Source organism: Candidatus Thioglobus sp. (genome assembly GCA_028228555.1).
Taxonomy (GTDB): domain Bacteria; phylum Pseudomonadota; class Gammaproteobacteria; order PS1; family Pseudothioglobaceae; genus Thioglobus_A.
In genome coordinates this window covers 1-55,577 of sequence record JAOJBP010000003.1, presented here as the reverse complement: position 1 = coordinate 55,577, position 55,577 = coordinate 1, and the positions used below count along the sequence as shown (strand labels likewise).

68 protein-coding genes and 2 tRNA genes (1 of these 70 running past the window's edge) are annotated in these 55,577 nt (G+C 38.3%); 50 read left to right on the top strand and 20 right to left on the bottom strand.

The features are described from left to right. Positions 1-101, top strand: the end of a protein-coding gene (gene rraA, locus N9Y32_02980; GenBank protein MDB2589975.1) for a ribonuclease E activity regulator RraA. The gene continues 373 nt to the left of window position 1, outside the view; only the last 101 of its 474 coding nucleotides appear in the window; its start codon lies beyond the left edge, outside the window; it ends in the stop codon at positions 99-101. Next, complete coding sequence (locus N9Y32_02975) at positions 98-2,221, top strand: malate synthase G (protein MDB2589974.1); 2,124 nt, start codon at positions 98-100, stop codon at positions 2,219-2,221. Before rraA ends, N9Y32_02975 begins: the two co-directional genes overlap by 4 nt. Before the next feature lie 19 nt (positions 2,222-2,240). Here N9Y32_02975 and xerD read toward each other — a convergent pair whose 3' ends face one another. Beyond that, positions 2,241-3,119 (bottom strand): site-specific tyrosine recombinase XerD, encoded by an 879-nt coding sequence (xerD, locus tag N9Y32_02970; GenBank protein MDB2589973.1) that lies wholly within the window; start codon positions 3,117-3,119, stop codon positions 2,241-2,243. A gap of 64 nt (positions 3,120-3,183) precedes the next feature. Further along, entirely contained in the window at positions 3,184-3,534 is a 351-nt protein-coding gene (gene rplS, locus N9Y32_02965) for a 50S ribosomal protein L19 (GenBank protein MDB2589972.1), read from the bottom strand. Positions 3,535-3,687: 153 nt separating this feature from the next. Here rplS and N9Y32_02960 point away from each other — a divergent pair, with 153 nt between their 5' ends. From N9Y32_02960 to N9Y32_02890, 15 genes are all read left to right on the top strand, one after another. Next, positions 3,688-5,121 carry a glutamate synthase subunit beta gene (locus N9Y32_02960; GenBank protein ID MDB2589971.1) on the top strand — a complete coding sequence of 478 codons (1,434 nt, stop codon included), beginning with the start codon at positions 3,688-3,690 and terminating at the stop codon, positions 5,119-5,121. 179 nt (positions 5,122-5,300) lie between these two features. After that, positions 5,301-6,605: a dissimilatory-type sulfite reductase subunit alpha gene (gene dsrA / locus N9Y32_02955; GenBank protein MDB2589970.1), complete on the top strand. Its 1,305-nt coding sequence runs from the start codon at positions 5,301-5,303 to the stop codon at positions 6,603-6,605. A gap of 67 nt (positions 6,606-6,672) precedes the next feature. After that, entirely contained in the window at positions 6,673-7,749 is a 1,077-nt protein-coding gene (gene dsrB, locus N9Y32_02950; protein MDB2589969.1) for a dissimilatory-type sulfite reductase subunit beta, read from the top strand. Between the two features lie 11 nt (positions 7,750-7,760). After that, complete coding sequence (gene tusD, locus N9Y32_02945; GenBank protein MDB2589968.1) at positions 7,761-8,162, top strand: sulfurtransferase complex subunit TusD; 402 nt, start codon at positions 7,761-7,763, stop codon at positions 8,160-8,162. 1 nt (position 8,163) lies between these two features. Then, a complete protein-coding gene (gene tusC, locus N9Y32_02940) occupies positions 8,164-8,568 on the top strand; it encodes a sulfurtransferase complex subunit TusC (protein ID MDB2589967.1) in 405 nt (134 codons plus the stop codon). Between the two features lie 12 nt (positions 8,569-8,580). Then, positions 8,581-8,877 carry a sulfurtransferase complex subunit TusB gene (gene tusB / locus N9Y32_02935; protein MDB2589966.1) on the top strand — a complete coding sequence of 99 codons (297 nt, stop codon included), beginning with the start codon at positions 8,581-8,583 and terminating at the stop codon, positions 8,875-8,877. A gap of 26 nt (positions 8,878-8,903) precedes the next feature. Next, a complete protein-coding gene (locus tag N9Y32_02930; protein ID MDB2589965.1) occupies positions 8,904-9,248 on the top strand; it encodes a TusE/DsrC/DsvC family sulfur relay protein in 345 nt (114 codons plus the stop codon). 74 nt (positions 9,249-9,322) lie between these two features. Continuing rightward, positions 9,323-10,096, top strand: a complete 774-nt coding sequence (locus tag N9Y32_02925; protein MDB2589964.1) for a respiratory nitrate reductase subunit gamma — start codon at positions 9,323-9,325, stop codon at positions 10,094-10,096. Between the two features lies 1 nt (position 10,097). Continuing rightward, a complete protein-coding gene (locus tag N9Y32_02920; GenBank protein MDB2589963.1) occupies positions 10,098-11,681 on the top strand; it encodes a (Fe-S)-binding protein in 1,584 nt (527 codons plus the stop codon). 17 nt (positions 11,682-11,698) lie between these two features. After that, positions 11,699-13,654, top strand: coding sequence for an NAD(P)-binding protein (locus N9Y32_02915; protein ID MDB2589962.1), 1,956 nt, complete (start codon positions 11,699-11,701; stop codon positions 13,652-13,654). Positions 13,655-13,678: 24 nt separating this feature from the next. After that, positions 13,679-14,062 (top strand): sulfur reduction protein DsrJ, encoded by a 384-nt coding sequence (locus tag N9Y32_02910; GenBank protein MDB2589961.1) that lies wholly within the window; start codon positions 13,679-13,681, stop codon positions 14,060-14,062. Next, the gene (locus N9Y32_02905) at positions 14,062-14,793 is read left to right on the top strand and encodes a 4Fe-4S dicluster domain-containing protein (GenBank protein ID MDB2589960.1); all 732 of its coding nucleotides are present in this window, start codon (positions 14,062-14,064) and stop codon (positions 14,791-14,793) included. Before N9Y32_02910 ends, N9Y32_02905 begins: the two co-directional genes overlap by 1 nt. A 9-nt stretch (positions 14,794-14,802) precedes the next feature. Further along, positions 14,803-16,005, top strand: coding sequence for a polysulfide reductase NrfD (gene nrfD / locus N9Y32_02900; protein MDB2589959.1), 1,203 nt, complete (start codon positions 14,803-14,805; stop codon positions 16,003-16,005). Between the two features lie 24 nt (positions 16,006-16,029). Then, the gene (cobB, locus tag N9Y32_02895; GenBank protein ID MDB2589958.1) at positions 16,030-17,388 is read left to right on the top strand and encodes a hydrogenobyrinic acid a,c-diamide synthase (glutamine-hydrolyzing); all 1,359 of its coding nucleotides are present in this window, start codon (positions 16,030-16,032) and stop codon (positions 17,386-17,388) included. Next, the gene (locus N9Y32_02890) at positions 17,385-17,717 is read left to right on the top strand and encodes a sulfur oxidoreductase (GenBank protein ID MDB2589957.1); all 333 of its coding nucleotides are present in this window, start codon (positions 17,385-17,387) and stop codon (positions 17,715-17,717) included. The genes cobB and N9Y32_02890 overlap by 4 nt, the downstream gene beginning before the upstream one ends. A gap of 180 nt (positions 17,718-17,897) precedes the next feature. Here N9Y32_02890 and N9Y32_02885 read toward each other — a convergent pair whose 3' ends face one another. From N9Y32_02885 to N9Y32_02875, 3 genes are read right to left on the bottom strand one after another with little or no spacing between them, the layout of a single operon-like run. Next, a complete protein-coding gene (locus tag N9Y32_02885; protein ID MDB2589956.1) occupies positions 17,898-19,034 on the bottom strand; it encodes an N-acetylmuramoyl-L-alanine amidase in 1,137 nt (378 codons plus the stop codon). Continuing rightward, on the bottom strand, positions 19,022-19,477 hold the full coding sequence (gene tsaE, locus N9Y32_02880) for a tRNA (adenosine(37)-N6)-threonylcarbamoyltransferase complex ATPase subunit type 1 TsaE (protein MDB2589955.1): 456 nt from the start codon (positions 19,475-19,477) through the stop codon (positions 19,022-19,024). Before tsaE ends, N9Y32_02885 begins: the two co-directional genes overlap by 13 nt. Continuing rightward, positions 19,474-20,427, bottom strand: coding sequence for a calcium/sodium antiporter (locus N9Y32_02875; protein ID MDB2589954.1), 954 nt, complete (start codon positions 20,425-20,427; stop codon positions 19,474-19,476). Before N9Y32_02875 ends, tsaE begins: the two co-directional genes overlap by 4 nt. 48 nt (positions 20,428-20,475) lie before the next feature. Here N9Y32_02875 and N9Y32_02870 point away from each other — a divergent pair, with 48 nt between their 5' ends. The 3 genes from N9Y32_02870 to N9Y32_02860 are packed head-to-tail and all read left to right on the top strand — an operon-like array spanning position 20,476 to position 22,300. Next, entirely contained in the window at positions 20,476-21,069 is a 594-nt protein-coding gene (locus N9Y32_02870; protein ID MDB2589953.1) for a hypothetical protein, read from the top strand. 3 nt (positions 21,070-21,072) lie between these two features. Continuing rightward, positions 21,073-21,804, top strand: a complete 732-nt coding sequence (locus N9Y32_02865; protein ID MDB2589952.1) for a uroporphyrinogen-III synthase — start codon at positions 21,073-21,075, stop codon at positions 21,802-21,804. Positions 21,805-21,862: 58 nt separating this feature from the next. After that, a complete protein-coding gene (locus N9Y32_02860; protein ID MDB2589951.1) occupies positions 21,863-22,300 on the top strand; it encodes a hypothetical protein in 438 nt (145 codons plus the stop codon). 2 nt (positions 22,301-22,302) lie between these two features. On the opposite strand, the gene metF is transcribed toward N9Y32_02860, so the two are convergent. Next, entirely contained in the window at positions 22,303-23,124 is an 822-nt protein-coding gene (gene metF / locus N9Y32_02855; GenBank protein MDB2589950.1) for a methylenetetrahydrofolate reductase [NAD(P)H], read from the bottom strand. A gap of 134 nt (positions 23,125-23,258) precedes the next feature. Between metF and infA the strand changes: the two genes are divergently transcribed. The 6 genes from infA to N9Y32_02825 all read left to right on the top strand — a co-directional run bounded on the left by infA (position 23,259) and on the right by N9Y32_02825 (position 27,343). Further along, positions 23,259-23,477 (top strand): translation initiation factor IF-1, encoded by a 219-nt coding sequence (gene infA, locus N9Y32_02850; GenBank protein ID MDB2589949.1) that lies wholly within the window; start codon positions 23,259-23,261, stop codon positions 23,475-23,477. Between the two features lie 12 nt (positions 23,478-23,489). Then, positions 23,490-23,574: transfer RNA gene (locus N9Y32_02845), tRNA-Leu, on the top strand. Between the two features lie 24 nt (positions 23,575-23,598). Then, positions 23,599-23,844, top strand: a complete 246-nt coding sequence (locus tag N9Y32_02840; GenBank protein MDB2589948.1) for an OadG family protein — start codon at positions 23,599-23,601, stop codon at positions 23,842-23,844. A gap of 29 nt (positions 23,845-23,873) precedes the next feature. Beyond that, positions 23,874-25,682, top strand: coding sequence for a sodium-extruding oxaloacetate decarboxylase subunit alpha (gene oadA / locus N9Y32_02835; protein ID MDB2589947.1), 1,809 nt, complete (start codon positions 23,874-23,876; stop codon positions 25,680-25,682). Between the two features lie 16 nt (positions 25,683-25,698). Then, on the top strand, positions 25,699-26,829 hold the full coding sequence (locus tag N9Y32_02830; GenBank protein ID MDB2589946.1) for a sodium ion-translocating decarboxylase subunit beta: 1,131 nt from the start codon (positions 25,699-25,701) through the stop codon (positions 26,827-26,829). A gap of 157 nt (positions 26,830-26,986) precedes the next feature. Next, positions 26,987-27,343 carry an aspartate 1-decarboxylase gene (locus N9Y32_02825; GenBank protein MDB2589945.1) on the top strand — a complete coding sequence of 119 codons (357 nt, stop codon included), beginning with the start codon at positions 26,987-26,989 and terminating at the stop codon, positions 27,341-27,343. A gap of 4 nt (positions 27,344-27,347) precedes the next feature. On the opposite strand, the gene N9Y32_02820 is transcribed toward N9Y32_02825, so the two are convergent. Next, the gene (locus N9Y32_02820) at positions 27,348-28,013 is read right to left on the bottom strand and encodes an ABC transporter ATP-binding protein (protein MDB2589944.1); all 666 of its coding nucleotides are present in this window, start codon (positions 28,011-28,013) and stop codon (positions 27,348-27,350) included. Further along, positions 28,006-29,241, bottom strand: a complete 1,236-nt coding sequence (locus N9Y32_02815; protein ID MDB2589943.1) for a lipoprotein-releasing ABC transporter permease subunit — start codon at positions 29,239-29,241, stop codon at positions 28,006-28,008. The genes N9Y32_02820 and N9Y32_02815 overlap by 8 nt, the downstream gene beginning before the upstream one ends. 59 nt (positions 29,242-29,300) lie before the next feature. Here N9Y32_02815 and N9Y32_02810 point away from each other — a divergent pair, with 59 nt between their 5' ends. From N9Y32_02810 to N9Y32_02780, 7 genes are read left to right on the top strand one after another with little or no spacing between them, the layout of a single operon-like run. Beyond that, positions 29,301-29,732 (top strand): phosphate-starvation-inducible PsiE family protein, encoded by a 432-nt coding sequence (locus N9Y32_02810; GenBank protein ID MDB2589942.1) that lies wholly within the window; start codon positions 29,301-29,303, stop codon positions 29,730-29,732. 6 nt (positions 29,733-29,738) lie between these two features. Further along, positions 29,739-30,686, top strand: a complete 948-nt coding sequence (gene lpxK / locus N9Y32_02805; protein ID MDB2589941.1) for a tetraacyldisaccharide 4'-kinase — start codon at positions 29,739-29,741, stop codon at positions 30,684-30,686. Continuing rightward, positions 30,683-30,844 carry a Trm112 family protein gene (locus N9Y32_02800; protein ID MDB2589940.1) on the top strand — a complete coding sequence of 54 codons (162 nt, stop codon included), beginning with the start codon at positions 30,683-30,685 and terminating at the stop codon, positions 30,842-30,844. The genes lpxK and N9Y32_02800 overlap by 4 nt, the downstream gene beginning before the upstream one ends. A 3-nt stretch (positions 30,845-30,847) precedes the next feature. Further along, positions 30,848-31,588 (top strand): 3-deoxy-manno-octulosonate cytidylyltransferase, encoded by a 741-nt coding sequence (gene kdsB / locus N9Y32_02795; protein ID MDB2589939.1) that lies wholly within the window; start codon positions 30,848-30,850, stop codon positions 31,586-31,588. Positions 31,589-31,607: 19 nt separating this feature from the next. Further along, the gene (gene folD / locus N9Y32_02790; protein ID MDB2589938.1) at positions 31,608-32,441 is read left to right on the top strand and encodes a bifunctional methylenetetrahydrofolate dehydrogenase/methenyltetrahydrofolate cyclohydrolase FolD; all 834 of its coding nucleotides are present in this window, start codon (positions 31,608-31,610) and stop codon (positions 32,439-32,441) included. A gap of 5 nt (positions 32,442-32,446) precedes the next feature. Next, positions 32,447-32,824, top strand: coding sequence for a glutathione S-transferase N-terminal domain-containing protein (locus N9Y32_02785; protein MDB2589937.1), 378 nt, complete (start codon positions 32,447-32,449; stop codon positions 32,822-32,824). 43 nt (positions 32,825-32,867) lie between these two features. Then, a complete protein-coding gene (locus N9Y32_02780; GenBank protein MDB2589936.1) occupies positions 32,868-33,419 on the top strand; it encodes a LysE family translocator in 552 nt (183 codons plus the stop codon). A 3-nt stretch (positions 33,420-33,422) separates the two neighbouring features. Here the strand turns inward: N9Y32_02780 and N9Y32_02775 are convergent, their stop codons facing one another. From N9Y32_02775 to N9Y32_02755, 5 genes are read right to left on the bottom strand one after another with little or no spacing between them, the layout of a single operon-like run. Beyond that, the gene (locus N9Y32_02775) at positions 33,423-33,728 is read right to left on the bottom strand and encodes a hypothetical protein (GenBank protein MDB2589935.1); all 306 of its coding nucleotides are present in this window, start codon (positions 33,726-33,728) and stop codon (positions 33,423-33,425) included. Between the two features lie 23 nt (positions 33,729-33,751). Continuing rightward, positions 33,752-34,843 (bottom strand): 5-(carboxyamino)imidazole ribonucleotide synthase, encoded by a 1,092-nt coding sequence (locus tag N9Y32_02770; protein MDB2589934.1) that lies wholly within the window; start codon positions 34,841-34,843, stop codon positions 33,752-33,754. Positions 34,844-34,846: 3 nt separating this feature from the next. Beyond that, positions 34,847-35,335, bottom strand: coding sequence for a 5-(carboxyamino)imidazole ribonucleotide mutase (purE, locus tag N9Y32_02765; protein MDB2589933.1), 489 nt, complete (start codon positions 35,333-35,335; stop codon positions 34,847-34,849). Positions 35,336-35,371: 36 nt separating this feature from the next. Then, positions 35,372-36,070, bottom strand: coding sequence for an alpha/beta fold hydrolase (locus tag N9Y32_02760; protein MDB2589932.1), 699 nt, complete (start codon positions 36,068-36,070; stop codon positions 35,372-35,374). Beyond that, positions 36,060-37,166, bottom strand: a complete 1,107-nt coding sequence (locus N9Y32_02755; GenBank protein MDB2589931.1) for an 8-amino-7-oxononanoate synthase — start codon at positions 37,164-37,166, stop codon at positions 36,060-36,062. Before N9Y32_02755 ends, N9Y32_02760 begins: the two co-directional genes overlap by 11 nt. Before the next feature lie 129 nt (positions 37,167-37,295). Here N9Y32_02755 and N9Y32_02750 point away from each other — a divergent pair, with 129 nt between their 5' ends. Beyond that, on the top strand, positions 37,296-37,634 hold the full coding sequence (locus N9Y32_02750) for a DUF6172 family protein (GenBank protein ID MDB2589930.1): 339 nt from the start codon (positions 37,296-37,298) through the stop codon (positions 37,632-37,634). Here the strand turns inward: N9Y32_02750 and N9Y32_02745 are convergent. The 6 genes from N9Y32_02745 to trpC form a co-directional block, all read right to left on the bottom strand. Further along, positions 37,626-38,405, bottom strand: a complete 780-nt coding sequence (locus tag N9Y32_02745) for a thiazole synthase (GenBank protein MDB2589929.1) — start codon at positions 38,403-38,405, stop codon at positions 37,626-37,628. The genes N9Y32_02750 and N9Y32_02745 overlap by 9 nt on opposite strands. 23 nt (positions 38,406-38,428) lie before the next feature. Continuing rightward, positions 38,429-38,520: transfer RNA gene (locus N9Y32_02740), tRNA-Ser, on the bottom strand. Between the two features lie 43 nt (positions 38,521-38,563). Then, positions 38,564-38,947: a hypothetical protein gene (locus N9Y32_02735; GenBank protein MDB2589928.1), complete on the bottom strand. Its 384-nt coding sequence runs from the start codon at positions 38,945-38,947 to the stop codon at positions 38,564-38,566. Between the two features lie 32 nt (positions 38,948-38,979). Further along, complete coding sequence (locus N9Y32_02730) at positions 38,980-39,201, bottom strand: hypothetical protein (GenBank protein ID MDB2589927.1); 222 nt, start codon at positions 39,199-39,201, stop codon at positions 38,980-38,982. Then, a complete protein-coding gene (locus N9Y32_02725) occupies positions 39,194-39,607 on the bottom strand; it encodes an OsmC family protein (GenBank protein ID MDB2589926.1) in 414 nt (137 codons plus the stop codon). Before N9Y32_02725 ends, N9Y32_02730 begins: the two co-directional genes overlap by 8 nt. Positions 39,608-39,627: 20 nt before the next feature. Next, positions 39,628-40,425 (bottom strand): indole-3-glycerol phosphate synthase TrpC, encoded by a 798-nt coding sequence (trpC, locus tag N9Y32_02720; protein ID MDB2589925.1) that lies wholly within the window; start codon positions 40,423-40,425, stop codon positions 39,628-39,630. A 69-nt stretch (positions 40,426-40,494) separates the two neighbouring features. Here trpC and kdsA point away from each other — a divergent pair, with 69 nt between their 5' ends. The 11 genes from kdsA to N9Y32_02665 all read left to right on the top strand — a co-directional run bounded on the left by kdsA (position 40,495) and on the right by N9Y32_02665 (position 48,480). Beyond that, entirely contained in the window at positions 40,495-41,328 is an 834-nt protein-coding gene (gene kdsA / locus N9Y32_02715) for a 3-deoxy-8-phosphooctulonate synthase (protein MDB2589924.1), read from the top strand. Positions 41,329-41,335: 7 nt separating this feature from the next. Next, positions 41,336-42,166, top strand: coding sequence for a DNA ligase (locus tag N9Y32_02710; GenBank protein MDB2589923.1), 831 nt, complete (start codon positions 41,336-41,338; stop codon positions 42,164-42,166). Between the two features lie 37 nt (positions 42,167-42,203). Further along, entirely contained in the window at positions 42,204-42,935 is a 732-nt protein-coding gene (gene dapB / locus N9Y32_02705) for a 4-hydroxy-tetrahydrodipicolinate reductase (GenBank protein MDB2589922.1), read from the top strand. Positions 42,936-42,946: 11 nt separating this feature from the next. Then, the gene (locus N9Y32_02700; protein ID MDB2589921.1) at positions 42,947-43,246 is read left to right on the top strand and encodes a YciI family protein; all 300 of its coding nucleotides are present in this window, start codon (positions 42,947-42,949) and stop codon (positions 43,244-43,246) included. Then, positions 43,243-43,947, top strand: coding sequence for an MBL fold metallo-hydrolase (locus N9Y32_02695; GenBank protein ID MDB2589920.1), 705 nt, complete (start codon positions 43,243-43,245; stop codon positions 43,945-43,947). Before N9Y32_02700 ends, N9Y32_02695 begins: the two co-directional genes overlap by 4 nt. A gap of 2 nt (positions 43,948-43,949) precedes the next feature. Then, the gene (locus N9Y32_02690; GenBank protein ID MDB2589919.1) at positions 43,950-44,201 is read left to right on the top strand and encodes a hypothetical protein; all 252 of its coding nucleotides are present in this window, start codon (positions 43,950-43,952) and stop codon (positions 44,199-44,201) included. After that, positions 44,198-45,442: a TlpA family protein disulfide reductase gene (locus N9Y32_02685; protein ID MDB2589918.1), complete on the top strand. Its 1,245-nt coding sequence runs from the start codon at positions 44,198-44,200 to the stop codon at positions 45,440-45,442. The genes N9Y32_02690 and N9Y32_02685 overlap by 4 nt, the downstream gene beginning before the upstream one ends. Continuing rightward, entirely contained in the window at positions 45,439-46,623 is a 1,185-nt protein-coding gene (locus tag N9Y32_02680) for an NAD(P)/FAD-dependent oxidoreductase (GenBank protein MDB2589917.1), read from the top strand. Before N9Y32_02685 ends, N9Y32_02680 begins: the two co-directional genes overlap by 4 nt. Before the next feature lie 64 nt (positions 46,624-46,687). Then, positions 46,688-47,308: a DUF4395 domain-containing protein gene (locus N9Y32_02675; GenBank protein MDB2589916.1), complete on the top strand. Its 621-nt coding sequence runs from the start codon at positions 46,688-46,690 to the stop codon at positions 47,306-47,308. 1 nt (position 47,309) lies between these two features. Next, positions 47,310-48,221, top strand: a complete 912-nt coding sequence (locus N9Y32_02670; protein ID MDB2589915.1) for an MBL fold metallo-hydrolase — start codon at positions 47,310-47,312, stop codon at positions 48,219-48,221. Positions 48,222-48,237: 16 nt separating this feature from the next. After that, a complete protein-coding gene (locus N9Y32_02665) occupies positions 48,238-48,480 on the top strand; it encodes a hypothetical protein (GenBank protein MDB2589914.1) in 243 nt (80 codons plus the stop codon). 154 nt (positions 48,481-48,634) lie between these two features. On the opposite strand, the gene N9Y32_02660 is transcribed toward N9Y32_02665, so the two are convergent. Beyond that, complete coding sequence (locus N9Y32_02660; protein ID MDB2589913.1) at positions 48,635-49,216, bottom strand: malonic semialdehyde reductase; 582 nt, start codon at positions 49,214-49,216, stop codon at positions 48,635-48,637. Between the two features lie 283 nt (positions 49,217-49,499). Here N9Y32_02660 and N9Y32_02655 point away from each other — a divergent pair, with 283 nt between their 5' ends. The 5 genes from N9Y32_02655 to parC all read left to right on the top strand — a co-directional run. Beyond that, entirely contained in the window at positions 49,500-49,808 is a 309-nt protein-coding gene (locus N9Y32_02655; GenBank protein ID MDB2589912.1) for a hypothetical protein, read from the top strand. Beyond that, on the top strand, positions 49,805-50,932 hold the full coding sequence (locus N9Y32_02650; GenBank protein ID MDB2589911.1) for an FAD-dependent oxidoreductase: 1,128 nt from the start codon (positions 49,805-49,807) through the stop codon (positions 50,930-50,932). Before N9Y32_02655 ends, N9Y32_02650 begins: the two co-directional genes overlap by 4 nt. A gap of 10 nt (positions 50,933-50,942) precedes the next feature. Continuing rightward, a complete protein-coding gene (locus N9Y32_02645; protein ID MDB2589910.1) occupies positions 50,943-51,281 on the top strand; it encodes a histidine triad nucleotide-binding protein in 339 nt (112 codons plus the stop codon). Between the two features lie 139 nt (positions 51,282-51,420). After that, a complete protein-coding gene (gene gcvP / locus N9Y32_02640; GenBank protein ID MDB2589909.1) occupies positions 51,421-54,219 on the top strand; it encodes an aminomethyl-transferring glycine dehydrogenase in 2,799 nt (932 codons plus the stop codon). An 89-nt stretch (positions 54,220-54,308) separates the two neighbouring features. Next, on the top strand, positions 54,309-55,577 hold a 1,269-nt coding region (gene parC, locus N9Y32_02635), incomplete at its 3' end, for a DNA topoisomerase IV subunit A (GenBank protein ID MDB2589908.1).

Genomic DNA, 55,577 nt, shown 5'->3' with positions numbered 1-55,577 from the left:
AGAAGGGTCTTAATTTAAGTTTTTCTGGCGTTAATTTTGTCCCTGGGGATTATTTGTATGCCGATCAAGATGGCGTTATTATTGTGAAGGAGTTAGTATGATTTTAGTTGAAGGATATAAAAATTTAGCAGATTACCAAGTTGATCGTAACTTGTATCAGTTTATAGAGCAAGAAGTTCTTCCGGGTTTGGATATTAAGGTAGATGAATTTTTCTCTAAATTATTAACGATTGTTTCCGAGTTAACTCAGGAAAATCAAGATTTATTGCTTCAACGCGATAAGCTACAATCTCAAATTGATAAGTGGCATAAGGATAATACTGGACCATTTGATTTACAAGCTTATAAAATATTCTTAGAAGAAATTGGTTATCTATCACCTAAACCAACCCCTTTCGAGCTTGAGCTAGATCAGGTCGATGATGAGATTGCTAAAATAGCTGGACCACAATTAGTGGTACCTATTTCCAGTGCTCGTTTTGCGCTTAACGCTCTTAATGCACGCTGGGGTAGCTTGTATGACACCTTGTATGGTAGTGATGTTATCGATAGAAAAATCAAGGGTGACGAGCGTGCCGCTCAAGTCATCAGCTGGAGTAACACTTTTTTAGACGAGGCAATTCCGCTAAGTTCGGGCTCTTATGATCAAGTTATTTCTATTGATAATAACTCAAATGAACCAGTATTTACATTAAATGATAAGAGCACAACTCAGCTAAAAAACTCAGACAGTTTTGTTGGTAGTACCGATCATAGTATTTTAATTCAACACCATAATCTGCATATCGAACTAGTTATCAATACAGACACTAAAGGCATTCAAGATGTCTTTTTGGAGTCAGCATTAACAACTATTATTGATTTTGAAGATTCAGTTGCTACGGTTTCTAGCGAAGAAAAAATTAATGCCTATCGTAACTTTTTAGGGCTAATGAAGCGTGATTTAGAGATTAAATTTAACAAAGGCGAGAAGTCAGTTGTAAGAAGAGTAAATTCAGACAAAAGCTATACAAATACAAAAGGCAAGCCTGGTACTTTGTCAGGAAGTAGTTTGATGTTGGTTCGTAATGTTGGGCACCATATGCTAACTGATTTAATCAAAACTCCAGATAATCAAGAAGTGCCAGAAGGTATTTTAGATGCATTAATAACAACGTTAATCGCTCTGCATGATATTCAGCGTTTAGGCGCTAATTCAAAAAAAGGCAATGTTTATATTGTTAAACCTAAAATGCATGGCCCTGATGAAGTGGCGTTTAGTGTTAAGCTGTTTGGAAGGGTTGAGCAGGCTCTTGGACTTAAAGCTAATACAATTAAAATTGGCATTATGGATGAAGAGCGCCGTACAAGCGTTAACCTAGCAGCATGTATTAAAGCAGCAGCTAAACGGGTAATTTTTATTAATACAGGTTTTCTTGACCGCACTGGTGATGAGATACACACCAGCATGCAAGCTGGAGTTATGCTCCCTAAGGCGAAAATTAAAAATCAGCCATGGATTAAAGCTTATGAGATTTTAAATGTTCAAGTTGGTTTAGATTGTGGCATGTATAAAAAAGCACAAATTGGTAAAGGTATGTGGGCACAACCTGATCAAATGCGTGAAATGCTTGGGAGTAAGCTTAGCCATTTAGAAGCAGGTGCTAATTGTGCCTGGGTGCCTTCGCCAACAGCTGCTACCTTGCATGCGACACATTATCATCGATTTGATGTTTTCGCTAGACAGCAACAATTAATGAAAAAGCATCTGGAAACTGATGAGCATGATTTATTGCTTGCTCCAATATTAGACTCCACCAGCACTTTAAGCATGGATGAGATTAAGACAGAACTGAATAACAATGCTCAAAGTATCTTAGGTTATGTGGTGCGTTGGATTGATCAAGGTGTAGGCTGTTCAAAAGTTATGGACATTGATCAAGTAGGGCTAATGGAGGATAGGGCGACGCTAAGGATTTCAAGCCAGCATATGGCTAATTGGCTGCATCATGAGATTTGCAGTAAGGCGCAAATAAAGCAAGTATTTAAAGAGATGGCACTCGTTGTAGATGCACAAAATGCACATGATCCACTGTATCAAAATATGGCACCAAGCTATAATGGAATGGCATTTAATGCAGCACTATCTTTAGTTTATAGAGGTGTGAATGAGCCAAACGGTTATACCGAATCAACTTTGAAAGAGTATCGACAAAAAAGATTAGCTGAGCTATCTTTATAAGTCTACATCATAAGTAAACTTAGCCTCTTGGGTGATGTTTGCTATGTTGCGATTTCAGCTGGACATTTTGAATGTGAGTATATATCTGTGTCGTTGAAATATCACTATGGCCAAGCATGAGTTGTACACTTCTTAGATCTGCACCCTGTTGTACTAAATGGGTTGCAAATGCATGTCTTAAGCTGTGCGGAGAAAGTGTTTTGTCAATTCCTGCTTTTTTAGCATAAGATTTAATCATGTAAAAGAAATTTTGACGACTCATATTACTGCCTCGATTAGACAAGAAGTATCCATCAGTTTGACCTTTTTTAATTAAAAATGGGCGAGCTTCTTTTTCATATTGAGAAAGGTATTCTATCGCTAAATCACCCATTGGCAAGAATCGTTCTTTATTTCCCTTGCCTAAAATTCGAATATATTCGTCATTGATATTAATATGATGATATTCCAGGCTAACAAGTTCAGTAACACGCAATCCGCAAGAGTATAAAAGCTCTAGCATTGCTCGATCTCTCATACCAAAAATGGTTTTCTGGTCAGGTGCATCTAGAAGTTTTTCAACCTCCTTGATACTTAAAAAAACAGGTAATTTTTGTACTTGTTTTGGGTGATGAAGCTTGGCCGTTGGATTGATACTTGTAAGTTTTTGAGATACTAAATATTGATAAAAAATTCTAAAACAAGTAAGAATTCGCGCTTGAGTAGAAGGGCTAATCTGTCGATATTGAAAATATTTAAGAATACTAGTATCACTAGAACTTTCTATAGATATTTTATCTAACCATTTCGAATATAGCATTAAATCAGATCGATATGCAGATAAGGTATTTTTACTGGCGCCTGAAGATAGCCAGTAATGATCGAGGAATTGTTCAATAAGGTGGATATTATTTTCCATATCTAAATTTTAGACAAAAAAATACCGACTAGACGCCGGTATTTGAAAGAAAAAGTAGAGAAACTTATCTAGTCGCCAATTTTTCTTTAATTCTTGCTTTCTTACCAGTAAGTTCACGAAGGTAATAAAGTTTCGCTTGACGAACTTTACCACGACGCTTAACTTCAACAGAATCAATCATTTTAGAATGTGTTTGGAAAACTCTTTCAACGCCCTCACCATGAGACATTTTTCTCACTGTAAATGCTGAACCAATTCCACGATTTTTCTTACCAATAACAACACCTTCGAATGCCTGCAATCTTTCACGATCACCTTCACGAACCTTTACTTGTACGATAATTGTGTCGCCTGCTGAAAAAGCAGGAATGTCGTCTCGAAGCTGTTCACTTTCAATTTGATCAATTAAATTCATTTGAACTTATCCTTAAATATTTGTTTCTTAAAAAAAGGCAATTATACAGTCAAACATTGCTTCAGGCAAACAAACTATCCCATCTTTTTTATAGATGCATTTTTAGAGCAAATATGGCATAATTGAAAGCTTTATATTTATGCATTTTTTGAAATGGGAAAGGTAACTGGCTTTAAAGAATTTGATAGAAAAACAGAGGCTTATCGCCCGATTGATTTGCGACTAAAGGATTATGGTGAAATTTTTACAGGTGATCATGATGAGCCGCATCTAAAAGAACAGGGTGCTCGATGTATGGATTGCGGTGTACCTTTTTGCCAGTCAGATAATGGCTGTCCAATTAACAATTTAATTCCTGAGTGGAATGATCTTGTCTATAACGATAAGTGGGAAGAAGCTTTATCTAGATTATTAAAAACTAACAACTTTCCAGAATTTACAGGACGTGTTTGCCCAGCACCTTGTGAAGGCTCTTGTGTTCTTGGAATTAACAACCCTGCTGTTACTATTAAAAATATTGAACAGGCGATTATCGATAAAGGTTTTGAACAAGGATGGGTTAAGCCATACGATGCTGAATTTAAAACAGGAAAATCAGTAGCTATTATAGGTTCTGGCCCTGCAGGTTTAGCTGCAGCTGACGAGCTTAATAAATTAGGGCATAGTGTTAGTGTTTTTGAGCGCGATGATCGCATTGGTGGCTTATTAATGTATGGTATTCCAAATATGAAATTGGGTAAAGATGTTGTGGATCGTCGTGTTAATCTCATGAAAGATTGCGGCATTGAATTTATTACCAATGTTAATGTTGGTAAGGATATTACTATTCAAGCATTGCAACAAGATTTTGATGCCGTTATATTAACAACAGGTGCTACTGAAGCTAGAAAGTTGCCTGTTGAAAATCGTGATGCCAAAGGCGTCCATCGGGCAATGGAGTATTTAACTGCTAATACGAAAAGTTTGCTAGATACTGGACTTGCAGATGATTCAAATTTATCAGCCAAAGGTAAGAATGTTATTGTTATTGGTGGTGGTGATACAGGTACTGACTGTATCGGTACAGCAATTCGCCAAGGCGCTAAGTCTGTGGTTAATTTTGAGTTGATGAGCCAGCCACCTATTGAGCGTTCAGACAACAATCCATGGCCACTTTGGCCTTTGATTTATCGTGTTGATTATGGACATGCAGAGGCTAAATTAGCCTTTGGTGAAGATCCGAGACAATATCAACTTATGACTAAGTCATTTACTAAAGATAAAGATGGTGCTTTAACAGGCCTTATCACTGTAAACGTAGAGTTCCATGATGGTCAGTTAACTGAAATTTCTGGCAGTGAAAAAACTTGGGAAGCTCAGCTAGTATTATTATCAATGGGTTTTGTGTCACCAGAGCATTATGTCAGCGATGATGCGAAAATTGAATTAGACGATCGAGGTAATTACAAAGCTAACTATGGTCAATATCAAACATCACAAGAAGGCATCTTTACTGCGGGCGATTGTCGTCGTGGCCAGTCTTTAGTCGTTTGGGCAATCGATGAAGGACGCGGTGTTGCCAAGCGAACTCATGAATACCTCTCTTAAAAAAAACTCTTCTCAGAGTAGACTTTTTATCTAAAAAACTTATATATACCCCCTAAGGGATAGCTGAAGATATCACTATAAAACAGTGGTATTTCCTTGCATTTAAGTATAATTTGACCCGTTCACATCTCTAAAACACTGTGTTTTCTGAGATTTATTAATATACTGGAGAAACAAAAATGGCAAAAGAGCTATATAACACACCCAACCTTGATGAGTTGGAAAACGGTCCATGGCCTTCATTTGTAACAGGTCTTAAGCGACTAGCGAACGATACCCATGCAGGTGCTGATATGGCACGTGATGTATTAGGTACACTTGAAACATCTTACGTAACTAAAAAAGGTTATTGGAAAGGTGGAACAGTTGGTGTTATCGGTTATGGTGGCGGTATTATTCCACGTTTTAACGAATTAAAAGACGACAATGGTGACTATAAATTCCCTGCTGCAGGCGAATTCCACACATTACGTATTCAACCACCAGCAGGTATGCATTACACATCAACTCTTTTAAGAGATATGTGTGATATGTTTACTGATAACGGTGGTTCTGGCTTAATCGCATTCCACGGTCAGTCAGGCGACATCATGTTACAAGGTGCTACTGAAGAGACAACTCAAACAATCTTTAACACGTTTAATGATTACGGTTTTGACTTAGGTGGTGCAGGTCCAGCAGTACGCACAGGTATGTCTTGTGTTGGTGCTTCACGTTGTGAAATGTCAAATGTAAATGAGCAAGCAGTTCTTAGAACACTTGTAAATGCATTCTTAGATGATATGCACCGTCCAGCATTACCATACAAAATGAAATTTAAAGTTTCAGGTTGTGCTAACGATTGTATGAACTCAGTACAACGTGCAGACTTCGCAACTATCGGTACTTGGAGAGATGATATTAAAATCAACCAAGACTTATGGAAAGCAATGGTTGAAGATAAAGGAATGGACTATGTAGTTGATAATATTACAGGTCGTTGTCCTACTTCAGCAATGAAAGTAAATGCTGATAACTCACTAACAATTGATAATAAAAACTGTGTTAAGTGTATGCATTGTTTAAATGTTACTTCTCCACTAACTCATAAGTACATCTCTGAAGGCGACGTTGAGCCTATCTTAGCTACTGGTGATGATAAAGGCGTTATGATTATTATGGGTGGTAAGCGTACATTGAAGATCGGTGATTTGTTCGGTTCTGTTGTTGTTCCATTTATGAAGATGGATACTGCTGATGACCTAGAGGCAATCGAAGATTTAGCAGGCGAAGTAGTTGACTTCTTTGCTGAAAATGCATTAGAGCACGAACGCACAGGTGAAATGATTGAACGTGTTGGTGTTGTTAACTTCTTAGAAGGTATTGGCATTAAAGTAGATCCAAACATGATTAACGAAACTCGTACTTCTTCATACGTTCGTATGGATGATTGGGACGAAGAAGCTGTTAAATGGTTTGAAAATAAAGCTGAAGCAAACGCTTAATAATCAATAAAAGAATATAATTTTTGGGTGATTAAATTCACCTGATTACATAACAAGGAGTAAAAAAATGGCTAAAGCAGCACCTAGAATGCCTATCGAATCTGGATGTCCAGATCCTATTCAATACATGCACCCAACTATGCGCCGTAATTATGGTCAATGGGCATATCATGACCGTCCTCGCGCCGGTGTTTTACGACACACTTCAAAGAACAATGAAGAAATTTACACTGTTCGTTGTGGTACGGCACGTCAAATGGACGTGTATACAATTAAAAAATTAGCAGATATTGCTGATGAATATGCAGATGGCTTTGTTCGTTTCACTATGCGCTCAAATGTTGAATTCATGGTTGCAGACGGTTCTAAAGTTGAACCATTAGTATCAGCATTGACAGAAGCAGGCTTCCCAGTCGGTGGTACTGGCCCATCAGTAACAATGATTTCTCATACTCAAGGTTGGTTACACTGTGATATTCCAGGTACTGATGCTTCTGGTGTTGTTAAATCGTTAATGGATGAGATGCACGAAGAATTTACTCGTGAAGAGATGCCTAACCGTGTTCATATGACAACTTCATGTTGTCAGATTAACTGTGGTGGTCAAGGTGATATCGCACTTAACATCCAGCATACTAAGCCGCCTAAGATTAACCATGATTTAGTATCTATGGTTTGTGAGCGTCCTACAGTTGTTGCCCGTTGTCCAGTTGCTGCGATTCGTCCTGCAATGGTAAATGGTAAGCCTACTTTAGAAGTTGATGAGAAGAAATGTATCTGTTGTGGTGCATGTTTCCCACCTTGTCCTCCAATGCAGATTAACGATCCTGAGCATTCTAAGATTGCTTTATGGATTGGTGGTAAGAACTCTAATGCGAGATCTAAGCCTTCATTCCATAAGCTAGTTGCTTCTAACCTACCTAACAATCCGCCAAGATGGCCGGAAGTTGGTGCAGTTGTTAAGAACATCTTGAGCGTTTATAAAGAAGACGCACGTGACTGGGAAAGAGTTGGAGAGTGGGTTGAGCGTATCGGTTGGCCAGCATTCTTCCAGAAGACTGGATTGCCGTTTACTAAATTCCATATCAATGATTGGAAAGGTTCACGTCACCAGCTTAACTCTTCTGCACACATTCGCTTCTAAGGAATTTTAAGATGAAGTTTGCAATTCAAGTTAACGAAGGTCCGTACCAGCATCAAGCTTCTGATACGGCTTTTCAATTTGCCAAAGCGGCAATTGAAAATGGCCACGAGATTATGCGTGTTTTTTTCTACCATGATGGTGTAAATAACGCATCTCGTTTTACTTTCCCACCACAAGATGATCGCCATGTTGTAAATAACTGGGCTTCTTTAAATATTAAAGATGCTGATGGTGAACCTGAATTAGTAGTTTGTATTGCTGCTGCACTTCGTCGAGGAATGCTTGACGAATCAGAAGCAACTAAGAACTCAATTGAAGGAAACAACCTTCATCCTGCATTCAGAATTTCTGGCCTAGGCCAGTTAATTGAAGCAGGTATTCAGAGTGATCGTTTAGTAGTATTTGGAGATTAAGATGGCTACAAAGAAATTTATGTATTTAAATCGCCGATCTTCATTTGGTACGGTGTATGCAATTGAATCATTAGAAGTTGTGTTAATTGCCGCTGCTTTTGAGCAAGATGTATCCTTGGCTTTTATGGATGATGGTGTATATCAAATCGTTGAAGGTCAAAATACAGACGGTATTGGTATGAAAAACTTTTCTAAAACGTTTCATGCTCTAGGTGATTATGATATCAATAAGCTTTACGTTTCTAAAGAATCTTTAGAGGAAAGAGGTTTATCTGAGTCTGATTTAATGCCTTTAGTGTATGAAGATGAAGATGATGACTGGGAAGAAAAACCTTCTATAAAAGTTGTTACTAATGATGAACTTAAAGCAATTATGTCTGATCAAGACGTTTGCTTGAGTTTCTAAGAGAGGTTTAATATGTTACATACAGTAAATAAATCATCTTTCGAGCGTAATTCACTACAATCTTGTTTAAGTACAATTGACGATTCAAGTGTCATATTATTTATTGAAGATGGTGTGATTAACGCGGCGAATAATACTAAATCATCAATGATTGCTGATCTTGCGACTCAAGGCCGCGTATTTGCACTTCAGGGTGATGTTGAGGCGAGAGGAATTTCTTCGAAGCTTGCAGATAATATCAAATTAGTTGATTATGCAGGTTTTGTAGATCTAGTTGTTAAACACGGAACTGCGGTTTCTTGGGTTTAATTTAATTAATAAATAGGAGTATAACTATGGCACAAATTTGTGGCGTTGATGTAGACGAAGAGGGTTTCTTGGTAAATCTTAAAGATTGGACAAGAGAAATTGCAATTGAAATGGGAAAGACTGATGAAATTGATTTAGAAAATGAAGACGCTGATTTATATACGGAACGTTGGGAAGTCCTAAATCTTTTACGTGATTATTTTGAAGAATATCAAATTGCACCAGCTGTTCGTGTTTTGACTAAAGCAGTTGGTAAGAAACTTGGTAAAGATAAAGGTAACTCTAAATATCTTTACACTTTATTCCCTTATGGTCCAGGTAAGCAAGGTTGTAAGTTTGCAGGTCTTCCGAAGCCAACTGGTTGTATCTAGTTCGGTATAGATCATTTGAACATCTGCATTTATGCAGATGTTTTTTATTTTTAAACATTTAGTTTGAGAGCAATATGTCATTAATAAGCATTATATTTACCGCTTTATTTTACATTTCCTTATTTATTTTTATCGTGGGTATGGCTAGAAAGATCCGTCAATTTTGGATGACGCCTGTCCCACTTAAAATTCCAATTGCACCAACCCCATTAACACAAACAGGTGCAATTTTTAAAATGATCCGTGAAGTGACTTTATTTGAAAGTCTTTTCCGATCAAACAAATGGATCTGGCTTTTCGGATTCTTATTCCATTTTGGCTTACTACTCGTTTTAGTTCGTCACTTGCGTTACTTTATTCCTGGTGACTTACCGGAAATATTTTTACTAATACAGCCTTTTAAATACGCTGCATTCGCGATGATAATTGGTTTAGGTGGATTGCTGGTTCGTCGTATTTTTGTACCACGCATTCGTTATATTTCAGCACCAAGTGACTACTTGATGCTTCTAATGCTAATTACTATTGGAGTTAGTGGTGCCATAATGACATTTACCAACAACCATACTGACGTAATAATGGTTAAAGATTTTGCCTCTGGATTGGTTGTTTTTGATTGGACTAATTTACCAACCGAAATAAATTTTTTATTGCATTTATTTTTGGTGTTTGTGCTGTTGGCCATTTTTCCAATTTCAAAATTGTTACATGTACCCGGTGTATTCTTTAGCCCAACACTAAACCAGGTTGATAACGCACGTAAAAAACGTCATATTTCTTCTTGGGCATTAAAGCAAGAAAAAGAAAATACTGTAAAGCTTGAACAAACATTAGGTAAGGACGAATAACATGGCTGCTAAAGAATTTGATATCCCAAAGTTACCAACTTACATCGAAATTCCTGAGTTAACTCCAGATGTAATGAAAGGAGACGGTCCTTTTAAATCAGTTGATGAATTTCAAAATCCTTTAGGATTTCCTGGTGAAAAAGTTGAAAACTGGAAAGAGGTTGCTATCGAAAAGATGGGCGATCTTAAATCTAAATACCGCTCTGTACAAGTTTTCTTAGACTCTTGTGTTAAATGTGGTGCTTGTACAGATAAGTGTCATTATTTTTTAGGCTCATCTGATCCTAAAAATATGCCAGTTGCACGCCAAGACTTATTCAGAAGTGTTTATCGTCGCTATTTTACCTTTGCAGGTAAGCATTTTCCAAAATTAGTCGGCGCTAAAGAGTTAGATGATGAAATGGTTGATGATTGGTATAACTATTTTCACCAATGTTCACAATGTCGTCGTTGTTCAGTATTTTGTCCGTATGGTATTGACACGGCTGAAATTTCAATGGCAGCTCGTGAAGTGCTTGATACAATTGGCCTTGGTCAAAAATATTGTAACCAAATTTTAGGTAAAGCGCTTACCATTGGTAATAATCTCGGCTTGCCTGAGCCTGCTTTAAGGGATACACTCTTAGATCTGGAAGAAGAAGTTGAAGAAGATTTTGGTGCACCTGTTAAATATCCATTAGATGTTAAAGGTAGTGAAATTTTACTCATCACGCCTTCTGCAGACTTCTTTGCAGAACCGCATATTGATGGATTAATTGGCTATGGTAAAGTTTTTTATCAAGATGGTGTTTCTTGGACCATGAGTTCTTACGCCTCTGAAGGTGCTAACTTTGGTATGTTTATTGGTTCTTACGATATTATGCGTAAAGCGGCCCTTAGAATTCGTAAAGCAGCATTAGATCTTGAAGTGTCACGGGTCATGGTTGGTGAATGTGGCCACGCATGGCGTGTTGCTTATAGTTTTTGGAACACCTTAAGCGGCGTTGGTGCCGGTGCACAATCAGGTGATGAATATGCATTGAAGTTGCAAAGCCAGTTAGATGATCGCTACCCACAACCACAACATATTATTGAATATACCTATGACTTAATTCAAAGAGGTAAGTTAAACTTTGATAAGTCTGAAAACGATGATCATACGGTAACCTTCCATGACTCATGTAATGTAGCTCGCGCAACCAACATGGGTGGTATTGAAGGTGGCCAATTTATTCTTCCACGTGAAGTTATTAAAGCAGTTTGCAATAATTACGTTGACATGGAAAGATCAACCATTAAAGAATCTACATTCTGTTGCGGTGGCGGCGGCGGTCTTTTAACAGATGACCTTATGGAGATTCGTATTAAGGGTGCTATGCCGAGAATGCAGGCGCTCAAACAAGTAGAAATAAACGAAGGGGTTAATACATTGGCTGCAATTTGCGCCATTTGTAAATCACAATTTACTAAAGTATTGCCTAAATTTGATTTTGACCCATACATGATTGTTAGTGTGCACCAGTTGGTGAGTTCAGCAATTATTTTAGACAAACCACAAATTGAAGCAACTGACGCTGTTGAAGCGAAAGCAGCAGAAACTGAATAAAAACAAGGAGAATTATTATGCAAAAGAATGCTTACGGTGCACCAACAAAAGGTGACAATCATACTTTTAGATTATATGAAGACGATGATAAAGGTGCAGTTCCTTATAGTCAGAAAATTTTTAAGGAAGACACATCACACAAGTGTCCTACTTATGTAACACAAACACCTCCTTGTCAAGGTTCATGTCCTAGTGGTCACAACATTCGTGGCTGGTTAGACATTGTTCGTGGCATGGAAAAACCTGCTGGTGACATGACATGGCAAGAGTACGCATTCCGTCGTTCAACTGACGCAAATCCTTTCCCATCTGTTATGGGTAGAGTATGTCCAGCACCTTGTGAAGATGGTTGTAATCGTAATGAAGTTGAAGATACTGTTGGTATTAATGCAGTTGAGCAATTTATTGGAGATAACGCTAAAGAAGAAGGCTATACATTTGAAATCAATGCAGCAGATACTGGCAAGAAAGTTGCTATTATTGGTGGTGGTTGTGGCGGTCTATCGGCAGCTTTACAACTTCGTCGCCAAGGCCATGCAGTGACAGTATTTGAAAAATTTGACCAATTAGGCGGCATGATGATGTACGGAATCCCTGATTACCGTGTACCACGTGATGTTCTGAATTATGAAATGGAGCGTATCATCGCTACTGGCGTTGAAACAAGAATGAACACCAAAGTTGGTGTTGACGTATCAATTGAAGAAATTGAAAAAGAATTTGATGCTGTTTTATTTGCTATTGGTGCATGGAACGGTCGAGCATTGCCTATTCCTGGCGGTGATGCAGGTAACTGTGTATCTGGTGTTGCATTTCTTGAAGCATACAACCAAGGACGTTTGCAACACATTACAGGTAAAGTAATCTGTATTGGCGGTGGTGATACTTCAATTGACGTTGTATCTGTTGCTCGTCGTTTAGGTAATATTACAAATATTGCTGAAAAAGATCGCCCAGAGCATATCATTTTTAACGACACAGCGCATGATGTTGTAGATACTTCTAATCGTTTAGGTGCTGACGTACTATTAACGACTCGCTCTACAATTGACGACATGCCTGCAGCTCAAGAAGAAATTGATGATGCAACCCGTGAAGGTGTTGAAATTCAAGGCCAATTAAGCCCTATCGAAGTTATTAAGAATGCTGATGGCCGTGCAACTGCACTGCGCTTCATTCGCTTAGAAAACGACGGCAGCACTCAAATTGAAGGTTCTGAATTTGACGTTGAATGTGAGCTAATTGTATCTGCAATTGGTCAGCAAGTAGACGCTGATGGTATAGATAACTCATTCTTTAATGAATATGGTTTCATTGATGCTGACAAAAACTATCAAGTACCAAACAAGCCAGGCTTCTTTGTATGTGGTGATGTTGTTCGTCCACACCTATTAACAACTGCAATTGGCCAAGCCGGTATTGCCGCTGAAAGTATTAATGATTATTTATCAGGTGATGGTCAAAGAGCACGTAATAAGGTTGATGTACATTACTTTGATCTTGCCAAAAAGCTTGACGAGTGGGACCTTTCTCCTTCAGACTACGAAGATGGTTTATTAGGTGAGGCAACTGATACTGCAGATTATGCAATTCATAACTATGAAGATCGCGCCCATGCATCAATCATTTCTCATACTGAATTATTCTTAGGCCACTTTGATGAAGAGGAGCGTCATGCACGTAACCACAAGTTAGTAGATGTGGGTAACGTACTTGGTAATTTTGAAGAGCGCTTAATTGGCTATTCTGAAGAAGAGGCGCAAAAAGAAGCGGCACGTTGTATGTCTTGTGGTTTATGTTTTGAGTGTGACAACTGTGTCATGTACTGTCCACAGGATGCAGTATTTAAAGTGAAAGCTGATAAAGCTACTTTAGGTCGCTATGTTGATACTGATTACAATAAGTGTATTGGTTGTCATATTTGTGCTGATGTATGTCCTACTGGCTATATTCAGATGGGTCTAGGTGAGTAATTCAATTTATTGAAGAGAATAATTATGAATCGATTTATGGTTTTATTGTTAAGTTTGATGGTGACTAGTGTATTTACACATGCTAACAGTGAGCATTCGTTGGGCACTCAAGCTGACTCAATGAAGAGTTCTGGTAAGACGTATCATCAAAGCAGCTCTATGATTCGTAAAATGCACCCTGAGTTTATGAATCATAAACGTGACAAAACATTAAGACAAGGCGTGCGTACAGAAGAGTATTCGCTAAAAGGTTGTGTTTCTTGTCATGCTAGTAAAAAAGATCAATCAAATGATTATCATGCAATTGATGCCAGTGAACAATTTTGCTCCACTTGTCATAAAAAGGTGGCGATATCAGTTGATTGTTTTGGCTGTCATAGGACAACCCCTGCAGAAGGAGATAAATAATGGATAGTACAATTAATCGTCGTGACTTTATCAAGGCGACAACTGCGACAACTGCTGGTGTTGCTGCGTTAGGTGCTGGAATTACTTTAACTACCTATGCTAATGCCAATGAAAATCCAGTAACTAATGAAAAGCGTTGGGGAATGTTAGTTGACACTAATCGATTGACTGAATCTGATATTGATGGCATGGTTACTGCTTGTCAAAAAGAGCATGGTTGGGGTGATGAAACTCACTCGACAGGTGATCAAAAAGCTAGTTGGATTAAAAAAATTAAAGTAAAGGATACTGCCACTCAACGTATCAGTAATCTTGCTTTAATGTGCCAACATTGTGAAGAGCCACCTTGTGTAGATGTTTGTCCAACCAACGCTTCTATGAAGCGTGAAGATGGTATCGTTTTGGTTGATAAGCATCGATGCATTGGTTGTCGTTATTGCATGATGGCTTGTCCATATGATGCACGTTCTTTTGTTCATGAAGATATTACTAATCAAAAAGAACACATGCCACGAGGCAAGGGTACTGTTGAATCTTGTACGATGTGTGTTCATAAGGTTGATAAAGGCGGACAGCCGGCTTGTGTTGAAGCAGTTAATAGTGATGCAGTTATTTTTGGTGATTTACTAGATGTAACTAGCAACATCCATCAGACATTAAAAAGAGTTCAAAGTACACAAATCCGTGCAGATTTAAATCTAAATACGGCCGTACGTTACAGTGGAATTTAAGAGAAGTTTATGAGCATTATTCGTTACGAGCAAACACAAGGTAAGAGTTTAGGTTTTTATGCATTGGTTGCAGGTCTAGGCGCTTTTATTTTAGCTGCATTGGGTAGTGTTTACTTTATGGAACACAATGGCCATCATGTTACAGGTATGAGTAATCATATTGTTTGGGGCTTACCTCATGTGTTTGCCTTGTTCTTAATTGTAGCTGCATCTGGTGCACTTAATATTGCATCTATTGCCTCAGTTTTTAATAAAAAAATATATAAGCCGTTATCTCGTTTATCAGCCCTTGTGGCTTTAGCGCTGCTAGCAGGTGGTTTAATGGTATTAGTGTTAGATTTGGGTCGCCCTGACCGTCTAATCATAGCCATGACCGAATACAACTTCGGGTCTATTTTTGCTTGGAATATTATTTTATATAACGGTTTCTTCCTAATTGTCGGTATTTATTTATGGATGATGTTTGAACGTCGCATGAATAAGTACAGTCGTAAAGTTGGTATTGCTGCCTTTACGTGGCGTTTAATTTTAACAACAGGTACCGGTTCAATTTTTGGTTTTCTAGTAGCGCGACAAGCTTATGATGCTGTTATTATGGCGCCAATGTTTATAGTAATGTCCTTTTCCTTTGGCCTGGCTTTTTTTGTATTAGTCTTAATGGCAAGCTACAAATGGACAGATCGCGCATTGGGCGATGCTATTGTTAGCCGCTTGAGTAATTTACTGGGTGTATTTGTTGCAGCTGTTTTATATTTTGTTGCTGTTTATCATTTAGGTAATCTATATTTGGCTGAGAATTCAGGTGTTGAAAACTTTGTCTTAATGGATGGCGGCATCTACACGCAACTATTTTGGTATGGTCAAATTATTCTGGGTAGCTTGATACCATTGGCGCTGCTTTACTCTCCCTCTACTAAGGGTAATCGCTCCATGTTAGGCCTTGCTTCAGTATTGGTCATTTTAGGTGGCATTGCACAACTCTACGTTATTATTGTTGGTGGTCAGGCATATCCAATGGAATTATTCCCTGGTAAAGAAATTTTAGAAGGCTACGGGGCTATCGCTTTGTATGCACCTACATTGCCCGAATTAATGCTAGGTTTGGGCGGTTTGGCAGTGGCCATAATTGCAATTGCTTTTCTGGTTAAGGTGTTACCTTTCTTGCCAGAAAGTTTAGCTGACAATGTTGCTGATCCGCACCATAAAAGCTAACAAGCGCTTAAAGTAGGGCAGTTCATGTCCATCTATCTTTCCGCAGCACACAAATCCTCAGGTAAAACAGTTGTTAGTCTGGGGATTTGTGGCGCTCTGAAGGCGCAAAAATTATCCGTCCAGCCTTTTAAAAAAGGCCCTGATTATATTGATCCAATCTGGCTTTCACAGGCCAGTGGTAGAGCTTGTTACAATTTAGATTTCTACAATATGACTGAATCAGAAATTCTGCAGTTATATGGTGATAAAAATTCAACAGCTGATATTTCTATCATCGAAGGTAATAAAGGTCTATATGACGGCATGAGTGTCACTGGCGGCGATGCAAACGCTGATCTAGCGAAGCTTCTTAACCTGCCAGTGGTATTAGTGATAGATTCTACTGGTATTACACGTGGTGTTGCAGCATTGGTTAAAGGCTATCAAGCATTTGATACCGATGTTAATATTACTGGCGTTATCTTAAATAAAGTAGCGGGCGAGCGCCATGAATCAAAGCTTATTCAAGCTATCGAGCATTACACAGACCTTGATGTTATTGGCTCAATTCGCCGATCAAAAGAGTTAATTATTGATGAGCGTCATTTAGGCTTAATGCCTGCCAATGAAACGCCTCAATCTCATCATTTTATCGATAGTGCTTCCAGGTTAATTGCAGAGCAAGTAGATTTAAATAAAATCATTAACTTTGAAAAAAACATTCAGACTGCTATCGTGCCTAATATTAACATTACTCCAACCAAGCTAAAGGTTGGTGTGGCAAAAGACAGTAGTTTTGGCTTTTATTATCAAGATGATTTAGATAAATTTAACCAACTTGGTGTTGAGCTTCTTTACTTTGATACACTCAAGGATACTCATTTACCTCAGTGTGATGGCTTATTTATTGGCGGCGGATTCCCAGAGATGCAGTTAGAGGCGTTAAGCGCTAACCAATCTTTACTTGAAGATATAAAATTTAAAATCGAACAAGGCTTGCCTACTTATGCAGAATGTGGTGGCTTGATGTATTTAACCAATCAAATCACTGGTAATGCTGGCACGTATCCGATGGCCGGTGTGATTGACGCGCAAACGAGTATGTCGCCTAAGCCAATTGGTCGTGGCTATGTACAGTTAGAACCCTCTAAAGACCACCCTTGGAAAAACGTAGCTAAAACGATTTATGCACATGAATTTCATTATTCAAAGCTGGATCGTATTGACCCTAATACACGTTATGCTTTTAAGGTTTTGCGTGGTGTGGGTGTGGATAATATGCAAGACGGCATTATTAAGTACAACTTGCTTGCTTGCTATACACATTTGCGAAATGTAGGCGGCAATCAGTGGGTTGAGCAATTTGTCGATTTTATTCAAAAAATTAAACACCAAAAGCCATGATCACAATTACAAAAAAAGCAGCAGAAGAAATATCACTTTCAACTCATAATCCAGAAACGCAAGGATTGGTCATTCGCTTTGCTGCTGAAAAAACTGATGAAGGTTTCCAGTACTTAATGGGTTTTGATGATCGTAATGATAGTGATATTCACCTAAAATCAAATGGTGTTGAGTATATTTTGGCTTACGAGCAAAAAGAATTATTAGAAGGAATGGTGGTTGACTTTGATCAAATAGAAGTTGACCAGGATTATAGCTTTGTCTTTATGAATCCAAACGATCCAAGTTATGTACCCCCTGAAGAAGAATACGCTCCAAGTAAATCTTAGTTTTTAAGTTTTTAAGTGATTAAAAAATTTGAAAATAATCAAAATGGCTGTTAAAAGCTGGAAAATCTTAGCCAATATCAATTAAAAAGAGTGATCTAAGCCACTAAATAGCGCTATTTAGGGTTTTTTATCGGTATAAAGTACTAAGCTTTTAAAAATTTAGCAAATAATGAAAATGGACTATTTATAGAAGTTGATAATGCCTTGATAAAGAGCATTAGCAATTTTATCTTGTTCTTTATTATTATTAAGTCGCTGCTCTTCTTTAGGGTTTGAAATAAAAGCAGTTTCTACCAATACAGATGGAATGGCCGGTGTTTTGAGGACTACAAACCCAGCTTTTTGAGGTATTTTTTTATGCAAATGTCCAATTTTTTTCATTTGCTCTAAGATCTTAACTCCAAGTTTTTGGCTTTGGATATTGCGATCTTTTCTTGATAAATCCCATAAAATTTTATTCAAATATTGATCTTTATTGTTAGATTGTTGTTTGACACCAAACTGATCTGAAGTATTTTGAGAAGTCTCTAAGCGGCGTGCAAATTTGGTAGAGCCACCTCGCTCTGATAAGGTGTAGACCGATGCACCATGAGCGCGCCTGCTATTAACGGCATCTGCATGGATAGAAATAAATAAAGAGGCTTTACTAGTCTGAGCGATTCGTATACGTTCAGTGAGGCCCACATAATAATCGCCACGGCGCGTTAAGAGGGCTTTCATACCATGGGTAGCGTTAATTTTTTTAGCCAATTTTTTGGCAATACTTAAAGTGATACGCTTTTCTTTTGAGCGTTTATAGCCGATTGCGCCTGAATCTTCTCCGCCATGTCCTGGATCAATTAGAATAATTTTTGTGGTTTGTTGCTGAATGAATGGTTTTTTAATTGCGGATTTTTTAGGTTTTTTAACAGATTTGATGGCCTGATTTTTTTGATCATATAGGTCTACCACGAGGCGATTGTAACGATATTTGTCGTTTGGTTTTAGAGTGTAGCTTTTTATTAGATACTGACCATGCAATTTAAATTTAAATTGATAGGTTGTGCCATCTCGCTTAATACGAGTTTTTTTGATGCGTTGATCGGTAAAGAAAAGTTTTTTATAGGTGTCTTTCAGTATTTTTGCGTTTTGAACTCCTAAGGTAAATTGACTGTTTTTTTGGTTTATTGAAAATCTAACGCCAGGATCGACATCAATAACAATTCTGGTGCGATCAGGGGAGCTCCAAAAACGAAAATCATGTAGGGTAGTTTTGTTGTCCGCGTAAGCGCTCGTTAGGAAAAATAAGCCAAATAGTAAGCTAGCTAGTCGATACATTTTAAGAGTTGTTCGCCTAAGTTATTGCTCGCACTAAGAATTAGAGTTCTACTGTTATCTTCACCGGTAATGCTAATAACTAAGTCTGCTGGCGAAATAATACCTTCAGCAAGATTAGCCCATTCGATCAGTTGAATATGTCCAGGTGCGCAGTATTCGCGAATACCAATATATTCTAATTCCTCTGGATCGCTTAAGCGATAACAATCAAAATGATGAATGTTGATTGTATCATTGATATAACTTTCTACTAATGAATAGGTAGGACTTTTGACTCGATCAAAGCCAAAGTGTTGAATAAATCCTCGGGCTAAAGTAGTTTTACCTGCCCCTAAGTCCCCTTCTAAATAGATAACAATTGCCTGATCAATGGATTGCGCACAAGTAGCTAATTTTCGCGCAAAATCAAGCGTTTCAGATTCATGGTTAAAGACTAAATTCAAAACAATTGCCACATATAAAGACCAAATACACCCACTAAGAGCACACCCTCAAAACGGTTGATAATGTGTTTTTTACCAAATTTGTAAGACACAGCAAATAGTAGTATCGTTAATAGTAGCATCACTGGATAGTCACGTGTCATTACTTCAGGTGCAACATCTGATGGATGGATAAAGCCTGGGATGGCCAGTACAGCAATGGTATTAAATAAGTTAGAGCCAATAACATTACCCACTACCATTTCATATTGTTTTTTCAAAACACTGGCAATAGAAACAGCCAATTCTGGCAAGCTAGTGCCTAAAGCGACAACTGTTAGCCCGATGATTAAATCAGACACACCAAATGCTTGTGCAATCTCTACACCTCCCCAAACTACTAATTTCGCACTTGAGATTAAAACAATTAAACCAATGATAAGCATCACCCAAGTTTTGACGGTTTCGCTTTTATCAATTTTTTTTGCAAATTCGTCAAATTCATGATTTTGAGATTTTTTTGATTCTCTAAACGTATAGCCTAAAAATAAAAATAGCAGAGCTAGCAAAATAAAACCATCAAATACATCTAAGCGAAGATCTAAAAGAAGCAGTCCTGCAACCAGGGTGGCTACCATTAAAAATACCCATTCTTTTCGCAGAATGTTGCTCTTTACTTCGATGGGCGATATGATCACACTAACACCCAATACTAGGGCGATATTAAAAATATTAGAACCCACTGCATTGCCAATACTTAAGCCAGTATTGCCATTCATAGCGGCCAGTCCTGAAACTAACATTTCCGGTGCAGAAGTACCAAAACCAAAAATTAACAAGCCGATTACCAAAGGCGATACCTTAAAGATATTGGCGATTTTGGCACCATTCTCTGTGAATTCGTCTGCGCTCCAAATTAAAAGCGCAAAACCTGATAATAAAGCAATAATTGGTAGTAGAATATCGGGCATATTGATTTTTTTTAATTTTTGTTTATTATAAAGGCCGAAGCGTAAAAAATGAGTGAAACAGAATTTTTAATTGGCCGTCGTGGTTTAGATTTAATAGACGATTTTTATCCAGATGACTTACCTAGCGAGTGGCGTTTTGACTTCTATTCAACGCTATTTAAAGCCTTGTCGTTACCTATTGATACCGAAGAAGACTTAGAGCTTATCTTTGAAGAGATAGAAGATTCTGATGAAGAGTTTGAGCTGGTATTAACCATTGAACCTCACCAATTATTAGATATTAATACCTTAAGCGCTTTACTAAGTGTTGTTGAGCCGTATCAATCCTGGTTTATTTTATCTTGTGAGTTAGAGCAGCATCCAAGTGCCAAGGTTATGGCTTTGTTGGATAATTATCGAGTGTCATTTCAATCTGATGCTCAATATGATCTTAGTCTTAATAATAAACAGGCCATGGGCCAGTATCTATATTACTCGCATCTGCCAGTTTTTAGTATGCAAGGTAGTGGCGATGATAAAAAGATGAGAGCGAATATTGAAAAAATAGCTGAAATTAACACCCGGACAATACTTATCTGCAAAAGTGCTGAAAGTGAAGCTTTGCATAAAATTCGAGTCATTGCTGAAATTCTGGGCTATTAAATTTTGAAAGTTTTACTAACTCGTCCACTTGCCCAGGTCAAAGAGCTTAAATCTTTAATGATTGAGTCTACTCATCAGCCTTTGTTATTCCCAACGCTTGAGATTCAACCTATTGATGCGATTGTTAAAAGAGATCAATATGATGCAGTGATTTTTATAAGTGCCAATGCGGTTGAGCATGGATTAGAAGTTTTAAAGAAAATTGAGTATTTAAATATATTTGCAGTTGGCGCTGCTACAGCTAAAAAATTGAACGATAACCATATCATGGTTGATGATTTCCCTAAAGAGAAAGCTTCCAGTGAGTCACTATTAAATCTTAAATCTGTATCATGCTTGAAGGGTAAAAATATCTTAATTTTCAGAGGTAAGGGTGGGCGAGAAACCCTTAGAATTGGCTTAGAAAAAAATAACAATAAAATCGAATATGCGCAAGTTTATGCTCGTGTGGTTTGTAGCTTAACCGAATTACATCAGCAATCATTAAAGGTTTTTTTATCTGATAAACAGGGATTTATTAGCATAACCAGTAATGAAAATTTGGACGGCTTAAGGGTTTTAGCAACTCAACTAAATTGGTTTGATAATTTAAAGCAATACCCAATGATTGTCCTGAGTGAGCGTATTCAAGAATACGCGCAATCTTTTGGCTTTAAACGAATAATTGTGACCCCAGATATTAGCGATCAGGCAATTGTTTCAGTATTAGGACAAGATAATACACTTGACAATTAAAGTAAACTTGATTAATTTGGTCAGCAATAAATGATATTTTTCTGGGGAGAGAAATAATATGATTAAACTAAGTGTTTCGCAAGCAGCTCGCCGACTAGGGGTGAGCCGTTCCAATATTCAAGAACAAATTAATGCAGGCAAATTACAAACCCACGAAGGCTACGTTACAACAGATAGTATTAGGTTGGCTTACCCATCTCATAGCCTTCACTCAGAGCAAGAGAGTCGCCTAAAAAAGATGCAACAAATTAAGGCTGACGCGATGTATAAAGCTGGCGCAGCTGATGTTATTAAGCAAGAAAATGAACAAGCGTTGATGACTATCATTGCCTCATTAAAATCTAAAATCTATAAAGAAAAATTAAAAAATGAGCACTATCAACTGGTTTTTTCAGAATTAGCAGGGCGCTTACAAGTGCTTGAAAAGTGTTGCCATGAGCAAGATAAACAGCTTTTAAGTGAATTACAAAATTGGGTTGATCAACAAGCTAATTAAGATTAAAGTAAATTTTTAGCCAACTGTAAAGATGGCTGTGATTTATTCATTGAGTAGAAATGAAAGCTTTCTACTCCTTGAGACTTAAGTTGATCACAAAGATTACTGACAACATCTAGACCAAAAGCAGATAAAGATTCTAAATCGTCACCATAGGTTGTTAATCGTTTTTCGATCCAACGTGGTATCTCTGTACCACACATGTTTGAAAATCTAAGTAATTGATCATGATTAGTAATCGGCATAATGCCTGGGGTAATAGGCGCATCAATACCCATTTTTTGTACATCATCTACAAATCTTAAATAAGCATCAACATTATAAAAATATTGAGTAATAGCACTATTTGCACCAGCTTTAATTTTATTAGAAAAATTCACAAGATCGGTATTCATATTTTTAGCTTGTGGATGCATTTCTGGATAAGCGGCCACCTCAATATGAAAATGATTATTAAATTCATGTCGAATAAATTCAACCAACTCATTGGCATAATGAAAATCACCAATATCACGAACACCAGAAGGAATGTCACCCCTTAAGGCGACAATGCGATTAATTCCAGCTGCTTTGTATTGATTTAAAAGAGTTAAGATGTTGGATTTTTCAGAATTAATACAAGATAAGTGAGGTGCTGCTGGAACGCCATCATGAGCTTGAATATCTAATACAGTTTCCAGAGTTGCTTCTTGCGTAGTCCCGCCTGCGCCAAAAGTGGTTGAGAAATAATGCGGCTTAATGACAGATAACTCTTGACGAACTTGTTTCAAGTTGAGTTTACCTTGGTCTGTTCTTGGGGGGAAAAATTCAAAACTTAATTGCATTGATAGTTAACGTTAATTAAAAGTAGGCTAATTATAGCTTATTTCAAATCATGAAGAGTGACTCGGTTTTTGTATTAGGGGAGCTTGGTATTCGGGTAAAATTATTCTATTTACTGAGTTTAAATTTAAAATTTATGTCAAAAAGTGATTACATTGAGTTAGAAGGCGTTGTCAAAGAGAAGCTGCCTAATACAACCTTTACTGTTGAGTTAGAAAATGGCCACAGTGTTTTGGCGCATATTTCTGGAAAAATTCGCAAACATTATATTCGTATTCTGCCAGGCGATAAGGTAACTGTTGAGATGACACCTTATGATCTAACCAAAGGTAGGATCACTTTTAGACATAAGTAAAGAAAGTTTATTGCCGATGTGGTGGAATTGGTAGACACGCCGGATTCAAAATCCGGTTCCTCACGGAGTGACGGTTCGAGTCCGTCCATCGGTACCAAATTAAAATAGAGAGGGGTATTTTATGGAACAAGCAGATCTTTTAGCGCAAGCATTAAACCTAACTATGTTTGGTATGGGTTTTGTTTTCTTGTTTTTGACATTGCTCGTCTTTGTAACCAAATTGATGTCTGTTATTATCCAAAAACTTGAAGCTCGTATTAAAGCTAGCCCAAGACAAAATAATAACTCAACAACACTTGAACAAGAAATGGATGAAGAGACAAAATTTGTTATTGAGCAAGCGATTAAGATGCATAGGGGAGCATAAGGATGATGCTAAGTTATCTAAAAAATATAATGAAAAAACCAGAAAAAGCTATTAACAAAAAAGTTGGTATTACAGAGCTTGTCTTAAGAGACGGCCATCAGTCATTGTTTGCAACACGAATGCGAATCGATGACATGCTACCTATTGCTGAGAAGCTAGATAAAATTGGCTATTGGTCTATAGAGTCATGGGGTGGCGCTACATTTGATTCTTGTATTCGTTATCTGGGTGAAGATCCTTGGGACCGCATTCGTGAGATGAAAGCGGCTATGCCTAATACGCCTCAGCAAATGCTTTTACGTGGCCAGAATCTTTTGGGTTATCGCCATTATAGCGATGATGTTGTGCGTAAATTTATAGATCGTTGTGCAGAGAATGGTGTCGGTGTATTCCGAATTTTTGATGCCATGAACGACGTTAGAAATTTGAAAACGGCTGTTGATCAGGCGGTTAAGTTAAATCAACATGCTCAAGGCACAATTTCTTACACGCTTAGCCCTGTTCACAATACACAAACTTGGCTGGATATGGCTAAGAGAATCGAAGACATGGGCGCGCACTCTTTGTGTATTAAAGATATGGCCGGTTTATTGCAGCCATATGTTGCTTATGACTTAGTCAAGCAATTAAAAGAGACGATTGACATTCCAATCCAACTGCATGCGCACGCAACCACTGGACTATCAACAGCCACTATTGTTAAATCTGTTGAAGCTGGTATTGATCGCGTTGATACTTCTATCGGCTCAATGAGTATGACTTATGGTCACTCTGCTACCAACTCGGTTGTGTCTATTTTAGAAAACAGCCCTAGAAAAACTGGATTAGATTTAGAGAAATTAGAAGAAATCGACGCCTACTTTAGGCCAATTCGTCGTAAATATGCGAAGTTTGAAGGTTCTTTAAGAGGGGTTGATGCGCGTATTTTATTAGCTCAAGTGCCAGGCGGCATGTTGACCAATATGGAAAGTCAATTGCGCGAGCAAAATGCTACTGACAAAATGAGCGAAGTATTGGCAGAAATTCCTAGAGTAAGAAAAGATTTGGGTTATATTCCTCTTGTTACACCAACTTCTCAAATTGTAGGCACCCAATCAGTACTGAACGTACTAACAGGAGAGCGCTATAAAACGATTACCAAGGAGTCAGCTGGCATACTTAAAGGCGAATATGGTGCAACACCTGCTCCAGTTGATCAGGCATTACAAGTTAAAATTTTAGGTGGAACTGAGCCAATTACTTGTCGTCCTGCAGATAATATTGCACCAGAGATGTTCGTTCTTGAGCAAGAGTTTGACAAGATTGTGGCTGAAAAAGGTATTAAATTAGCAGATAATAAAATCGATGATTTAATGACTTATGCCTTGTTTCCACAAGTAGGCATTTCATTTTTAGAAAATCGTGATAATCCTGGTTTCTTTGAGCCAGTCCCTCAAGAAAGTGACACTTCTACTGAATCAGATAATGAAGAAGGCACTTATACTGTCTCCTTTAAAGGCACTTCATATTCAGTCGAAGTTTCTGCAGGTGGCGATGTAACGTCAATGAAAGCAGCTTCGGATACTTCTACATCAGCTACACCTGTTGCTGAAAAAGAGATTGTTAGTGAAGCGCCAGCAACTGGCGGCGAGCCAATTGGTGCGCCACTTTCTGGCAATATATGGAAAGTGATGGTATCGCTTAATCAAAAAATTAACGAAGGCGACGTGCTAGTAATTCTTGAAGCTATGAAAATGGAAACAGAAATTAAAGCAGCTAGAAGTGGAGTGGTAACAGAGATTAGCGTCAAAGAAGGCGACGCAGTTAAAGTTGGCCAAGCTTTATTATCTTTAGCTTAATTACCCAGAGTCTATTATGGAACAATTAAATTCATTATGGTTTAATACAGGCTTATATCAAATGGTATGGGGTCAAGGCTTAATGCTATTGGTTGGTATGCTGTTGTTATATTTAGCAATTGTTAAGAAGTTTGAACCATTACTTTTATTACCAATTGGCTTTGGTGCAATTTTGGCAAACATTCCTGGCGCAGGTATTGCAGAGGGTAGTGGAATTTTGCATGTCTTCTATGTTATAGGTATTGAGTCTGGCGCATTTCCATTAATTATATTTATGGGTGTGGGAGCGTTAACAGATTTTGGACCACTTTTAGCCAACCCAAAAACATTGTTACTAGGCGCTGCTGCACAATTTGGTATTTTTGCAACAGTGCTAGGTGCTATGGCCCTTACCACTCTTGGTATATTTGATTTCAGTCTAAAAGATGCTGCTGCAATTGGTATTATTGGCGGTGCAGATGGCCCGACCAGTATCTATGTTGCGAGTAAATTAGCACCTGAGTTATTAGGTGCGATTGCAGTTGCTTCATATTCTTATATGGCACTTGTGCCACTGATTCAGCCGCCAATTATGCGTGCATTAACAACAGAAAAAGAACGCCAAATAGAAATGGTGCAGTTACGCGAAGTGTCAACTGCTGAAAAGATTATTTTCCCAGTAATGCTGTTAATGTTAGTGGCCTTATTATTACCAGATGCAGCACCTTTATTAGGTATGTTTGCTTTTGGCAATTTAATGAAAGAATCCGGTGTGGTTGACCGTTTAAGTGATACTACTCAAAATGCTTTGATCAATATTGTTACTATCTTTTTAGGCTTAGCAGTTGGCTCTAAGCTGATGGCAGATCAATTCTTGCAGCCAGAGACGCTAGGTATTTTAGTATTAGGCATGATTGCTTTTGCAATTGGTACAGCAAGTGGCTTATTAATGGCTAAAACAATGAACCTGTTTAGTAAAAATAAAATCAATCCATTGATTGGTTCTGCCGGTGTATCTGCGGTTCCAATGGCAGCCCGTGTTTCAAACAAGGTAGGTCTTGAGTCTAATCCACATAACTTCTTACTGATGCATGCTATGGGTCCTAATGTTGCAGGTGTCATTGGATCAGCTATTGCAGCAGGTATTATGATCCAACTATTAAGCTAATTTTTTACTACGTCTTTGTCTCTTGTGTGTTGTTATTTTTTACATGCACTCGGTCACTTAGTCTTATCTATGTTTCGTCAATTACTCAAAGAAATGCCTAATAAAAAAGAGAAATACTTGCAAAATTCCAAAGTATTAAATTTAAAATAAAAACATTATGCAAAGAACTTTCTTAAAAGCAAAACTACATCGTGTTACAACAACAGCTTCAGAGTTAGATTATGAAGGTTCTTGTGAAATTGACGGTATCTTGCTGGATGCTGCTGGTATTAGTGCTTTTGAGCAAATTCAAATTTATAATATTGCTAATGGTAACCGATTTACAACCTATGCCATACGTGGTAAAGAAAATACAGGTGTCATCTCAGTTAACGGTGCAGCTGCTCATAAAGCAGCAAAGGGTGATTTACTGATTATTGCTGCTTATGCTAGTTACGATGAACATGAGATTAAAAATTATGCACCTAACTTGTGCTATGTGGATGAAAATAACACGCTAACCAGGAAAAGCTAAACTATTAGCTAAATTGACCATTTTCCAAAACAAGTACTCGTTGCATCTTGCTAGCAATTTTTTCATCATGAGTTACGATCACTAAAGAGTTATCATGTGTTTGATTTAGCTCCATCATTAAATCAAGCGTTTCACGTGCATTCTTTCCATCAAGACTTCCAGTAGGTTCATCAGCAAGTAGGCATTTTGGCTGTGTAATGAGTGCTCGAGCAATGGCTACTCTTTGACGCTCTCCACCTGATAATTCACTTGACAGGTGACTTGCTCTAGATTCAAGTCCAACCTTAATAAGCATTTGCATGGCTTTTTCTTCAGCAAGAGGATCTGCTTGAATCAGTAGCGGCATCATCACATTTTTTAAAGCACTAAAATCTTTTAGTAAGTGATGGAATTGGTAGATAAAGCCAAGATTATTAGACCTAAAATTTGTTATCTCTTCCTCATTTAAGCTACCAATATCTGTATTGTTAATAATAATTTGGCCACTATTTGGTCGATCAATGCCACCTAATAGATTTAATAAGGTTGATTTTCCACAGCCAGATTGTCCGAGAATGGCAATTGTTTCACCTGAATCCACTTCAAGATTTAGATTTTTAATCACTTGATTGTGATTCCCACCATCATCATACTGATAGTTAATATTTCGACAACTAATAAGGTTACTCATGATTTAACACCTTGGCAATAGTGATTTCTCCAGCGCGTTTAGCAGGATAGATAGAAGCTAATATGACCAATACAAAAGAGCCCAATGCGACGTTAATAATATCGCCCGAATGAATTTCAGAAGGGAATCGATTGATGTAGAAAACTTCCTTTGGAAAAAATTCAAATCCTAGAATCGCTTCAATGCCGCTCACTATTGTTTCGATATTAAGAGACAGTAGGATGCCGAGTATGACGCCAATAGTGATACCAATAATCCCAATGGTTAAACCTTGATAGAAAAAAACCTTAACGATGCGTTTTGGTGTCATACCCAGGGTTCGTAGAATGGCGATATCAGCGGTTTTATCAGTTACCACCATAACCATCATAGAGACGATGTTAAAAGCGGCAACAGCCACTATTAAAGATAAGATCACGCCAATCATTTGCTTTTCAAGCTCAAGCGCTTTAATAAAGTTTGCCTTTTGACGAGTCCAATCAATACCGTAGTATTTGTCACTACCTAGCTTGTCAGACACTTCTTGAGTAATTCTCTTAGCTTGAAACAAGTCAGCCACTTTAAGGCGAATGCCAGATACCTGATGTTTCATAGAATAAAGAATTTGAGCTTGGCTTAGCTGGATAAAAGCTAAATTATTATCATATTCATTGATACCTGCATCAAAAATTCCAGCCACCGTAAAACGTTTGAACCGAGGCTGAATACCTATAATATTAGACGAAAGTTCAGGAGTTAATAAAGTGACTTTGTCACCAACTTGAGCGCCCAATTGGTTTGAAAGCCCAGAACCAATCAAAATATCAGATTTTGTTAACTGGCTTGAGCCAAATTTAATCTTATCGAGTAGAACAGAGGTTTGCTTTTCTAGTTGAGGAATGATTCCTCTGACACTAATGCCTTGCGCACCTTTGGTGGTGTTTAATAAGGCATACTTTTCAATATAAGGGGAAGAACTAATCACCTCTGGATGCTGATTGATTTTTACTTGTAATTCTTGCCAATCAGTTAGTGGTCCATTATGCTCGCTGATATATGAATGAGAGATGGCGCTTAATACGCGCTCTCTTAGTTCTTTATGAAAGCCATTCATGACCGATAAAACAGTGATCAAGGTCATTACTCCTAGAATAAGACCGACCATAGAGACGCCAGAAATAAAGGAAATGAAGCCTTTTTTACGATTAGAACGTAAATACTGGTTGGAAATGTCAAATTCAATACTCATGGTGGTGATATTTTGTCATAATTAGCACTTTACTAATAACTAAATATCTGAGGAGAAAAATGGAGAAGATTGCATTAAAAGATAGGATTGATCAATTAGGAGATTTTTTAATTGAAACTTTTCATATTGTTGGCTTGTTTGTTATTGGTGCGACAATTGTTTGGTCAGCCATTGGGGAATATATCATCATCATGCAGCATGAATCTGGATTTGCTTCCTTGAAGGATATCTTGCTACTTTTTATCTATTTAGAATTAGGCGCTATGACTGGTATTTATTTTAAAACACATCGCTTACCCGTTATTTTCCTTATTTTTATTGCAATAACCGCTATCACACGTTTTATGGTGATAGATATGAAAGCACTAATGTCGAGTGATAATTTCAACTTGTTGATTATGGTGGCATCGATACTTATCTTAACGTTTGCTGCAGGCGTGCTCAGATTTACCGAGAAAAAATACGATACCAAAGGCGAGTGTTTTAAATAAAGCTTGATGGATTTAAATACTCGAGGTGTTGTTAATTATCTTTTATGGCCAGTCTCTGGTGTTTTTTATGCCTTAAGTAAAATACGTCGAGCCTTTTATCACTTTGGTATTTTTCGCACCAATCGATTCAAGGTCCCCGTCATAGTCGTGGGTAATATTACCGTTGGTGGTAGTGGTAAAACGCCGATTGTAATTAAATTAGTCGAGCATTTCAAACAACAAGGTAGGCGAGTTGGGGTGGTTTCTAGAGGTTATGGTGGCTCTCATGCGAATGCTAGTTTGTTAGTAAATTCAGATACTAATGCACTAGTATCGGGTGATGAACCCTTGTTAATTGCGACTCAAACAGGCGCACCTGTGATGGTTAATAAATGCCGTTCCCAAGCCGTTAAGGACTTGATTGATCAACATCAAGTTGAGGTGGTTATTAGTGATGATGGTTTACAGCATTATGCCATGGATAGAGCGGTTGAGATTTCTGTTGTAGACGGCCATAGACGTTTTGGTAATGGTTTTTTCTTGCCTGCTGGCCCACTACGAGAGCCTCTTAGTCGACTTAAAAGTGTTGATTTTGTTATTAACAATGGCTCCGTTTTCCCAGGAGAGGTTAGTGCTCAAATAAAACCAACTCACTTTGTTAATTTAATATCAGGTGAAAAAAAACCTTTAGATTTTTTCAATCATCAAGCTTGTCATGGTGTTGCGGGTATTGGACATCCTCAGCGTTTTTTTCAAACCCTGATGCAGTTAGGTGTTCAAGTGCAAGAGCACGAATTTACAGACCACTATCAGTATCAATCTAAGGATTTAGAATTCAATGATAATCATCCAATAATAATGACAGCTAAAGATTGGGTAAAATGTAGGGAGTTTGCTAATGATAAGATGTATTACTTAGAGATAGATCTTGATATTAGCGAGGATTTTTTTACTAACTTAGCGGCAAAAATATGATTGATGAAGCACTTTTAAAACTATTGGTCTGTCCAAAATCTAAAGCACCTTTAATACAAATAGGTGAAGAACTAATCTGTAAAGTGAGCGGCCTAGCTTATCCAATTAATGACGGCATTCCAGTTTTGTTAGAGGAAGAAGCTAGAAAGCTAGATTAACTCATGAACTTTAGTGTTATTATTCCAGCTCGTTATGCCTCTAGCAGACTACCAGCAAAATTATTAAAAGATATTCATGGCAAGCCACTCATTCAGCTAACGTATGAAAATGCATTAAAAAGTGGCGCTTCAAAAGTTATTATTGCAACCGATGATGAGCGAATTAAAGAAGTAGCTCAGGGATTTGGTGCTGTAGTATGCATGACAGATGAAAATCATACATCTGGTACAGCAAGAATTGCTGAAGTATTGACCCAACTTGATATTGCTGATGATGAAGTAGTGATTAATGTGCAGGGCGATGAGCCAATGCTAAGTTCGAGTGTTATTGATCAAGTTGCTAATAATTTAGTTCAGAGTCAAATGCAAATGGCAACTCTATGCGAGCAAGTAATCGACAAAGCGCAATACCTTGATCCTAATTGTGTCAAAGTAGTCTTTGATCAGCGGGGCAAAGCTTTGTATTTTTCTCGCGCACCAATTCCTTATTTTAGAGATGAGCAAGACTTTGACTTATCACTTTGCTATAAACATATTGGTATTTACGCTTATCGCTCAGGGTTTATTAAGCAATATTTACAAATGGACAGCTCTCGATTTGAGCAAGTTGAAAAATTAGAGCAGCTAACTGTCCTTAACGAAGGTTTTGGCATTCATGTGGCTATTGCTTGCGCTGAAACAGGATTTGGGGTTGATACACAAGAAGATTTAGACAAAGTACGCGTCGCTTTAACAGCGAAATAACATTAAAAAAAGAGTAAGTATGAATATTATTGATGGCAAACAAATTGCCCAAAAATTACGCAATGACATTGCCCAAAAAGTAAAAAAATTAGAGCGCGCGCCTGGCTTAGCAGTAATACTTGTTGGCGACGATCCGGCCTCTACTATTTATGTTCGTAACAAAGATAATGCCTGTAAAGAGGTTGGATTTTATTCTGAAAAAATAAGCAAATCTGCAAATATCACCCAACAAGAATTACTGGACGAAGTTATTCGTTTAAATAATGACGACAAGATCGATGGAATTTTAGTGCAATTGCCACTGCCTAAACATTTGGATACAAATTTAGTTATTGAGACCATTTCTCCACAAAAGGATGTAGATGGATTCCATAGTGAGAATATCGGCAAACTTATGCAAAATAAGGCTAATTTACGCCCTTGTACGCCCAAAGGGGTGATGACTATGCTGGCAACAACAGGCATTGATTTAGTAGGCAAAGATTGTGTTGTTGTGGGCGCATCTAATATAGTTGGAAGGCCAATGGCAATGGAGCTGTTAAATGCGCATGCCACTGTCACCATTTGTAATAGCAAAACCCAAGATCTCTCTGGAAAATTAAAACGAGCTGATGTAATCATTGCTGCTGTTGGTGTTGCGCACATAATCAAAGGGGATTGGATTAAAAAGGGCGCTGTCGTTATTGATGTTGGTATCAACCGATTAGAAACTGGCAAACTTGTGGGTGATGTAGATTTTGAGTTAGCCATTAAAAATGCTGGCTGGATAACACCTGTTCCAGGTGGCGTTGGCCCAATGACAATTGCCACCTTGCTAGAAAATACACTTACTGCATACCAAAATAGGAAATAAAAAATATGAAATTATTTATAAAAGCATTTAGAAATGGATTGGGTTCATTGATCGCACTTGTAAGTCGATTGATCCCAGTTAGTAAAGTTAAAAGAGATGCACAAGCTCAAGTATTAGCTGATGAAAAAGCGGCAAAAATCGAGTTGTATCAATTTTTTGCTTGTCCTTTTTGCATTATGAGTAGAAGGGTGATTAGAAGCTTAAATATTAATATTGTTACTCGAGATGCGCAGACCCGAGGTGGCCAATATCGCGAAGAGCTTCTGAAAGAGGCCGGCAAGGTTCAGGTGCCCTGTTTAAAAATTACTGAAGGTAAAAAAGTTAGCTGGATGTATGAATCTAATGACATTAAAACTTATTTAGAAAAGGAGTTCGGCCAGTAGATAAATGGATAATTTATTATCGATTTTTCTGTTTTCACTGGTTATGACCATTACACCTGGCCCTAACAATATCATGATTTTAGCGTCTGGCTTGAATTTTGGTATTCGAAAATCCATTCCTCATCTACTAGGCATCGCTTTTGGCTTTCCAATAATGCTAATAGCCGTTGGTTTTGGGCTTGACTCTTTAGTCACGCAAATACCTGTTATATATCTATTTGTTAAGGTGGCCGGTGTTGGTTACTTGCTATTTTTAGCTTACAAGATGTTTATAACCACCCAGCAAAGAAAAATAGATCAAGGTGCTAAGCCTCTAACATTCTTACAAGCAATATTTTTTCAATGGGTAAACCCTAAAGCTTGGGTGATGATATTTAGTGGAATAGGTGTGTTTACCACCAGCATTGACATGCAAACAACCACATTAATCTTAGCATTAAGCTTTTTTATTGCTATCTTTCCATGTAATGGCTCTTGGCTTTTTCTAGGATCTCAGATGAAAAAACTAATCAAAACAGATTTTCATTACAAGATGTTTAATCGTACCATGGCGATACTGCTTTTGGTTTCGGTAATACCGAGTGTGTTTAAGTGATAACTACAGATCTTTAATATTAAATTTAACCGGTTTAGCTTGAATAAGCTTCGGCACAAAGATAACATTTCCATACAAAGAATAACCATTTTTACTGGCCATATCATTTAATGGTAAATCCATTTTTTGACCTTCATCATTAATCACTAGCATACCATTATCAAGCTTAATATGGCCAATAGGGCCACCAATAAAAGTTTGCAGCTCATCTGTACCAAATGAATCATTGTTATCAATAGGCTTGATATTGATTGGATCGCCTGTTGGATGATAAAGCATTGATGAAGGCCAATTGTATTCTTCTGACATAATATAAATCCTGTTTGTATAAGTTAATTAGGTAGAAATTCTTTTAGTTGTTCAATGCTGTTGTCAAGCTCTGCTAATGAATCAGCAGTGATATTAATATGGCCGAGTTTACGATTATCGCGCTCACTTTTGTCATACAAATGCAAGTGGGCATTAGGCATTGTTAACGGAATTTGTATAGGCCCAATTTTACCAATAATATTCACCATCGCACTAAAGTTGTGAGTGGGGGTTGTATCCCCCAGAGGCATGCCACTAATAGCACGAATATGGTTTTCAAATTGAGAGGTATTAGCACCTTCTATACTCCAATGCCCAGAGTTATGGACACGTGGCGCCATTTCATTAACAACTAGCCCATTTTCAGTTTCAAATAGTTCAATTGTTAATACGCCGACATGATCCATTTCATCAAGCAAGGTTTGCATGTAATATTCAGCAGTTTTTTGTACCTCAGCATCAATATTTTGAGCAGGAGCAATAGTTAATCTTAAGATACCGTTATGATGAGTGTTTTCAACCAAAGGATAGTACTGGTGCTCATTATCATTATTACGCACTGCAATTAAAGATAATTCACGCTTAAATTTAACAAACCCCTCAAGAATCAATTCAACCCCATTCATGCTTTCAAATGCTTTTTTAATTTGATCTGAACTGCGTATTAGAAACTGACCCTTGCCATCATAACCTTGCGTTGCTGTTTTTAAAATAGCAGGCAGTCCAATATGTTCAACAGCCTTTTCAAGATCAGTTAATGAGTTCACCATTTGATAAGGTGCACAAGGAATTTCTAGTTGGTCAAATAAGGCTTTTTCGCGACCACGATGCTGAGTGATAAATAGAGATCTTTCACCCGGATAAACTGGCACGTCTTTATTAATTTGTTTAGCCATTTCAACATCAGTATTTTCACTTTCATAAGTGATCACATCCGCAAATGCCACTAGAGATTCAATACTTTCAGCATTATCTTCAAGCGCAAACATGTGACCCAATAGAGCCGATGGTTCGTCATGGGAATTACCAGAAAATCCAAATTGATGATTAAGAGGATAGCCTGATATAGCCATCATTCTGCCCAACTGGCCTGCGCCAAGTACCCCTATTTTCATATGCTATAAAGCCGGATTTGGATTGTCTAAAACATCTTGAGTTTGTTTTGCTCTAAAGGCGACTACTTTGGCCTTAACAATCTTATCTTCATTGGCAATAATTTGTGCAGCTAGAATCCCAGCGTTTTTTGCACCAGCATCACCAATAGCTAGTGTTCCTACTGGAATACCACCCGGCATTTGAGCGATAGATAATAATGAATCTTGTCCGCTGAGTGCCCGAGACTGAACAGGCACACCTAACACGGGCACAATGGTTTTGGCAGCGACCATACCTGGTAAGTGAGCTGCACCACCAGCGCCAGCAATGATAACTTTCAAGCCACGATCACTAGCACTCGCTGCGTATTCAAACATAAGGTCTGGAGTGCGATGCGCGGAAACAACTTGCACTTCGTGGGCGACACCTAACGCATCCAACATTTCCACCGCATGCTTCATGGTCGGCCAATCTGATTTCGAGCCCATAATAACACCAACAACTGCACTCATCGCTATCTCCAAAGTTTAATACTGATGAGCATTATACTATAGTTCAAAGCCGGCATTTAAAAACGGCAAATGACCTGTATTCAAAATCACAGTATCGATTGATTGAGACTCATACCAGCTAGATACTGCACTAGGCACTAAAGTATCCTTTCTACCTAAAATAACCTTTATATCAATATCCAGAGCTAAAAATTGCTCAGTTAAATCCGTGTTAAGCAATATTTCCAATCCTTGATTGAGTGCTGTTGTTGAAGCAGGAAAAGTATCTATAGAGGATCCGAGTTGTCTTATTTGGGACTTATCTTTGGTTTGTAAGCTAATAAAACGCTTAAGTCCTTTTGATAAATTGAGTTGCAATGCATCTGAAAATTGGTTGAAATTATCAGCATCTATGCCAAATTTCCAATGGTCATTTTGTATAAAATTAGGACTAGAAGCTACCAATATAAGCTTTGAAATTTGTACTTGACGAGCAATATTGATAGCCAATAACCCACCTAGAGACCAGCCGAGTAAGATTGGGTTGCTAGGCAAAATTTTAATAATTTCATTACACCATTCGTCGATCCCGCCAGCGACCTCATCACTTCTGCCATGGCCGGGTAAATCAATTTTGGTAATGCGGTATTGCTCTTTATGGGTTTTAATTAAATCATTAAATAAGTCAGCATTAAAGCCCCAGCCATGAAGTAAGACTAAATCTTTTCCAGTACCTATGGCGCTACTATAGAGCATGTTTAATCTGGATTAATAGTTGCTCAATTTGTGTTTGAGTATGATCAGCATTTAGTGTAATTCGTAATCGTGCAGTATTTTTTGGTACCGTTGGCGGACGAATAGCACTTACATAAAAACCTTTATCAAACAAAGTTTGACTGATTTTTAGGGCTTTTTCACTGTCTCCAATGATTAAAGGTTGAATAGCTGAATCAGAAGGTTCGATAGGTAAATCAAGCGAGCTTGAAAAATTTCGGAAATAATGAATATTAGCTAATAATTTTGTTTTTTGCTCTGCTTTTTTGATCAATTCTAGACTTTTTAGAGTTGCTACGCAAATAGCAGGTGACATAGCTGTTGTATACACATAAGGACGTGATTTTTGGATTAAAAACTCAATAAAATCGTCATTTCCAGCGACGAAAGCGCCCATTGTGCCTGCTGCCTTGCCCAAAGTGGCCATATAGATTGAGTTTTTAGGAATATTGGGCTTAAACAGGCCAAATCCATGTGCATCATCTTGCATCAAAATAGCTTGTGAAAAATTTGCGATTTTTTGCAAATCACCAATATTTGCCCGATCACCATCCATACTAAACACTGTGTCAGTCACAATCATGCCTCTGCCAGTTTGTTTGACAATCTTTTTGTTTAATGATTCAAGGTCGTTATGCAAATATCGCTGAATTGGAAGACCAATTAACTGATTTCCATCAATCAATGATGCGTGATTAAACTTATCTTGTAATACCCAACTAAGCTCATCTTTTAGGGCAGAGAAAATACCTAAATTTGCACTATAACCCGTTGAAAACAGCAATGCTCGATCTTGTCCGGTGTAATCAGCTAAAGCCTCTTCTAAATCGTGATGAGCACGAGAATGTCCACTTACCAAATGAGATGAGCCTGATCCAACACCGTATTGATCAGCACCTTTTTTTAACGCCTGTATAACCTCTGGATGATTAGCCAGAGATAAATAGTCATTAGAGCAAAAATTAATCAGCGATTTTTTATTAATCATCAGCTGAATATCTTGTGCATTTTCAGATACTTTTCTTGAGCGATAAAGATGAGCTTGCTTTATTTCTGATAATTTTTTTGAAAAATCCATGATTTCTATTTTATGATATTTATTAGTCAATTTTAACGAAGAATCAAAAAAAGTGACCAATAGGGTGCTCGTTGTAAAGCTGATTAGCGCGTATAATTCAACGCATTAAACGACTAAATCTAATTTACTATGAAAAAAATATTCAGCTTCTCTCACCCAAAAAAGCAAAGAACCAGAGTGGCTGAAGCCATCAAATACGAACTTAGAAAGTATATTAAGCGTGAACGCAATAAAAAACTACCTGACGATGTAGATTTTTGGGATTTTGATTGCCGTTTTGGTGCAACTGAAGCTTCTAGTAGCTCGATTCATGTCACTGAGATTAATAAAGTGATTGCAGAAGCCGATGTAGAAGGGTTGGAGTCTTTTTTCTTAGAAGTAATTGCTAAGCCAGCAAAAAGAACTAAAAAGCCCATAGAGGAAAATAGAGAAGTAGAATTAAAAGAAGATGAAAGCTTTCTAGATTAGGTTTTCCATTGGTGATGAAGCAGAAGCAAACGCTTTTTTCATCATCCTTCCAGCTAGATAAGACTCTCGACCTGCTATAACCGCATGCTTCATGGCACTCGCCATTAAAACTGGATCTTGTGCATTGGCAATCGCTGAGTTCATCAATACACCATCACAGCCCAGCTCCATAGCGCGCGCTGCATCTGAAGCACAGCCAATACCTGCGTCAACGAGTATGGGTACATTGGCCTGTTCTTTAATAAGTTTGATGTTTGCAGGGTTGGCAATACCTTGGCCAGAGCCAATCAGTGAGGCGAGTGGCATAACTGCAACACAGCCGATGTTTTCAAGCTCTTTAGCGATGATTGGATCGTCACTGGTGTAAACCATTACATCAAATCCATCGTCTACTAATGTTTTAGCAGCAGCGAGTGTTTCAACAACGTTAGGATAAAGAGTTTTCTCATCACCCAATACTTCAAGCTTAACCAAATTATGTCCGCCCAATAATTCACGTGCTAGCTGGCAAGTACGCACCGCATCTTTAGCGGTGTAGCAGCCTGCTGTATTTGGCAAAATAGTGTAAGTATCTGGTGAGATAACATCGAGTAAATTAGGCTCATTTGCATCCTGACCAATATTAGTGCGTCGAATTGCAACCGTAATAATATCGGCTTGTGCAGCATCGGTGGCTAGTTTTGTTTGCGTTAAATCTTTATATTTTCCTGAGCCAACCAGTAAGCGCGAGTTGTAAGTTTTTCCTGCGATTACTAAAGGTGTGTCAGTCATATGGATAAGAATTTTTTAAATAATGGCGGAGAGTGAGGGATTCGAACCCTCGAAAGGGGATAAACCCTTTACACCCTTAGCAGGGGCGCGCTTTCAACCGCTCAGCCAACTCTCCATGAAAAAAAATATTATACGCTAATTATTTTAAGGGGATAGTTTTAAAAACCGTAGTTGTATCTGAGCTTTAGCTGGCCAGGGTCTTCTCCTTTAAAGTCAATTACCCGAAAACGTAATTGCCCCCAATCACCCTCGAGTTTGATTTTTTCTTGCAGGGCTTGAAGTTTAATTTTTGCATCAAGAATCATTTGCTCTGATTCATTCCAGTTGCTATTTCCGTCTATTGGTGTACCAATTGAGTATTCGTGATAAAGCAGTTCATTACTAATATCAGCCAAGTCTTGATTGATATCAATACCACCCTCATCAAGCTCATAGCTTACTTCAAGATCTAAAATATCATTATTAATAGACTCAATGCTTTGAGTAATATCAGCAATTTTTTCTTGAATACCTTCAGCGAAAGTCATCGTACTTAGTGCCATAATAACACTTGAAATTAAATAAACAGAAGGCTTTAGAAAAACCAACGATAGATACCTAGTCCGTTAACACAGATAAAAACAGAGTTTAAAAATACTAATGATTTGTCTTTATTTTTAGCGCCCTGGATAGTCCAAGTAATCGCAGATATCATAAACGATATATAACCAAACTTCGAGTATTCAAAGTTTAGAGCAACAAACACCGCACCTATTATGCCCGTGACTGTTCCGATCCATCCCCAAAAATTATTCATTGATTATAAAGTCATGAGTGATATTAGCCATTTTTCCAAGCATGATAGAAGCAGAGCAATATTTATCAGCTGATAAGCTTACTGCTTTTTCTACTTTTTTCTCATTAAGGCTATTACCTTTAATAATAAAATTCAGATGTATTTTAGTAAAAACTTTTGGATGTTCGTCAGCGCGCTCAGCTGCTATTTCAACGCTACAATCGCGCACCTCTTCGCGCATTTTTTTCAAGGTGGAAACCACATCAATCGTAGTACAACCACCCATCCCTAATAACAGCATTTCCATTGGCCGGATGCCTAAATTTTTACCACCCAGATCTTCAGGTCCGTCCATAACAATGGCATGTCCACTAGCTGACTCACCCACCATCATCATGCCATCAATCCATTTAACTGTTGTGTTCATTATTAGTATCCTTGTGCCATTTAGGCAAAAATATCTTCTAAAGCTTGGCCAGGGTTGTCTTGGCGCATGAATGCTTCACCCACTAAAAATGCATGAATATCATGTTCTTTCATCAGTTTAACATCCTGCGCACTAACAATACCACTCTCGGTAATGACTATTGTGTCATCATCAATGGCGTCTAGTAAATCAATGGTTGTTTGTAAGGTAACGTCAAATGTGCGCAAGTTGCGATTGTTAATGCCAACCATTGGCAAGCGAAGCTCCTGAACGCGTTTAAGCTCCTCAAGGTTGTGTACTTCAATTAAAACATCCATATGGCAAGAAATTGCCAGCATGGCTAAATCTTCCATTCGCTGATCTTCCAAACAAGCAGCAATCAGCAGAATACAGTCTGCACCTAAAACACGTGATTGAAATACTTGGTAAGGCTCAATGATAAATTCTTTGCGCAATACAGGTAATGTGACGACTGACCTAACCTCAGCGACATATTTATCATCGCCTTGGAAAAAATCTTTGTCGGTTAATACCGATATACAAGTAGCACCATGTTTTGCATAGCTATTAGCAATTTCAGCCACATTAAAATCTTCACGTAAAACACCTTTGGAAGGAGAAGCTTTTTTTATTTCAGCAATAATAGCATTTTGTTTAAGATCAGTTTTATCTTTTAATGCTTGATAAAAATCACGCGTTGTTCGGTCTTCATAAGCAGTTTCCATCATTGTGTTGTATGGAACTATCTTGATCGCCTCTTTAATCTCTTGCTCTTTGCGAGCAATGATTTTTTTTAGAATGTCAGGTGTATTTGTCATGATTCAGTATTTTAATGAATTGTTTGGCTTATAATTAACCTTATCAATTTATTAACCCAGTGAAATAACATGAAGCTATTAGACTTTGAAATAGGTATTGATCAGCCATTTTTTTTGATTTCAGGCCCTTGTGTTATCGAGTCAGAATCCTTAGCGATGAAGAGTGCTGAAACACTTAAAAAAGTCACCGAAGATTTAGGTATTAACTTTATTTATAAATCTTCATATGATAAAGCTAATCGCTCAAGTACTGGTAGTTTTAGAGGTCTTGGTGTTGAAGAAGGCTTAAGAATTTTACAAAAAGTTAAAGATGAGATTGGCGTACCAGTTCTAACCGATGTTCACGAAGACACGCCTCTTGATGAAGTAGCTAGTGTGGTTGATATGATGCAAACGCCAGCGTTTTTAGTGCGTCAAACAAATTTTATTCAGAATGTTTGTAGACAAGGTATTCCCGTTAATATTAAAAAAGGCCAGTTTCAAGCGCCATGGGATATGCAAAATGTAGTCGATAAAGCTTTTGAAGTGGGCAATCAACAAATCACCATTTGTGATCGCGGCACTTCATTTGGTTACAATACTTTAGTCTCTGATATGCGCGGATTATCTACCATGCGTTCAACAGGCAGGCCGATTGTGTTTGATGCTACACATTCTGTGCAACAACCTGGCGGCAATGGCTTAACATCAGGCGGACAAAGAGAAATGGTGCCTGTTTTAGCAAGAGCAGCAGCAGCAGTTGGCGTATCTGGGTTTTTCATGGAAACTCATCCAGATCCTGAAAATGCCTTGAGTGACGGCCCAAATATGATCCCTATTCATAGAATGGCAGACATGCTGAAAACCTTACAAGATATTGACAACATTACTAAGCAAAATGGCTTTTTAGAAGACGAGCTATAAAAAGCCTGTGATTAAAGCAAGTATTAAATTAGTTTTCGCTTATTTAATGCTTGCTCAAGTGGCTTTAGCTACTAAGCCTGATTTATTCTTACTAAAAACTTACGACGACAGTAAGGATGTTATGGGCTGGGTAATGAGTGAAAAACTAGATGGCATTCGTGGATTTTGGACTGGCAAAGAGCTGGTTAGTCGCGGTGGAAACCCTATTCATGCGCCCGCATGGTTTACACAAAATTACCCACCATTTGCTATTGATGGCGAGCTATGGACGCAGCGCGGTGATTTTGAAAATATCAGCTCAATCGTACGATCTAAAAACTCCAATCAGCGCTGGAAGAGCATTACACACAACATCTTTGAAGTGCCAGGTCAATCGGGTGGATTACTTAAAAGGTTGGGTGTTTTGAAAGAATATTTGCGCGACAACCCTAATTCTCATCTTCAAATTATTCCTCAAACAGTTATTAACACCAAAGGTCAGTTGGCTGATTTTTTAAAAGAAGTTACCACCGATAAAGGCGAAGGTGTTGTTGTTAGAAACCCAGATACTTTATATCAAACAGGGCGGCTACCTTCAGCGCTTAAGGTTAAGCAGTACTTTGATACCGAATGCATCGTATTAGAAATTTTGCCAGGAAAAGGTAGATACCAAAACATGATGGGATCAGTTTTATGTCAGACAGATACTGGCAAGAAATTAAAAATTGGCTCTGGTTTTAAGGATAAAGACAGAGCAAACCCGCCAGCTATTGGTAGTAAAATTACATTCAAATATTACGGCTTCACAAAAAAGGGTAGTTTCAAATATCCAGTATATTTAAGGATTAGACAAGAATAGTTTAAGCTTAATTTTTAATTAATAGAGTAAACAAAAAATGATAAAAATTGCAGTAGTTGGCGCGTCAGGGCGCATGGGTCAATCCATTATCCAGTCCATTGAACAGTCTGATAAAACCATCCTAGGAGTTACTCTAGATAAGGGGGATGACCTAAACTCTGTGATTGATCAGTTTGATGTTCTGGTTGATTTTACTCGCCCAGAAGCAACCCTTGATTACCTAGCGGTTTGTGTTAGCGCAGGCAAATCCATGGTGATTGGCACAACAGGTTTTGACGATGCTGGCCTACAAATGATTAAAGATGCGGGCACAAAAATCCCCGTGGTTTTTGCACCAAACATGAGTGTGGGCGTAAATTTATCGCTTAAATTACTAGAGGTGGCAGCCAAAGTCATTGGTGAAGAGTCTGATATTGAGATTGTCGAAGCACATCATCGCCATAAAGTTGATGCACCTTCTGGTACCGCACTTAAAATGGGTGAAGTGGTTGCAAATGCCCTAGGTAGAGATTTATCCAAGTGCGCTGTTTATGGCCGTGAAGGAATCGAGGAGCCCCGCGATCGTCAAACCATTGGTTTTTCTACCATTCGAGGTGGCGATGTTGTGGGCGAGCATACGGTTAGCTTTTTTATGGAAGGTGAGCGTGTAGAAATCACTCATAAGGCTTCATCACGCATGACATTTGCCAATGGCGCTATTCGAGCATCAGCTTGGTTACAAGGCAAGCCTGCAGGCTTGTATTCGATGCAAGATATACTAGATATTTAAGGAGAATTTAAATGCTATATGCTGTTATTTCACAAGATGTAGAAAATTCATTAGAAAAAAGAATGTCAGTGCGTCCCGCACATGTTGAGCGCTTAAAGATTTTACAAAGCGAAGGTCGTTTAATCCTAGCAGGCCCACATCCAGCCATCGACAACAACGAACCTGGCGAAGCAGGGTTTACAGGCTCTCTGGTTGTTGCAGAGTTTGAATGCTTGGCAGACGCACAAGCCTGGGCAGATGCTGATCCATACATGTCATCAGGTGCTTACGCTAGTGTGATTGTTAAGCCATTTAAAAAGGTATTACCATGAGTTTAATTTTCCGTCCTTTATTTGAAAAAGAAAGCTCAACTTACACATATTTATTGGCCGATTCTAAAACTAAAGAAGCGGTTATTATTGACGCCGTTAGCGAAACCAAACAGCGAGATATTGGCCTAATTGAAGAGCTTGGATTAACGCTTAAATACATTATTGAAACGCATATCCATGCAGACCATATTACCAGCTCATGCCCACTAAAAGACCAATTCAAACAGGCACAAATTGTTCTGGGTGATGCCAGCCCTGTAGCTTGCGCAGATATCTTAATTAAGGATGGCGAGCAATTAGAATTTGGTGAATTTAAAATTAAAGCCATGACTACCCCAGGCCACACCAGTGGTTGCATGTCTTATGCTATTAATGATAAAGTTTTCACCGGAGATGCATTGTTAATCAGAAGCTGTGGACGGTGTGATTTCCAAGGCGGCTCTGCTGAAAATCTATACAACTCGATCCAATATTTATTCACTTTACCAGAGGAAACATTAGTTTATCCAGCACATGATTATGGTGGACGAACAGTCAGCTCGATTTGGGAAGAAAAAGCCTTTAATGAAATGATTGGTGGCGGCGTTGATCAAGCCGAGTTTGTTCGTCGTGTTGATGCAATGAAGCTATCACTTCCAGCAAAAATTCATGTTGCCGTGCCTTCAAACCAAGTCTGTGGATCAAGGATCATTACCGAGTAGATATGAGAGGTTATTCACTAGATCCACATCCCAAAATCAAGGTTGTCACCGAGCACTATGCCGTGGTGCGTATTCCTCGTGTCAAGCGAGAGCGTGTGCCTGCAAATAATGTTGAAGTGGTTGAAACTCTGGAACAAGCAATCGAAAAATCAGATACGGCTAATCACTTATATGCCGCCAAAGTCTTGGGCCCATCTCGCTCCTCTGAAGGCGTAACTTTGTACTATATTTTGGACATGTATAACTACCCATGAAATGGCTTCTACTCACAATCTTTTTTTTGTCATCCATCGTTGTTGCTGATGACAAAATAGAAATTGAACTCAGCTCTGGTGAAGTAATCCTAGCAGATACTTTTAAAGCCGATGGTGAGACCTTATATCTATATCTTCCATCTGAGCGCGGTTTTGGTAAAGGTCATATTACAACAGCACAACAGCTGGCTTTTGATGGAAACGATGTTTGGGTGCTTGATTTACATGCCAGCTACATGACGCCTAAGAATCGCAGCAGTGTCAACGAATTCAGTACAGATGATATCGTAGAGTTGATAAGCCTCACGCAAGACAAAGGCTTTAAAAAATTATTCTTTATCACCTCTGGTAGAGGCGCCCAGCTTGCCCTAAAAGCAGCGTATCAATGGCAAACTCAACATCCTGATAACCTTTACCTAAAAGGCCATATTTTCCACTCTCCGCATCTAATAAAAGGCGCACCTGCATTAGGTACTGAGGCAGAATATGTGAACGTTGCTAAAGTCAGCAATCTACCCATTTATATGATTCTAACCCAATACAGCACCAAATATTTCCGTGCTGAAGAGATCTTACAAGCCTTAAAATTGGGCGGCAGTTCAGTATTCGTGCACCGATTAAAAGGCGTGCGTGGTGGGTTTTACATGCGCAATGAAGAGGATCTAACCAAACTAGATCTAAAAGTAAAAGCAGATTTGGCCAATATCTACAGCCAAGCAGCTAACTTACTTTCAACTGTTTCCCCACTTGCACCAAAAACATTATCAAAACGCAAAACTACTAAAGTCAGTCTTAATTTTAGCGAACCAACACTCAAGCCTTATAAGGGTAAACAAAACATTGCTTTACAACTAAAAGATTTAAATGGCAATACAGTGAAACTGAGTGATTATAAAGACAAAGTCATTTTGCTTAATTTTTGGGCAAGTTGGTGCAAGCCTTGTATTAAAGAAATCCCTTCTTTGGTTAGACTTGGTGAGCAACTAAAACAACAAGATTTTGAAATTATCACCGTTAATGTGGGCGAGTCATCTCTCGAAATTAGCCACTTTAAAAAACATGTAAAATTTGATCTACCCATCCTACTAGACGTTGAAGGTAAAGCCGTCCAAGATTGGGGTGTGTATGCGTATCCATCAAATTTTATTTTGGATAAAAACGCCATCATTCGCTACACTTATCGTGGCGCACTAGAATGGGATTCTCCCGTGATTATAAAAACAATCGAAAAACTCTTTTGAAACAATATGATGTGATTATTGTTGGTGCAGGCGCTGCAGGTTTGATGTGCGCCGCACAAGCTTTAAAGCGCAATAAAAGTGTGCTAATCCTAGACAAAGCCAACAAAGCCGGCAAAAAAATTCTCATTTCTGGAGGTGGTCGTTGTAATTTTACAAACTTAAATATCGAGCCTCAGGCCTTCATTTCAAACAACGCTCATTTTTGTAAATCAGCACTATCACGCTACACGCAGTGGGATTTTATTGCCCTATTAGAATCGTTCCAGCTCACTTGGACTGAAAAAACCTTAGGACAACTATTTTGTGATCAAAAATCAAGTGCCGTCCTAAGAGGATTATTATCAGAGTGCGAAGGGGCAGATATTGAGCTTAATGTCGAAACCAGCGACATTAAATCTGAGCAGGGCTATATGCTCACGACCAATAATGGCGATTACCAAACTCAATCATTAGTCATAGCAACAGGTGGGCCAAGTATTCCTAAAATGGGCGCCACTGATTTTGGCCTGCAAACAGCCAAACAGTTTGGCCTTAAATCAGTCGGATTTAAGCCTGCCTTGGTGCCACTTACTTTTCATCAGCACGATATTAACACCTATTTTAAAGACCTCTCTGGCCTCTCATTAGACGCAGTGATTAGCTGTAACAATGCCAGTTTTAGAGAAGCGCTACTTATCACACATCGTGGCTTAAGCGGGCCAGCCATTTTACAAATATCATCCTATTGGCACAAAGGTGATTACATAGAAATCAACCTTTTGCCCGATCTGGATGCAAGTGAATTTTTACTTGATATGCAGCAAAAACGTGGCAAAGCAGAGCTTAAAACCATTCTGGGTGAATTCTTTCCTAAGCGTTTGGCTGAGCGTTTTGCCAATACACTAAGTGCCAAAAAAATAGCAGATACAACCCTGGGTGAAATTAAACAACACGACCTTAAAGCTTTTGGATATTGCTTGAATAATTGGATGCTATCACCCAGTGGTACAGAAGGCATGCGCACGGCTGAGGTTTGTACAGGTGGCGTTGAAACCAACGAGCTATCCTCTAAAACCATGGAATCAAACAAGCACCCAGGCCTTTATTTTATTGGTGAAACGGTTGATGTTACCGGCTGGCTTGGTGGCTATAACTTCCAATGGGCTTGGTCATCAGGCTGGGCTGCAGGACAGGTAGTTTAATTTAAAATCATCTATATCCTTATTATCTGTGTATGATTACTAGCGTGATAATAAGCGAGCAAAAATGATCAAATTTGGTGAAAAAGTTAGCGGCTATGATGTCCTCGTTTTTAACGAACGAGAAGTTAGAGCGGCCGCAGGTATTGTCTTTTTGTTTGCCTTTATGGCATTCATGAACGGCTTTTTAACCGGCAACAACGAACCAACTAAGCTTATGGTATCGGCTTTTTTGTTTGATTTTTTTATTCGAATTGCCTTAAATCCAAAGTACGCACCATCCATGGTTGTGGGGCGCTGGATCGTTAACAACCAAAAGCCAGAATACACCGATGCCAAGCCCAAAAGATGGGCCTGGGGTTTTGGCTTTGTTTTGGCGGCCATATTGTTTTATTTAATTGTGCTTAATGATGTTCGTGGCCCGATTAATATCTTGACTTGTTTCCTATGCTTGAGCTTGTTGTTTTTTGAATCGGTATTTGGTATTTGTGTCGGTTGCAAAATTTATAATCTATTTCATCAAGACAAAGTCAAACATTGCCCTGGAGAAGTTTGTGATTTAACAAGAGCTCGAGCGCCAATTCAGTATCTGGATATTACACAAAAAGCCATATTTACAGTATCAATTCTTATTTTTTTATATTTAGCATTTGGCGGCGTTATCAATTTTTTAATTTTTGGAGAGTAGCATGAAAAAAACAGCAATATTTTTATTATTAATGGCAAACATAGCTATAGCTCAGGCTTCATTAGAAGTACACAAAGTAGCTAACAATGTTTATGCGCTAGTCGGTGAAACCACTCAAAGATCTCCTACTAATTTTGGCAATAACTCAACACATGGCGTTATCATCACCAACGATGGTGTTATCTTAATTGACTCAGGTGCAAGTTATCTAGGCGCTAAGCAAATCCATAAAGCCATTCAAAAGCTTACAGAGCAACCAGTAAAAGTAGTCATCAACACCGGCGGGCAAGATCATCGCTGGTTGGGCAATGATTATTTCCAAAAATTAGGCGCTAGAGTTATCGCTTCCACTAAAGCCCAAGCTGATCAAAAAGCCAGAGCTGACTACCACCTAACCAGACTAGATGGACTTATTGGTGAAAGCTTAAAAGGCACAAACCCTGTTGTTGCATCAGAAGTATTCGACAGCAAAAAAACACTAAAACTCGGCGGCATTAAGTTAGAGCTTTATTATTTTGGCTCAGCACATACAGCAGGCGACATCTTTATTTATATGCCAAGTGAGCAAATCATGTTCACTGGCGACATTGTTTTTAACGACAGAATGCTAGGCGTTGGTCCAGCTAGAAATGCACAAAGCTGGGTTGATGTGTTTGATAAAATGGCCAACTTCAAGCCAAAGTATATTGTTCCAGGCCATGGTCATGTATCTGACCTGCCAACTGCTATCAAAAACACACAAAGCTATCTAAAGTTTTTAATATACGAAGTCACCAAAATTCTAGATACCGATGGCAACATGTTGCAAGCAAGTAAAATAGACCAATCAGACTTTCACTTTTTAAGCGGTCATGAATCGATTGCTGGCAAAAATTCACAATGGGTATTTGAACAAATGGAATTTGATTATTAATCAGAAAGGATAAATTATGAAAAAAATTAGAACATTATTTGCCATTTCTTGGACATTTATCGCCCTAGGTGCTTTTGCTGCATTTGGTTTGGATGAATCTAACGGTAAAGATCATCAAGAATCTGAGAATAGTAACGCCAAAACAGCACAAGAGTGCGAAGTGCCATCATTTGCCAAAGCCATTGGTCATGAAGAGCTCTGGCTTAAGCATAATGGCTGTCCACCAACCAAAGAGCAAGAAAAATCTAGCAAAGAGTAGTATTTTCCAGCCATTTCCATTATTTGCTAAATTTTAGAAAAAACACAGCTCCAAAACCAAAAAACCCAATAAAACTGCCATTTTTCGACATTTTATTGGGTATTAGCGTCTTAAAAGGCTATTTAGCGACTCATTTTCATTATTTCTCAAATTTCTAAACGATTTCGCAAGCCTCATCAAAGCTTAAGCGTGGGCTTCTTGGGAAGATTTTAGTGTTATCGCCATGTCCGATGGCACACAAAAATATTGATTTGGTTTTGCCATCTGCAAAAAATTCCTTATCAAGAGTATCGCTATTAAAGCCGCCCATTGGGCCACAATCAAGACCAACTGCACGTGCCGCTATCATGAAATATGCACCTTGCAAGGTGGCGTTCATTTCACCCGCTGATTTGATCTTTGCATCATTGCCAGCGTACCAGCTACGAGCATCAGCATGAGGGAATAAGAAGGGTAATTTTTCATAAAATTCAACATCATAGCTAATAATAGCGATAACAGGTGCGGCCATGGCTTTATCTACATTGCCTTCATCAAGATGCGCTTTCAGCTTTTGTTTGGCGGCGTCTGATTTGACGAAAGTAATACGAGCAGGTGAGTTGTTAGCAGCTGTTGGGCCATATTTCATTAACTCATAGAGTTGATTAATCTGCTCATTGTCTACTGTTTGGTCAAGCCAGCCATTATGGCTTCTGGCTTCACGAAATAAAGTGTCTAGTGTGTCGTTATCAAGCATTAAAATGACCTCAATATAATTATAAAAAAATTCATATTAGATTATATATTTTTTGATTCTAAATTATCGGGCAAATTTAAAAACCACCTCACAAAGGTGGGAATACAATTTAAGTCTGAAAATGATGAAAATTTTGGCTCAGTGCAAAGTGAGACTGTATCTATTGATGACGACACTCAAGATGATATATTAATAAGCGTTGTAAGCATTTTTGGACAATATTGTCAGAAGTGTTTAAGAGCCTGATAGTGAGCATTTTTGCCATAATAAATAGGAAGATAAAATGAGTAAACATTTTGTAATTATGTCATTTGAGTTAAATGATAATAGTTTGATTGATGAATGGAAAGCTTTATCAAAAGAAATCGATGAAGATATTTTTGATGCGGATGGCTTTATTTCGCGCGATTCTGGTATTGATGAAAATGGTCGCGTATATTGTTTGGTGAAATGGCAAAGTAAAATGCATCATGAAAGATTTACTAAGCAACTTGAGGCGAGGGAGAATTGGCCACAAATGATGGAATATTTTTGCAATATTGCCAATATGAAAACAAGTACTACTCAAATATTAGAGGTTTTTGAAAAATGAAAAAAATTACAATTATTGGTTCTGGATTTGCAGGCTTAACTGCTGTTCGAACTATTCGAAAAAAAGATAAAACAGCTGAAATTACGCTAATTTCTCCTAAGGCAGAATTGGTTTATATGCCTAGTTTGATCTGGGTGCCATCAGGCGCTGCTAGCAAAAAGGATATTGTTTTTCCACTCACTAACTTCTTTAAGCGCATGAATGTTGTGCATATTGTTAGTGAAGTGACTGGATTAGAAGACCAAGGTAGATCGGTGGTTACCCCAATTGGCACTTATGAAAATGATGCGCTAATAATTGCCTCAGGCGGGCGTTTTATTAAAAAATTGCCAGGTATTAAACATGCCATTACGCCTTGTGAAGGACTAAGCTCAGCTGAACAAATTCGCGATCGAGTCAGAGCGATGGATGGCGGAAATATTGCCATTGGTTTTAGCGGCAACCCTAAAGAACCTAGTGCGATGCGTGGCGGGCCAATGTTTGAATTTTTGTTCGGATTGGATACTCAGCTTCGAGCTGAAGGCAGACGGGATAAATTTAAGCTAACCTTTTTTACCCCAGCAGAAAAGCCAGGGGCACGTTTGGGTAAGAAGGCTGTTGCTGGGCTTTTGTCTGAAATGAAAAAGCGCAATATTGAAACCCATCTTGGACACAAGATGAAAGAGTTTACAGCTGAAAAGGTTGTAACTGAAGGCGGAGAGTTTGCTGCTGAACTTATTTTATTCATGCCTGGCATGACCGGTAATACTTGGTTTGATAACACCAATCTTACGCGAAGCACAGGCGGCCTATTAAAAGCTAATCAATTTTGTGAAGTTGAAGACTTTGATTGTGTTTTTGTTGCAGGTGATTCAGGCTCTTTCCCAGGACCAGAGTGGATGCCAAAACAAGCGCATATGGCTGATTTACAAGCGGCAGCTGCTGCAAAAAATGCACTGGATAATCTTGATGGAGAAAATTCTAGCCATACCTTTAAGATTGAGTTAATGTGTATTGTTGATTCAAATAACAAAGGCATGTACATTTCTAGAAACCTTAAAGGTGGCTTAATGTTGCCAAATTTAAGATTAATGCATGTGGCTAAAAAAGTATTTGGCTGGTGGTATCTAAGGCAGTATCGTTAGGAGAAGAATTATGTCAGATTGTTTATTTTGTAAGATCATCAAGGGAGAGATTCCTGCTAATAAGATTTTTGAAGATGAAGATGTGTTTGCTTTTCATGATATTAGTGCTCAAGCGCCACATCATTTTTTAGTGATTCCAAAAGAGCATATTTCAACCATTAATGATGCTAAAGATCCAGCATTAATCGGCAAGCTGACTTTAACAGCTAGCAAAATTGCCAAAGATTTAGGTTTTGCAGACGATGGCTATCGTGTGGTAATGAACTGCAATGAAGATGGCGGACAAACCGTATATCATATTCATCTTCATTGTTTAGGCGGTCGCGCATTAACTTGGCCTCCAGGCTAGTAAGCCTTTGAAACCTCTAAAAAAAACTAACTTATTTCATATTATAAAACCTTAATTATTGCAGCAATATCTACTGGTATTACTACTTGAAAAATAATATAAAATTTGATCTTAAATTTAATTTAATTGTGTAAAGCTCATGAGTAATGAATTTCTAGACAGACATATTGGCCCAAGCGCCCAAGACGTCACTTCTATGCTAAATAGTATTAACTGCAAATCGGTGGATGAGGTTATTTCTAAAACGGTTCCAGAATCTATTTTATTTGGTAATCGCATGAATGTAGATGAAGGTCTAACCGAGCGTGATAGCTTAGAGTTGGCAACAAAACTTGCTGGTGAGAATGTCATAGCGACAAACTTTATTGGTCAAGGCTATTACGGCACATTAATGCCAACCGTTATTCAGCGTAATATTTTAGAAAATCCAGGTTGGTATACAGCTTACACACCTTATCAGGCTGAAATTTCACAAGGTCGATTAGAGATGTTGCTTAACTTTCAGCAAATGATTATCGATTTAACAGGAATGGACATTTCTAACGCTTCATTATTAGATGAGCCAACAGCTTGTGCAGAAGCAATGATGATGGCAAAGCGTGCTAATCGCAAAAATAAATCCAACCGATTTTTGATTGACAGCAACACCAATATACAAACAATTACCATTTTACAAACTCGCGCCAAACCATTAGGAATTGAGCTAGTTGTGGATGATATCCAAAATAATGATTGTAATGATTACTTTGCTGCACTTATGCAGTCCCCAGGCACGAATGGTGAAGTGCGTGATTTAAGCAATGATATTGCCAAGGCAAAAGCTAATGGTGTGTTAACGATTATTGCTTGTGATGTATTAGCACTCGCTTTGATCAAAACTCCAGCCGACATGGGTGCTGATATCGCTGTTGGTAATTCTCAGCGCTTTGGCGTACCGATGGGATTTGGTGGACCGCATGCTGCTTTTCTAGCAACGCGTGATGAGTTTAAACGTATGGTGCCTGGAAGGCTTATTGGTGTTTCACAAGATGTTTTGGGAAATCCAGCAATGCGTATGTCTTTACAAACTCGTGAGCAACATATTCGTCGTGACAAAGCCACCAGTAATATTTGTACTGCACAAGTTTTATTGGCAGTGCTTGCTGCGGCTTATGGTGTTTATCATGGCGCTAAAGGGCTAAAGAAAATTTCTACCAAGGTGCATGCTAAGGCTAGTAGTCTTGCAGCGAGCTTAAGCTTAGCAGGGTTCGAGCTAGCAGCTGATCAATTTTTTGATACCATTACATTAGTTACTGATCAAGCAAAAGTATTATTTGATAGTGCGCAAAAAGCAGGTATTAATCTTCGCTTGCTTTGTGATAATCAGTTGAGTATTTCAGTAGATGAAACTACTACTGAGGCAGAATTACTTGCACTTTTGGCTGTTTTTTCAATAGATAAATTAGCAGAATCAGAGGGCGCTTTGTCTGAAAATATGCTGCGTACCTCTAAGTATTTAACTCACCCGGTGTTTAGCGATTACCATTGTGAAACTGAAATGATGCGTTACTTGAAGCGTTTAGAGAATAAAGATATCGCCCTTAATCACTCAATGATTGCATTAGGCTCTTGCACAATGAAGCTTAATGCTGCGACGCAAATGTATCCAATTAGCTTGCCAGGGTTTTCAAAACTACACCCTTATGCGCCAGTTGACCAAACCAAAGGCTATCAGCAGTTGTTTAAAGATTTGGAGCATGATTTATGTGAAGTGACGGGTTATGATGCTGTGTCATTACAGCCTAATGCAGGCTCTCAAGGAGAGTTTGCAGGTCTTTTAGCTATTCATGCATATCATCAGTCTCGTGGTGATCATGATCGTAACATCTGTTTAATTCCTTCATCAGCACACGGTACAAATCCTGCGAGCGCTATTATGGCTGGCATGAAGGTGGTGATTGTTAAATGTGACGAGTCGGGCAACGTTAATATTGATGATTTAAATGTTAAAGTTGAAAAGCACGCTGATAAGCTTGCAGCCATTATGGTTACGTACCCATCAACACATGGTGTTTTTGAAGTAGAAATAAAGAAAATTTGTGAAATTATTCATGCCGCTGGCGGTCAGGTTTACCTAGACGGTGCTAATTTAAATGCCATGGTTGGGGTTACCCGTATGGGTGAGTTTGGTGCAGATGTATCGCACCTTAACCTGCATAAAACGTTTGCCATTCCTCATGGCGGTGGTGGTCCAGGTATGGGTCCAATCGGTGTTAAGGCTCACTTAGCTGAGTTCTTACCAGGTGACCCATTAGTGTCTAACTCTAATGCTGTTTCTTCAGCGATGTATGGCTCTGCTTCTATTTTGCCAATCTCGTGGTCGTATATTAAACTACTGGGTAAATACGGCATGCAACGTTCAACTGAAATTGCTATTGTCAGCGCTAATTACATTGCGCATGAGTTAGCTCAGAGTTATCCAATTTTGTATCGTGGCGATCAAGGCATGGTTGCACATGAATGTATTATTGACATTCGACCTCTTAAAGAGAAAAGTGGGATTTCTGAAGAAGATATCGCTAAACGCTTAATGGATTATGGTTTTCATTCGCCAACTATGTCATTTCCAGTAGCGGGCACACTAATGATCGAACCTACTGAAAGTGAATCAAAGCGTGAGATAGATCGCTTTATTACGGCAATGATTAGCATTCATGATGAAATTCAAAAGGTAATTGACGGTCGTTGGGATAAAGATAATAACCCACTTAAGAATGCACCGCATACAGCACACGAAATGACCAGTGAATGGACTTATCCATATACGCGACAAGAGGCTTTATATCCTGTTGAGTCTTTAGTGGCTAACAAGTACTTCCCTCCCGTAAAGCGTATCGATAACGTCTATGGTGATCGAAACCTTTTCTGTTCTTGTGTAACTACAGAAGACTTTGCATAATTTAACTTTTCTCATCTAAAAGTTGCATTAAAATAGCTCAAAACTTTAGGTTTTTGTTAAATTAAAAAACCATTATTTCCAGGGGGAAAATGAGCCAAATCGGCCTTGAGCAGCAAAGCGTTGCAGAGTTTTCTGAACGCGCTTATCTTGACTATTCTATGTACGTCATTCTTGATCGTGCTTTGCCGTTTGTTGGTGACGGCCTCAAGCCGGTACAACGTCGTATCATTTATGCGATGAGTGAGCTGGGGCTTAAGTCAACTGCTAAATTTAAAAAATCAGCTCGTACTGTTGGTGATGTTTTGGGTAAGTTTCATCCACATGGCGACAGCGCTTGTTATGAGGCGATGGTTCTCATGGCTCAGCCGTTTTCTTATCGCTATCCGTTTATTGATGGACAGGGTAATTGGGGTGCACCTGATGATCCAAAATCATTTGCTGCGATGCGTTATACCGAGAGTAAGCTTTCTCGTTATGCAGATTTATTACTTTCAGAAATAAACCAAGGTACGGCCAACTGGGCAGATAATTTTGATGGATCTCTCCAAGAGCCTAAAAATTTGCCAGCACAAGTGCCAAACTTATTGCTTAATGGTACTTCGGGTATTGCGGTTGGTATGGCAACAGATGTGCCACCCCATAATCTTACAGAAGTGGTGCATGCTTGTATTCAGCTATTAGATAAGCCGTCTAGTGATTTAGATGAAATTATGAAGATTATCCCTGCACCGGATTATCCAACCAATGCACATATTGTTTCAAGCCCGCAAGATTTAAAGCAAATTTACGAAACTGGACATGGCTCGGTCAAAATGCGAGCAACTTATCAAAAAGAAGACGGCGATATTGTGATCGAAACATTGCCTTTTCAGACCTCTGGTTCTAAAGTAATCACTCAGATAGCTAGCCAAATGCGTGCCAAAAAATTACCGTTGGTTGATGATATTCGTGATGAATCAGATCATCAAAATCCAACACGTATTGTAATTGTACCGCGTTCAAATAGAGTGGATGCTGACAACTTAATGCTACATTTATTTGCCACAACTGATCTTGAAAAAAATTATCGCGTTAACATGAATGTGATTGGTCTAGATGGCAAGCCACAAGTTAAACCTTTGGTGCCAATGCTTAAAGAGTGGCTAACTTATAGAATTGAGATTGTTACTAAGCGTCTTAACTTTCGTCTAGATAAAATTCTTTCGCGTCTACATATTTTGGAAGGCCTACTAATTGCCTTTCTAAATATTGATGAAGTGATTGCCATCATTAGAGAAAATGATAAGCCAAAGCCAATTTTAATGTCACACTTTAAGCTAGGTGAAATTCAAGCTGAAGCGATATTAGAGCTTAAATTA

Coding starts and splice junctions, on each gene's coding strand:
- tusC (MDB2589967.1), top strand. CDS start 8,164: ATGGCTACAAAGAAATTTATGTATTTAAATCGCCGATCTTCATTTGGT.
- N9Y32_02910 (MDB2589961.1), top strand. CDS start 13,679: ATGAATCGATTTATGGTTTTATTGTTAAGTTTGATGGTGACTAGTGTA.
- N9Y32_02695 (MDB2589920.1), top strand. CDS start 43,243: ATGAGTTTAATTTTCCGTCCTTTATTTGAAAAAGAAAGCTCAACTTAC.
- N9Y32_02735 (MDB2589928.1), bottom strand. CDS start 38,947: ATGGCACTAAGTACGATGACTTTCGCTGAAGGTATTCAAGAAAAAATT.
- metF (MDB2589950.1), bottom strand. CDS start 23,124: ATGCAATTAAGTTTTGAATTTTTCCCCCCAAGAACAGACCAAGGTAAA.
- N9Y32_02700 (MDB2589921.1), top strand. CDS start 42,947: ATGCTATATGCTGTTATTTCACAAGATGTAGAAAATTCATTAGAAAAA.
- N9Y32_02860 (MDB2589951.1), top strand. CDS start 21,863: ATGATTAAACTAAGTGTTTCGCAAGCAGCTCGCCGACTAGGGGTGAGC.
- N9Y32_02775 (MDB2589935.1), bottom strand. CDS start 33,728: ATGTCAGAAGAATACAATTGGCCTTCATCAATGCTTTATCATCCAACA.
- N9Y32_02825 (MDB2589945.1), top strand. CDS start 26,987: ATGCAAAGAACTTTCTTAAAAGCAAAACTACATCGTGTTACAACAACA.
- nrfD (MDB2589959.1), top strand. CDS start 14,803: ATGAGCATTATTCGTTACGAGCAAACACAAGGTAAGAGTTTAGGTTTT.
- rplS (MDB2589972.1), bottom strand. CDS start 3,534: ATGAATTTAATTGATCAAATTGAAAGTGAACAGCTTCGAGACGACATT.
- xerD (MDB2589973.1), bottom strand. CDS start 3,119: ATGGAAAATAATATCCACCTTATTGAACAATTCCTCGATCATTACTGG.
- N9Y32_02770 (MDB2589934.1), bottom strand. CDS start 34,843: ATGAAAATAGGGGTACTTGGCGCAGGCCAGTTGGGCAGAATGATGGCT.
- N9Y32_02925 (MDB2589964.1), top strand. CDS start 9,323: ATGTCATTAATAAGCATTATATTTACCGCTTTATTTTACATTTCCTTA.
- N9Y32_02650 (MDB2589911.1), top strand. CDS start 49,805: ATGAAAAAAATTACAATTATTGGTTCTGGATTTGCAGGCTTAACTGCT.
- dsrA (MDB2589970.1), top strand. CDS start 5,301: ATGGCAAAAGAGCTATATAACACACCCAACCTTGATGAGTTGGAAAAC.
- N9Y32_02920 (MDB2589963.1), top strand. CDS start 10,098: ATGGCTGCTAAAGAATTTGATATCCCAAAGTTACCAACTTACATCGAA.
- N9Y32_02675 (MDB2589916.1), top strand. CDS start 46,688: ATGATCAAATTTGGTGAAAAAGTTAGCGGCTATGATGTCCTCGTTTTT.
- kdsA (MDB2589924.1), top strand. CDS start 40,495: ATGAAGCTATTAGACTTTGAAATAGGTATTGATCAGCCATTTTTTTTG.
- N9Y32_02690 (MDB2589919.1), top strand. CDS start 43,950: ATGAGAGGTTATTCACTAGATCCACATCCCAAAATCAAGGTTGTCACC.
- N9Y32_02905 (MDB2589960.1), top strand. CDS start 14,062: ATGGATAGTACAATTAATCGTCGTGACTTTATCAAGGCGACAACTGCG.
- N9Y32_02960 (MDB2589971.1), top strand. CDS start 3,688: ATGGGAAAGGTAACTGGCTTTAAAGAATTTGATAGAAAAACAGAGGCT.
- trpC (MDB2589925.1), bottom strand. CDS start 40,425: ATGACAAATACACCTGACATTCTAAAAAAAATCATTGCTCGCAAAGAG.
- N9Y32_02890 (MDB2589957.1), top strand. CDS start 17,385: ATGATCACAATTACAAAAAAAGCAGCAGAAGAAATATCACTTTCAACT.
- N9Y32_02755 (MDB2589931.1), bottom strand. CDS start 37,166: ATGGATTTTTCAAAAAAATTATCAGAAATAAAGCAAGCTCATCTTTAT.
- N9Y32_02730 (MDB2589927.1), bottom strand. CDS start 39,201: ATGAATAATTTTTGGGGATGGATCGGAACAGTCACGGGCATAATAGGT.
- oadA (MDB2589947.1), top strand. CDS start 23,874: ATGAAAAAACCAGAAAAAGCTATTAACAAAAAAGTTGGTATTACAGAG.
- N9Y32_02930 (MDB2589965.1), top strand. CDS start 8,904: ATGGCACAAATTTGTGGCGTTGATGTAGACGAAGAGGGTTTCTTGGTA.
- N9Y32_02760 (MDB2589932.1), bottom strand. CDS start 36,070: ATGCTCTATAGTAGCGCCATAGGTACTGGAAAAGATTTAGTCTTACTT.
- infA (MDB2589949.1), top strand. CDS start 23,259: ATGTCAAAAAGTGATTACATTGAGTTAGAAGGCGTTGTCAAAGAGAAG.
- N9Y32_02670 (MDB2589915.1), top strand. CDS start 47,310: ATGAAAAAAACAGCAATATTTTTATTATTAATGGCAAACATAGCTATA.
- purE (MDB2589933.1), bottom strand. CDS start 35,335: ATGAGTGCAGTTGTTGGTGTTATTATGGGCTCGAAATCAGATTGGCCG.
- kdsB (MDB2589939.1), top strand. CDS start 30,848: ATGAACTTTAGTGTTATTATTCCAGCTCGTTATGCCTCTAGCAGACTA.
- N9Y32_02885 (MDB2589956.1), bottom strand. CDS start 19,034: ATGTATCGACTAGCTAGCTTACTATTTGGCTTATTTTTCCTAACGAGC.
- dapB (MDB2589922.1), top strand. CDS start 42,204: ATGATAAAAATTGCAGTAGTTGGCGCGTCAGGGCGCATGGGTCAATCC.
- N9Y32_02785 (MDB2589937.1), top strand. CDS start 32,447: ATGAAATTATTTATAAAAGCATTTAGAAATGGATTGGGTTCATTGATC.
- tusD (MDB2589968.1), top strand. CDS start 7,761: ATGAAGTTTGCAATTCAAGTTAACGAAGGTCCGTACCAGCATCAAGCT.
- N9Y32_02655 (MDB2589912.1), top strand. CDS start 49,500: ATGAGTAAACATTTTGTAATTATGTCATTTGAGTTAAATGATAATAGT.
- N9Y32_02745 (MDB2589929.1), bottom strand. CDS start 38,405: ATGACTGACACACCTTTAGTAATCGCAGGAAAAACTTACAACTCGCGC.
- N9Y32_02975 (MDB2589974.1), top strand. CDS start 98: ATGATTTTAGTTGAAGGATATAAAAATTTAGCAGATTACCAAGTTGAT.
- folD (MDB2589938.1), top strand. CDS start 31,608: ATGAATATTATTGATGGCAAACAAATTGCCCAAAAATTACGCAATGAC.
- N9Y32_02660 (MDB2589913.1), bottom strand. CDS start 49,216: ATGCTTGATAACGACACACTAGACACTTTATTTCGTGAAGCCAGAAGC.
- N9Y32_02725 (MDB2589926.1), bottom strand. CDS start 39,607: ATGAACACAACAGTTAAATGGATTGATGGCATGATGATGGTGGGTGAG.
- N9Y32_02915 (MDB2589962.1), top strand. CDS start 11,699: ATGCAAAAGAATGCTTACGGTGCACCAACAAAAGGTGACAATCATACT.
- N9Y32_02800 (MDB2589940.1), top strand. CDS start 30,683: ATGATTGATGAAGCACTTTTAAAACTATTGGTCTGTCCAAAATCTAAA.
- N9Y32_02685 (MDB2589918.1), top strand. CDS start 44,198: ATGAAATGGCTTCTACTCACAATCTTTTTTTTGTCATCCATCGTTGTT.
- N9Y32_02820 (MDB2589944.1), bottom strand. CDS start 28,013: ATGAGTAACCTTATTAGTTGTCGAAATATTAACTATCAGTATGATGAT.
- N9Y32_02665 (MDB2589914.1), top strand. CDS start 48,238: ATGAAAAAAATTAGAACATTATTTGCCATTTCTTGGACATTTATCGCC.
- cobB (MDB2589958.1), top strand. CDS start 16,030: ATGTCCATCTATCTTTCCGCAGCACACAAATCCTCAGGTAAAACAGTT.
- N9Y32_02830 (MDB2589946.1), top strand. CDS start 25,699: ATGGAACAATTAAATTCATTATGGTTTAATACAGGCTTATATCAAATG.
- tusB (MDB2589966.1), top strand. CDS start 8,581: ATGTTACATACAGTAAATAAATCATCTTTCGAGCGTAATTCACTACAA.
- N9Y32_02870 (MDB2589953.1), top strand. CDS start 20,476: ATGAGTGAAACAGAATTTTTAATTGGCCGTCGTGGTTTAGATTTAATA.
- N9Y32_02780 (MDB2589936.1), top strand. CDS start 32,868: ATGACCATTACACCTGGCCCTAACAATATCATGATTTTAGCGTCTGGC.
- N9Y32_02875 (MDB2589954.1), bottom strand. CDS start 20,427: ATGCCCGATATTCTACTACCAATTATTGCTTTATTATCAGGTTTTGCG.
- dsrB (MDB2589969.1), top strand. CDS start 6,673: ATGGCTAAAGCAGCACCTAGAATGCCTATCGAATCTGGATGTCCAGAT.
- gcvP (MDB2589909.1), top strand. CDS start 51,421: ATGAGTAATGAATTTCTAGACAGACATATTGGCCCAAGCGCCCAAGAC.
- N9Y32_02840 (MDB2589948.1), top strand. CDS start 23,599: ATGGAACAAGCAGATCTTTTAGCGCAAGCATTAAACCTAACTATGTTT.
- N9Y32_02750 (MDB2589930.1), top strand. CDS start 37,296: ATGAAAAAAATATTCAGCTTCTCTCACCCAAAAAAGCAAAGAACCAGA.
- N9Y32_02815 (MDB2589943.1), bottom strand. CDS start 29,241: ATGAGTATTGAATTTGACATTTCCAACCAGTATTTACGTTCTAATCGT.
- N9Y32_02645 (MDB2589910.1), top strand. CDS start 50,943: ATGTCAGATTGTTTATTTTGTAAGATCATCAAGGGAGAGATTCCTGCT.
- N9Y32_02810 (MDB2589942.1), top strand. CDS start 29,301: ATGGAGAAGATTGCATTAAAAGATAGGATTGATCAATTAGGAGATTTT.
- lpxK (MDB2589941.1), top strand. CDS start 29,739: ATGGATTTAAATACTCGAGGTGTTGTTAATTATCTTTTATGGCCAGTC.